A 57,671-nucleotide genomic window follows, 5' to 3' on the forward strand; every position below is an offset into this window, starting at 1 on the left:
CATGCAGCACCTAAAAATCCTTGTAGATATAGTAGAAATTTATCTAAAGTCGTTTTTTGCTCGAACGAACATACACCGGCCTTTATTCATAAAAGCAGTGCCTTAAAAGCACATTTATTTTGACAGTGCATGAAACTCCAACGCATAAAATCATGCGTCACGTTACGACGCCAATTCAGCACCAATAATTCGAGTCATCCGACTGCCCAGTTTAGCTCTCCGGGATTAACAATAGAGGCAAATAAATCACTGCCTAAATCATCGTCGACATTATGCTGCAATTCAAGATCATGGGGCCGTTGCCGCACGATGTCGAGAAACTTTCTGGTGAGTTCCGGGTCCCGCCACCCCTTTCCAGCTTCCTCTTCCATTATTTCAATGACTTGCTCTCTGGACAGGGCGCTCTTATAAGGACGCTGGTTGGACAGCGCATCGTAGATATCGGCAATTTGGAATACTCGCGCCAACAGCGGAATATCTTTACCTTTTAATCCGTCGGGATATCCGCCTCCATCCCATCGCTCATGATGATGTCGAATAATGGATAAGGTTAAGTGCATACTTTTCAGGTCTTTAACTAAACGAGCGCCAATCTCGGGGTGCTGACGCATGACTTTCCATTCGTCATCAGTCAATTTGTCCGGTTTAAGCAGAATTCTGTCAGGAATGCCTAATTTGCCGATATCATGTAAAACGCCGCCCCGACGTAGGGCGATCAGATATTCGGGTTCCAAGCCGAGCGCGCGTCCCAACACAACGCTGATATGGGCTAAGCGAGAACAGTGGTCTCCAGTATTCTTATCTTTAGCCTCTACCATGCGGGCTAAAGCAAACAGCATGGATTCCGCGCTGTCGAGCTGATCAGTAAGACGTTTGTGTTTAACCGCGCTGTCGAGACGGGCAATTAGCTCTTCAGGATAATAGGGTTTACTAATAAAATCACTGGCTCTGGCTGTCAAACTGCATGATAAATCACCGCTGCTACCGATACCGGTAACCATGATAATCGGCAACAATTCCAGTTCCAACTCACTACGGATGCGCCTGCACACCTCGTCGCCATCCATGCCGGGCATTCTCTTATCCAACAACACCACATCGAATGCTTGATTGCTTAGCAATTGCAAAGCCTCGATGCCCGAAGCTGCTTCGGTAACCGCATATTTGGGCGGCTGCAATATTTCTTGTTCCAAGGCTCGTTGAACTGCATCATCATCAACAATTAAAACGCGATAAGGATAACCTTTGATTATCGCTTGAAGCTGATTACTTTCAATCATGTTGAAGCCTCCATTTTTTCACTAGAATATTTAAAAACGATAGTCCCCATCAAGGCAGATACTTTAATAAAGCTGAGTTGAGCAACTCCCTGCTCAAACAAAACTTATGCCCATTGGGTATAAAGACTAGACCGGTGAAAGTTCCCTGGCTAATATTTCCAGCAGCTTGCTTCCATCTATCGGTTTATTCAAAAAACATCGAATACCCATACCTATCGCCTTATCCGCATCAATTTTCTCGCTATACCCGGTGGTTAAAACAACCGGTAGATTCGGCTTTATTGCAAGCATGGCTTCAGCCAGTTCCGTCCCGCACATATTAGGCATAGTCTGGTCGGTTAAAATCAGATCAACCTGATCCTGGTCAAGCTTAAAAACGCGTAAGGCATCAACAGGATCGGTAAAAATAGTTACCAGATACCCCTGCTCATGCAGCAATTCCAAATAATACGCAGCTAAGAATCCCCGGTCTTCGACGACCCAAATATGCTTGCTCTCGGCATTAGGCTCATTCTGTGCAACGACCGCAGGCTCGGAAGCAACTGCTTTTGTATGTTCAAGAGGAAACAGAATACGGAAAGAAGAGCCTTGCCCAACATTGGATTCCAGCACTAAATGAGCGTTATTTTTTACGATTATCCCTTGAACCATACTTAGCCCCAACCCAGAACCTTTGCCTATGTCTTTAGTCGTAAAGAAAGGATCGAAAATACGCTGTTTCAAGTCGTCAGGAATGCCTTTGCCGTTATCTTTCACTTCCAAGGCTACACATTCAGTATCGATAATATTGTGACAAATAGTGCAAACTTTTCGGTTAACTCTGTCACGTTCCAGAGTAATATCGATACAACCGTTGTCATCGATGGCATCCCTGGAGTTAACCCCAAGATTAATTAAAACTTGTTGTATTTCAATTGGATCAATTTGTACTGCCGGGACATTAGGTTCAATATGAGTGACGACTTTAATTCCTGCAGGAATAGCAGCGGACAGCAGTGCGACGGCTTTTTCCACTTCCGACGCCAAATTTAAGTGAGCTTTTTCTTCGGTCGAAGCGGTTCGACTATAGGCAAGCATTTTGGCAATCAGGTCACGCGCCCGCTCGCTGGCGGAAACTATTTCGCCCAAATAGCGCGCCAATTTATCGGAAGGATCGGATACACAACGTTCGAGCGCAAGATTCGCGTAGCCGAGTACAGCGGCCAAAATATTATTAAAGTCGTGGGCAATCCCCCCAGTCAATTGTCCTAAAACTTCCATCTTCTGCGCTTGCTGCAATTGTTTCTCCAATAACTTACGTTCAGTAATATCGGTAAATGAAACGCGAACTGCGGGTGATGCTAGAGTAGTCCTGCGTTGGCAATCCATAAGCGCATAAAAAACCGTACCATCGTCACGCTGTATAAGAAATTCACCGCTTTGTTTATCCTCGCGGCTCAACGTGAGTTGGTTATGCAGATTCCATCGTTCCCATTCCTTAGCGTGGAATAAGCTACTGATATTGCGGTGCAGCGCTACATTTTGCTCTAACCCCAAAAGTTTGGCGCCGGTCAGGTTAATTTCACTAATAAGCCCTTCAACAGTGAGCGTGAGATAACCAATCGGAGCAAAATCAAAAAGATCCATATAACGGTTGCTGGACTCTTGCAGAGCAATTTGAGAACGTTGCAATGCATCATTTTTTGCTTTCAATTCAGCCTGTTTCTCTTCGAGTTCAACCTGCTTATCTTCAAGTTCGCAAGCTGTTGCATACAGCTGTTTCTCCATCTGACTGCGTTCGGTAATGTCGGCAATAGCGATCAAAATACGTACAACTACGCCATTTTCATCACGAAGCGGGCTTTTATTCACTTGCACTAGGATTTCGCGCCCATTCTTATGAATATAGCGTTTTTCACTAACGTCTATAGAATCGTTGCCACTTAAAATGCGCTGTAAGCCGTCCCTGTAACTTTCCAAATCGTCGGGATGAGCCAGCATACTCACAGTCTTACATAGAAGTTCTTCTTCTGAATAACCCGTCATTCGACAAAAGCTCAAATTCACGCGCAAAAATTGGCCTGTTAGCGGATCGGTTTCCGCCATACCAACTGCAGATGTCTCAAAAATCACCCTGAAACTTCTCTCGCTTTCCTGTAACGCTTGTTCGGCTAACTTGCGTTCTGTAATGTCATCGTAGATGACAACTATATTGCCGTCGGCCAAGCGATAGAGGTAATTTTCTCTGCAACTGACGATACATTCATTATGATAGTAATTAAGCGGAAAATGTTCGGCCCGGCCCGTATGCCAGACACGATTCACTGCATCAAGCAACCCGTTAGTCGCGGCATTTGGAAAAAACTGCTTCATCCGTTTGCCTATGATTTTATCTCTATCTACTTTCTCAATAAGCTCCATTGCGTGGTTGACTTCAAGAAAAACAAAATCCTTGCCTTTGTCAATTGCTTGGAAAACTATCCCGCCTGAAGTCATGTTTTCAAACAATTGCCGAAATCTTGTTTGCTGCTGATCGATTTCATAATAAGGCGCTTGAATAGTGTCCACAAATACGGCCCGATACAGAAAAAGATAGCCGATGATTTTGTAAAAATGGCCTAACGCATTAAAAACGTCAGTCGATGTTTTATATCGCGTAAATAGCAACTCACTGATAATAAAAATCAGCGTAACCGAAAAAAAACGGGCACTCAGAGTGTCCGAATCCGAGCTGTTGGATTGCCGCCCGAAATTGACTGCGGCAATAGCAAACAAGCTGATAATGCCCCACTCGCAAGCTATCTTGAATTGCGTTAGCCCCTGCCCTTCAATAAACATGCGCGGTAGAGCATCTTGATGAAAGAACACTGCCCAATAGATCAACAACGTATATAGAGTAAAGCCGAACAGCAATAGGGCGCGGCTTTGGGGTCTACTATGGGAAATTGTATGCTTGAAAGATATAACACAAAGCGTTGCCGCAATAGTAAACCGAGCCGTCAACCAGAAAGCAATACTCTCCTCGTTTGAAGCCGATGCGACAAAATCAGGTATTTCCTTGTACGCCAACATATGAGCAAAATCCAACATGCTGGAGGACAACATAGCGCAACTCAGCAACATGATGTTGGCCGAACGGATTGGCACAAGACTGTACCAAGTTACGCCGAATATCATGAATGCGGCTAAAATCGAAAAAAATTCCAACGTTGTATGGATAGGCCGATAGACGCTCTGAGTCATCGTAAAATAAGCGTCGGGAATCAAAGCGCACAGAATCGTCGCCCCAACCAATAATGCCGGCAATTTACCCGATACAAAGAAAATATTGCGCTTATCCATGATTTAACTTTCCTAAAATGAAAAATTTAAGGACTAAGCCGGTAAAACATTATCACAACTCGGCTTTCAATAACCCAAGCAAAAACTTAGTATCCAACGGCTTGGAAATACAGATTTCCGCACCCGCCTCAAGAATGCGTTGTTCGTTTTCCAAACTGGGGTATCCGGTCATCGCAATCACACGAATATCGCGGGTGTCCGGGTCGGCTTTGATCTGTTGGCAAACGGCGAAGCCATCCAATTTCGGCATCATCAGATCCAGCAGAATAATGTCCGGCTCAAAAGTATAAACTTTGCTTCCGGCTTCAAATCCGTCGGCTGCGCTGCTGACTATAAACGGTTCGTCCAAACCGCTAAGCCATTCAACAAGGAAGCCTGCGACCTGTTTGTCGTCGTCGACAATCAGTACTCTTAAATCGCTACGCTCCGGTATTGCTTTAGACTGCTTAGCAAACTGCTCCACGCTCTCTCGCAAAAAACGTCTATGACCGCCCAGCGTTGTTTCAGAAGGTAATAAACCCTTTTGTGCCCACGCACGCACTGTGATTGGCGAAACCATCAACAGCTTGGCGGCCTCTCTGGGCGATAGGTAAGATTTATTTTGATTATTTGCCATAAATATAAATAGATTCTTAATCGGTCAATTGAATTAAATAAGAAACTCTTAAATCATCAATTGATGGAAAAATCTCTGCCGCAAGGCAGAGGCGAATTAGTGTTTATCATTTCCTCAACCGTTACAGTCATCTTAGTGAGTTTTTTCACCCATCGTTTTCTTCCTGACGAGCTAATCAAGCCAAACTAAAATTACTGTAACTTAAAACTTCGAGAAAATGGCACACATTGTAATATATTGATATGCAAAAAATATTTATAATTCATGGCCGTCATCTTAGACGCAAGACTTATTGGTCTTCACAGATCCGTTTACTTGACGCCCAAACCAGCCGCTCCGCTGTTTATTAGTTCATTGAACAATATAGCGATTGTCCATATTCAATACAGACCGCTAACTGATTTCTCCCGAATAAGCCTTCCAATTAAAATATTTGGGTTCTGCCAAAACAGGGCATGCCGCCTCATCCAGCCTGAAACAATTCACAGTAGTCGCCAAATTCTGCGCCTGTTCCTCCAGCGATTCAGCAGCAGCGGCGGCTTGTTCCACCAAAGCGGCATTCTGCTGGGTCATTTCGTCTATTTGGCTGATAGCCTGATTAACTTGCGCGATACCGGCGCTTTGTTCAACAGACGCAGCGGTTATTGCCGACACAGTGCCAGCCACCCCCTGAATGGAGCTAAGAATTTCTTCCATCGAAGAACTTGCTTGCGCGGCCAGCTTACTGCCATCGTTGATTTTTCTTACCGATGTTTCAATCAGGTTTTTAATTTCCCCGGCGGATACTGCCGCGCGTTGCGCGAGGTGGCGCACCTCGGCGGCTACAACCGCAAAACCTTCGCCGTGTTTACCGGCACGCGCGGCCTCAACCGCGGCATTAAAAGCGAGCAGATTGGTCTGAAAAGCGATGTCATCAATGACCAAAATAATATCGCTGATTTTATGCGAAGCCTCGTTAATCTCATTCATTGTAGTTAGGACTTTACCAACAATAAACCTATCTTACCTTTCAAATTAAATCGCTTGGTAAAATCGCCCATGCTGGAAGCTACCACGACGGTAGACACCTCTTTTTCCACGGCGATTTCGGCGGTACGATCCTGCCATTCGACTACGGAGCCTAAGCGCTGCCCTTGTTCGTTGATTACCGGATTCACAGTTACCGCCATAAAACGGCCGCCCAATTCCATACTGGCGCCATAACTGTCCGTTAAAGAGGCGAGCAATTGTCTTTGATGTGCGTGATTCTTGTGAAAACTGTCAATTCGGCTGCCAACCAGATTTGCTACTGAAAAATTCGGAAGCTCTTTGCAAATGTCTTCTTCCGCTTTACTGAGAATGTCGTTTACCGCTTTATTCGTATAAATAATTTCACCGTAGTTGTCGGCAATCATGACCCCGGTGCTAACATTATCCAATGCATTCTTGACGAGCAGATTTTCATCGGCGATGCGTTTAGCTTCCGCCACATCGAAGCCCAGCCTGGTTTGCATCGATTTAATCGCTTCCATGACTTTACCGATTTCATTGTGGTGCGCTATCTCAATAACATTTTTGTAATTACCCTGCGCAATTTGACGAAAGTGAGCAATAGAAACCTCTAGCGGATAAATGATGACGCGAATTAAGGCCACCCCCTGCCATAAAATCAACGCAATACCTCCGGCTAATAAACAGATAGATATAATGCTCACGGTTTCATAGCGCGACTGTGCAGTTCCGAACACCTGTTTAGCCATAGCGAGCTGCAATTGCATTAACTGCTGGATACTGTCTCCAACTATCGGGTAAAAAGTGTTAATTTTATCTGCGACAATTCTATTGGCTTCAGCTATGTCATTGGCTCGCAGTGCGGCAATAGCTGGCTTCAATCCATCCACCACTAAGAGCCTCCTACTCTCATCAAACTTGGCTGCCAGTATCTTTCCCTCATTGCTTAGTTGATGCTTCATATATTCATCCCAAAGCCGGGTACTTTTTTCGATGTTTTGCTCCACTTCGGCAGTATTTTTCAAAATCACCTCGGGCGTCGGAGTATTAAGACTGGCGGCGATATTTAACCGGATGAACAGAAGTAATTTTTGAATCGAGGCAATTTGACTGATAGGCAAGGCACTGTCTTCGTACACAGCGCTCAGGCCTTCCTTGGCCTTGCTCGTGCCGAACAGTTCTATTCCGCCGGCAGTCAGCATTAACATAGTGAGTAGAGCGAGAGTCGCGACCAGGCGGAATTTGATATTGCAATCTTTTGATAACTTAAATTGCTCCAATAAACCGGCTTTTACGATTTTGCCATCCTGAATCCTGAGATTACGCGCCTTGCCTTCGCGGAATAGCCGATAAACCGGATCAACAGCCTCAATTTGCTCGCGCCCGACTTTACTGCGAACGGACATATAACCAACCACTTGGTCGTTAACATGAATAGGCGCGGCAGTAGCCAAGACCCAATAATGATCACCGTTTTTGCAACGGTTCTTGACAACACCGGTCCACGGCCGCCCTGCTTTCATCGATCGCCACAAATCCGCAAACGCTTCGGGTGGCATATCGGGATGACGCACGATATTGTGCGGTACGCCGATCAACTCTTCTCTGGAGTATCCGCTGATCCGGACAAAAGTATCGTTGGCATAGGTGATGATACCTTTTAAGTCGGTATTGGAAACAATAGAGTCGCTGTCGGTAAGATTTTTTTCCACATTGGTTACGTGCTTATTGTTTTTCATGTGCAGTTTTACTCCATAGCCGTGCCAAAAAATTGCGCATCCTGGCGACGATCCTGCCGACATACAGCTCAATAAATTCAGATCCGCTGATATTAAAAAACAATACCTGCGCTTCTCCTGAAACAGTGCATGCCAACAGGTTTTTTTCAACTCCGCTCCCGCTTTCCTGCAATGCGTATTGAGGTATGCTGGCGTCTACTCGCTGAATATTTTCCAGTGTTCTTAAAAAGTTGATGGCGTCTCTAAAGCTGAGTTGAGCGGCTTGCCTGCGCAAACAAAACTTATGCCCGTTGGGTATAAGTACCTGTTTGAGCGCGCTGACTGAATCAACCATCCATGCGTTTTTCAGATAGAGGCAAAAATTAGCCGGCAATATGGGCATGATCGCAATGAGATTTTTCTGTACGTTACACATAGCGATACCTCGCATTGGCGACTCGGTTCTGAAAATGATCCAGAGACTGATCAAGAATCGACACTATCTCTTCACAGCAAGTAATATTTTTACTGCTGCTAAGAATGTAATCAGCCAGTTTGATGATGGCTAACCAGTTTGCATCGTTGTTGATAAAGTTAAATGCAGCGGTGAACAGCTCATCCAGCTTTTCATCGATCTGTTGTTCATCGGTAAAGAAACTTTTTAGATACTCGTCAGCCAGAGCAAGATCGGAACTGCCGCCATAATTATTCAATGCTTTCAAATTGACTAACTTATGGTTAAAAAGCTCGCCATCGGTTTCAGCGACATGTTTAGCTTCAGCCAACGGCCCGATAAGCAGGTTAATAATGTCGGCCTCGAAAGCGCCCATGTAATCGTTGATCCATTGCATCACTGCATCATCATCGCGCGCTGTTAATTCATCACCTAGGTTATCAACGGAAGGCGATAATATTTCAATTAACCGCCCTCCTTCCACTCTGGCAATGCATTCGTCATGGATTGATTGATCCGTCATGCCGTCAACCTCTGGTGCCTCGGCCATATCCTTAAAAATAATATTGAAGAAAACCGGCGGCAAACTTCTGGCTTTATTGTTTAAATGAATGCCTGCGGCATGCCCCGCTTCATGAAAGGCAATACGTTGTTTATGCTCAAATAATTTATCTTGACTGCCGGCATCAATTATTTTGTTTCTTTTCATATTAAGCACCATAAATTCTTAAAACTTCTGTTAATTACACAATGTAAACCATCCTGATTTTAGTAATTTTCAAATTATCGCCTCCCCCCATACGCCACAATTTCTTGAGCAATCCTGCCTAACGGAATCTCTCTGCCTACCGCACCGAGCTTGGCCGCTTCCTTCGGCATGCCATAGACCACGCAGCTGTCCTCATCCTGGCCCAAGGTGCTCGCCCCCATGTCGTGCATTTCTTTTAAGCCCCTGGCGCCGTCATCGCCCATGCCGGTCATGATGATGCCCAAGGCATTCTTGCCGGCGCATTTGGCGGCCGAACGGAACAGTACGTCGACCGACGGCCTATGCCGGGTCACCGGCGGTCCTTCGACGATCTCGACGTGGTATTGCGCTCCGCTACGCTTCAGCAGCATGTGCCGCCCGCCTTGGGCGATCAAGGCCCGCCCCGGTATGACCCGGTCGCCGTTGACGGCTTCGCGCACTTCAATTTGACACAGTCCGTTCAAGCGCTCGGCGAACGCGCCGGTAAACTTCTCCGGCATATGCTGCACGATTACAATGCCCGGACAGACGCGCGGCAAAGCCGTCAACACCACTTCCAAGGCTTGGGTGCCGCCGGTGGAGGTGCCGATCGCAACCACCCGGTCGGTAGTTTCGGCCATCGCATGAACGGTTGCCGGCAGGATCGCATCGGCGGTTAATTTCGCCTGCACCGGCACCGCAGAGGACACACCCAACCGGCTCAGGTTCGCACGAGCCGCGGCTTTAACGGAAGCCAGCAAGCCTTCGGAATCATCCTGCAAAAATTGCTTCAGCCCGACTTTAGGTTTGGTGACGATGCTGACCGCCCCCGCCGCCAGCGCCTGCATCGTAGTTTCTGCGCCTTTTTCAGTCAGCGAAGAACAGATGACTACCGGCGTAGGTCTTTCAGCCATCAGCTTCTTTAAAAAAGTGATGCCGTCCATGCGCGGCATTTCGACGTCCAACACAATCACATCCGGCCATTGCGCCTGCATGCGCGTCATTGCGAACAGCGGGTCCGAAGCTGCACCGATCAATTTAATGCCGGGATCTTTTGACAGATTTTCAGTCAACACCTGACGTACCACCGCGGAGTCATCAACGATCAACACTTTAATCTGATTCATCCCAACCTCCTATCGAGCGGCTTAAGTTCGTCGACGAGCAAAATATTGGCATGCTTAACCTGAACTTTACCGCTCCACACTTCAAAAGAAACACTGCGGTGTCCGATGCCCCCCAGATGTTCGCCCACACAACTGAAACCGTGCTGCTGTACCAATTGCCGCGCGGCTTGTACATTCCGGGCGCCGATCCGGTTCATCGCGTTGATCCGTTTATGAGCAACTGGAAACATATTGCCGCCGCCGAATAATTTGACTTGGTATTCTTTATAAGAAGTGCCGATAAACCCAATTTCCTCCAACAGTAGTGCGACTGCCCCACTCGCATAAAGTCCGTCTCTAGCTGAGGCGGTCTTGTTGTGTTCATAGCTACGTTTTGGCAGCATGTAATGGCACATTCCTCCAACCAGCAGTTGCGGGTGCCAAAAAGTCATCGCTATACAAGATCCCACTACAGTACTGATGCGGGTATCCCGGCCGGCAAAATAGTAATCGCCCGGATGGAGGAATATCTCTAAAGGATTCAATGGTTTTTTCATTTTCAGAGCTTCCGGTAAACGGCCGGCTGCACTAAGCTAACGTCATCATTGACGCCATTCAGTGTTTCAGAATGGCCGATAAAAAAATATCCATCGGGACGCAGCAGCGACAGCAGGCGCGATACCACTTGGCGCTTGGTGTCCTGGTCAAAATAAATCATCACGTTGCGCAGGAATATCACATCGAATTCGCCGAGTTTCGGTGGCGCTTCGGTCAGGTTATGCTGCATAAACCGCACCTTGTCGCGCAGTCGGCGATTGATCAACAAGGTTCCTTCCTGGCTTCCAACCCCTTTAAGACAATAAGTGGACAAATAACGGGGGGGGATTTCCATCATGCGCTCCATCGAATAAAGACCGGTACGCGCCTTTTCCAGCACCCTTGTACTTAAATCCGAAGCGACAACTTCCCAAGGCGCATTGCCCAATGCTTCATCCAATTGCATCGCAATACTATAGGGCTCCTCGCCGCTGGAACAGGCAGCGCTCCAGATACGCAGTGGTTTTCCGGGCCTCCTTGTCGATAAAACACGCTTCCCAAGAAAGTCGAAATGTTTGGGCTCACGGAAGAAGTGCGTTTCGTTAGTGGTCAGTAAGTCCACCGCGACTTGCAATTCCTTTTCACCATTGACTGAAGTAATCATTTGAAAATACTCGCCATAGCTGTTCAAGTCATGATGTCTGAGCCGCTTCGCCAAGCGGCTGGTCACCAACGGCTTCTTGGCAGGCGACATACTGATACCGGCAATGCGGTAAATCAGGTCGCGAAACAGAGCAAACTCCTTATCTTTCAACACTACGGCGTCAAAGTTAGTTTTATGGATCGCTTCGGCTATCATTGTCTTATTCCGCTTATTAACGAGATGTAAACTTATGCCCAAAGGGCATAAGAAACGCTGTCATCAAGATTTTTAATCAATACATGGTTCATGTCTTCGCGACCGTTATTCAGCAATGTCATTCAAGAAATCATGGCTATCACCCGTGCCCGCAAAGCGATACTTTGTACGAGCTTACCGGCGTCAACTTCGTAGTCGGAACCGATTCCACCGTAGCCAGCATCGCCAGGTCGTCGACCGACAGCACTTGCTCAATATTCAGGATAATCACGAATCTGCCGTTGATCTTGCCCATGCCGGCAATAAATTCGGCATGAATATGGGTACCGCTCACGGGAACCGGTTCAATTTCGCTACCGGGAATGTCCACTACCGCATTGACCGTATCGACCATCACGCCAACACTGTAGATTGCTTCGTTTATCGCCACATCAAGAATAATAATGCCCTTGCTTCGTCCTACCGGAGCAGGCGGCTTGCCGAAACGCGCACTCAAATCGATCACTGGAATCAGTGTGCCTCTCAAATTGATAACGCCGCGAATGAAATCCGGCATCTGCGGAACTTCGATCAATTTGCCGTATTGAATAATTTCTTTAATGCAAAGCGTATTTATCGAGTAAATATCACCGCTCAGCATAAAAGTGAGGTATTGCTGGTGTTCCTTAAGAAACTGCCGATAAACCGCCGCTGACGTTATTGCGCTCATATTCATCCCCTAAAAATTTACAAATTCGACTTCGTTAACAGCTAGTTTGGCTGCCGCCATTTTTTTTACGGATGGTTTCGCAAGCTTGAGCTCGGGTCTGGCCGCTGCTACCCCACTTAATCTGTTATCTACAGTAAAGAATGCGATCAGGTCCTGTAATTGCGCGGCTTGCCCGCTCATTTCTTCCGAGGTAGCCGCCAACTGCTCAGATGAACTGGCATTCATCTGAGTGATTTTGTTCAGTTGATCCATTGCCGTATTGATTTGGCTGACGCCGGACGATTGCTCTTCGGAGGCTGCCGCTATTTCCTGCACCAAGTCGGAGGTTTTCTTGATCGACGGCACGATCGTATCGAGCAGTTTGCCGGCGCTTTCGGCTCTTTCAACGCTGCTGGTGGCGAGCTCGCCGATTTCTTCGGCGGCGATTTGACTGCGTTCGGCTAATTTCCGCACTTCGGCCGCGACCACCGCAAAGCCTCGGCCGTGCTCGCCGGCACGGGCCGCTTCTATCGCCGCATTCAGCGCCAGCAGATTGGTTTGATAAGCGATGTCGTCGATGATGCCGATTTNGGTCGCCATGCCGTCGGTGACTTTGGCATTTTCGGTGTTTTGATTGATCGAGGCTGTCATCTGTTCGACCGATGCGCTGGTTTCCTCGACACTGGCGGCCTGCTCGCTGGTTGCCTGGCTCATGCTCTGGGCCGTGGAAGAAACCTCCTCGCTGGCCGAAGCTATATTGGTAGCGGCATCGTTCACTTCGCAAATGACTTGCGAAAGTTTGGCGATGGTATTGTTGACGGTGTCCTTAAAATCTTTAAGTTGTCCTTTGTAATCGCCATTGACAGTTCGGGTCAGGTCGCCTTTCTCCATGTCGGTTAGAACTGACACAACCTCGTTCACCGGAAGAATAACGCCGTTCAATGTTTCATTGACGCCTTCAACGATCTTGCGGAAGTCGCCTTGGTGCTTGTCCGCATCGGCCCGGGTTTGCAACCGGCCTTCCACGGCCGCGACAGCCAGCATGTTGGCATCGGCCACCAACGCATTCACTGCATCGATACAAGTGTTCAGGTTGTTTTTCAGGATATTGAAATCGCCGTTATAGGTAGCGGTGATTTTGGCCGGAATAGCGCCTTTGGCAATGCTATCGACATAATCCGCCGCGACGTTCAACGGCCCAATGACCGCATCCAGCGTATTGTTCACGCCTTCGACAATCTTGCGAAAATCGCCTTTGTGCTTGCTCGCGTCGGCACGAGTTTCCAGCCGTCCCTCAATGGCAGCATTAGAGAGTAGCACCGCATCTGCCACCAATGCCTGGATCGAGACAGTCATGTGCTTCATCGCCGACATCACACTGCCGGTGTCTCCGGGTTTAAGCTCGATTTGAGTACTTAAATCGCCGGCAGCAACCTTGTTAGCCAGGTCGGCGACAAAGTCCGGTTCGCCTCCTAATTGCCGCATCAAACTGCTGGTGATAAACCAACCCAGCAAGGCTATCGCCAGCAGGACAATGGCCGCAATGATAGTTGATGCCCGGACTGCATCAGCCTTGGCTACGGCAGCCTCGTCAGCCGCTTTCTTCGCCAGCTCGGAGTTATAGTCCATGTGGATCTTGAGTGCGGAACCCAACTTTTCGGCCATGCCGATGTTTTGAGTCAGTAACTCAAGGGCTTGAGTTGGCTTGCTCTGCCGGGAAAACTCCAAGGCTTTTTCCATGCCCGGAAGGTATTCGTTAAAAGCGGCTTTATCCTCTATCATCATTTGTCTATCCCTGTCATTCGCCACCATACCTTCGCTTTCATATTTTTTTAACGCGTTTGAGAATGCATTAAGCGCTTCCGTGATCCTCAGTTCGAGTTCCGCCATCTTGGACGCGTCGGTATTCAGTACGTGTCGATAGACGCGGACACGCAGCTTGCCGAATGCATCATTGGCCTCATTCAGTGTAATAATGCTGGGAATACTGTTGATATTGGTGAAATTAGTTTTTTCATACACCGTATCCATCTTGCTCTGCCCAAGCCAAGCAAGCCCAGCCAAACCTAAAACGGCAGCCGCTACCAGCAAAGCCATCTTCTTAGTGACGGTCATATTCATTGTCTTCACTCCCCGGTAAATTAAAAAACTTCAGCTATGCTGCTTTGCAACGCACTATTGAAGATTCCCTTGCAGTCCCTGCCTGATTAAGCTACCTGCTACAACGGCTCTACTAGATCAATAATCCAAAAGCCGCCTATAAACGATCGCCTCAGCTACGCTAATTCAGCAGCCGGGGCTGAACCCATGGCCGCCAACGCGGCCATGTCATCCATCGACAGCACTTGCTGTATATTCAGAATAATCACGAATTTGCCGTTGATCTTGCCCATGCCGGCAATAAATTCGGCATGGATATGTGTGCCGAAAGTCGGCGCCGGTTCGATCTCGCCTGCCGGAATTTCCAGCACCGCATTGACCGCATCAACCATCACGCCAACACTGTGCGTTTCCTCTTCAATGACCACTTCAATAATGATGATGCAATTGCGGCGGCCTATCGGAGTGAGCGGTTTGCCGAAACGCGCGCTCAAATCGATGACCGGCACGACGGCGCCTCTTAAGTTGATCACGCCGCGGATAAAGTTCGGCATGCGCGGGACTTCAGTCACTTGTGTGAACTGGATGATTTCTTTAATGCGAGCGATACCGATCGCATAAGTTTCACCGCTTAGCATGAAGGTCAGATATTGCTGCTCCTCATGCTCGCGATTATTGCCGTTAGCCGGCAGCGTCTGAGCGGTTTGAGTGATTGCATTCATAGTTCCCCCTAAAACTTGACGAATTCAACTTCGTTAGTAGCCCGTCTTGTAGCCGTCGCTTTTTTAACCACCGGCTTGAATACCTTGACCTTGGACTTAACTAATCCGGCACTGTCATCGACCCTGAAAAACGCCATCAGCTCTTGCAATTGCGAGGCCTGCCCGCTCATTTCCTCCGAGGTGACTGCCAGTTGTTCCGCTGAACTGGCATTTTGCTGGGTGATTTTGTTCAATTGATCCATCGCCGCATTGATTTGCCCGACGCCTGCCGATTGCTCTTCGGAGGCTGCCGCTATTTCCTGCACCAAATCGGAGGTTTTCTTGATCGACGGCACGATCGTATCGAGCAGTTTGCCGGCGCTTTCCGCCATGCCGACGCTACCGGCCGCAAGCTCGCCAATCTCCTCAGCGGCAACTTGGCTGCGTTCGGCTAATTTCCGCACTTCGGCCGCAACCACCGCAAAGCCGCGGCCGTGCTCGCCGGCACGGGCCGCTTCTATCGCCGCATTCAGCGCCAGCAGATTGGTTTGATAAGCGATGTCGTCGATGATGCCGATTTNAGTCGCCATGCCGTCGGTGACTTTGGCATTCTCGGTGTTTTGGCAGATTGACGCCGACATCTGTTCGACCGATGCGCTGGTTTCCTCGACACTGGCGGCCTGCTCGCTGGTTGCCTGACTCATGCTTTGCGCGGTAGAAGAGATTTCCTCGCTGGCCGAAGCGATGCTGGCAGCGGCTCCACTGACTTCACCGATGACTTGCGATATCTTGGCGATGGTGCTGTTGACGGTATCTTTAAAGTCCTTGAGTTGGCCTTTGTAATCGCCGTCGACAGTTCGTGTCAGGTCGCCTTTTTCCATGTCAGTTAGAACTGACACAACCTCGTTCACAGGAAGAATGACACCGTCCAGTGTATTGTTTACACCTTCAACGATCTTGCGAAAATCGCCTTGGTGTTTATCTGCATCGGCTCTTGTCGATAGATGGCCTTCCACTGCCGCCATGGTCAATCTGTCGGCATCATTGACCAGTGTTTGAATGGCCTCGGCCATGTTTTTCATTGCTGCCATTACACTAACGGTATCACCGGCTTTTAGATCGATTTGGGTGCTAAGGTCGCCGACGGCAATTGCATTGGCCAAGTCGACAACGACATCCGGCTCTCCGCCCAATTGGCGCATCAGGCTGCGAGTAATGAACCATCCTATCAGCCCCGTTATTAGTAAAACGCAGCCTGAAATAACGGTCGATATCAGAATTGCGCCTTCCTTGGCTGCGACAGCTTCGCTTTGCTGTTTTTTAGTCAGCTCAATGTTATAAGCTATATGAGCCATGAGCGTGTCATAGGTCTTATCTGCCTGTTTTGAACTTTGCGCTAACACCTCGCGCGCTTGTTCAAGCTTGTTGTCGCGAGAAAAGCCCAACGTACTCTGCGTTGCACTCAGATAGTCGTTAAAAGCGGCGCTATCTTCGGCCAGCATCCGCTTGTCTTTGTCGTCCACAATCGTGTTTTCATATTCCTTCAGAGCAGTTAACACGCCATCCTGCGCAATCTTAATCCGGCTCTCAATTTCCGTTTTCTTGGCCGCATCGGGCGTCAGCACATGGCGGTATTCACGGACACGCAGATGCCCAAACGCTTCACCGGCCTTAGCCAACATGACAATCGCGGGAACACTATTGATATTGGCGAAATTAGTTTTCTCATACACTGTATTTATCCTGGTCTGCTCAAACCAGGCTAAGCTCATTAAACCGAAAATGGCGGTAGCGATTAGTAAAATCATTTTCCTAACGATGGTTATCTTCATTGTCTTTACTCCCGGTAAACTGCTTTGCGCTGTGATCAAAAGCTCATGGTTGCAATGGCTGACTTTCTATACTTGTCCTACATAACTGCCTGGGGGTGGGCAAGATAGCCCACGCTTACGTTGACCGACGTTTGTAAATCCGTCTCGATCATTTATTGATGCTGTTTATAAACCCTGCTAACAAAATACCGATTCCGCCCGGCTTTTTGCTTTACTTATACCCAAAGGGCATAAGTTTCGTTTGCGCAGACGAACGGCTCAACTCAACTTTATCTTGCTGCGGCGACTGCCGTTTGCTCGATTAGTTTTTCATGCTCTACCTGCGCCATTAGCCCCGGCACATCGACAATCAGCGCGACCTCGCCACTGCCGAGAATTGTGAAGCCGCCCAAACTCTTTTCGCCTCGAAACAGTTTGCCGAGCGGCTTGATCACGGTCTGGAATTCGCCGAGCAATTTATCGACGACCAGCCCGGCTTTGCGTTCGCCGTAACGCACGACCACGACGTTTTCGCGGGCCACGGCCTCACCGTCAATGCCGAAATGTTCGCGCAGCCGCCGGTACGGCAGCACTTCGCCGCGCAGGTTCAGGTAGTGCCCATCGCTACTGTCGACCCAAGCTTGCAATTCGACGCATTCGACGACCATATCCAGCGGCACCACGTAAGCGGCATTGCCGACGCCGACCATGAAACCGTCGATAATCGCCAGCGTCAGCGGCAGGCGGATGCGAATCGTGCTGCCCCGCTCCGGCACGCTGTCGAGATCGACGCTGCCGCGCAGGGCCTGGATGTTGCGGCGCACGACGTCCATGCCGACGCCGCGTCCGGACAGGTTGCTGACCGCGTCGGCGGTGGAGAAGCCGGGTTCGAAGATCAAGTTGTAGATGTCTTTGTCGCTCAAGCCGGTACCATCGCTGACCAAGCCGCGCTCGATCGCTTTAGCCAGGATTTTGTCCTTGTTCAGGCCGCCGCCGTCGTCGCTGACTTCAATGACGATGCTGCCGGCGTCGTGGTAGGCGTTCAGTTTCAAGGTGCCTTTGGCCGGTTTGCCGCGGGCAATGCGCAGGTCGGCCGCTTCGATGCCGTGATCCATCGAGTTGCGCACCAGGTGGGTCAACGGATCGCCGATTTTCTCGACGACGGTTTTGTCGAGTTCGGTGTCGGCGCCGCTGATGACTAGGTCGATGTCTTTGCCGAGCTCTTTGCTGATGTCGCGAACGACGCGGCTAAAGCGGTTGAAGGTCGCGCCGATCGGCACCATGCGCAAGGCCAATGCGGAATCGCGAACCTCTTCAACCAGCCGCGACAGGGTGGCGGTCGATTCGATCAAGTCGGCCATACCGGCGCGGCGGGCGATCAGGTTAGTGCCGGCGCCGGCGATGATCAGTTCGCCGACCAGGTTGATCAAACCGTCGAGTTTGTCGGCGTCGACGCGGATCAAGTTGGCCTCGTTGCGCTTGTTGTCTTTGACTTGTTGCTGTTTTTCCAGCGCGGCTTCGACGACCGGCGGACTGACCAAGTGCTGTTCGACCAACACTTCACCGATCGGGCGTTGCGGTTCGCCGCCATGCTGGGCTTGCAGGCGCAGCATGGTGTTCAGCTCTTCGGCAGTCAGCGTGCCGCAGGAAACCAGGATTTCGCCGAGGCGCATTTCCTGTTCCGGCAGTTCCTGGATCAGGCGTTGGTATTCGCCGATTTTGCTGTGCGGCGGCAGGATACGGATCAGGCAGTCGCTACGGACGAAGTTGAATACGGCGTCGATGTCGGCTTTGCCGGCGTCGCTGCTAAAGCTGATTTCAAAGCCGAGGTAGCAGGTTTCCGGGTCCATGTCGGCGGCCGCCGGGATCGCGTCAATGATAGTGACCAATTCGACGATCGCGCCGAGTTTGCCGAGACAGCGCACGAACGAGAACGGGTCCATGCCGTTGCGGAACACCTCCGGGCCGAAGCGTAGCGAGATATGCCACAGGTCGGTGCCGGCCACGGTGTCGCCCGGCTCCCGTTCCAGTTTAGGCTGGTGGACGGCAGGAGCAGACTGCTCAGGCTGCTCCGTTTTAGCCTCGCCCAGATAGGCTTCTAATTGCGCGATCAGGATCTTACTGCGTTCGTCAATTTCAGGAAATGGCTGATTCCCTTCAGCCACGCGGCTGATCATGGCTTGCAGATGATCATGTACTTCAATAAACAGCGCTGCCAGTACCGCATCCATGGCAATGCCGCCGCTGCGCACGCGGTCCAGTACGCTTTCGGCGGCATGGGTGAATTCGACGATCGGCTCAATGCCGAACATGCCGGCAGAACCTTTGATGGTATGGGCAGCGCGGAAAATCGCGTTAATAATTTCAGGGTCTTCCGCCGCCTGCTCTACGATCAGCAGGGCTTGTTCCATCTGTTCGAGCAGTTCGCTGCATTCGACCACGAAGGTTTGCAAGTATTCGTCGGGTATCATAACACTAGCCTCATTGGGTGGACGGACGGACGATCAGCAAGGGGTCGCCAAAGAAGCCGGCCAGGCCGGACAGGTCGATTAGGTCTAACACGACGGAACTGTGGCCGGTAAAGCGCAGGGCTTTGCCAAGAGTGGTCGCTTGTTGTTTGACCATGACTAATAACTGCAAACCGGCTCCGTCGAACTCGCCAACTTCGGATAAATCCAGTTCCAGTTCGGAATTGTCCGACAGCCCTGCCAGCAATTTGTCTTTCAACTCCAGAACGGTGTATATAGTCAGTTCACCTTCGATGGCAATGCGGTTGTTCTGTTGATTTTTAGTTCTTCTGTTCACCATCGGTCGCCCCCATTATCTATGCTTGAATAAGCTGCGAAATTGCGGCCAATAGTTGCGGCGGCTGAAACGGCTTGACGATCCAGGCTTTGACGCCGGCCGCTTTGCCTTCGTTCATTTTCTCCGCCTGATTTTCAGTGGTCAGCATGATAATCGGCGTGAATTTGTAAGCCGGCAATTGCTTGACTTGCTTAACAAAAGAAATACCGTCCATGTTCGGCATGTTCACGTCGCTGATAATCAGGTGGATCTTGCTGCCGTCGAGCTTACCCATCGCGTCCTGGCCGTCGCTGGCAAGGATTACCTGATAACCTTCGCGAGTCAGGGTGCTGTTCATCACTTGCCGGACGGAAGCGGAATCTTCTACAAACAGGATAGTTTTGGCCATGTTAAAGTCCTCAAAAAAATGTAATCGTGTTTTGATGGGTATTGATCTCGGCCTTCTCGCCACTGTGCACTTTTAGCTGCTCTTCCATGGTGTAAGTCATACTGAGTTCTTCAAGCCATTTTTCGACATTGACGGAACGGCATGAGCCGTCAATGTCCTTTTCATTTTTAAGCGCCTCCAGATGCTGTTCGAGCTTGTTCAAGTCGCCGCAGACCAGTGTCAGTATTTGGCTGACTCGGTCCTGGAACTGTAAGTCAACGAAAACATCGGCGATTGCGTGATTGATGGCGGTGTTTTCACTGCGCAATAATTCCGCAGAATCGGACAAGCCGGCAGCAGCCCGCGTAAAATGCGACAATACCGTAGCAATGATCTGCTCCGCACTATTGAGTGTCTCTTTGTCTTGGCGGGCGAATTTGTGTGAAATCACCAGCGTGTTTTCAATCGCATCGTTAACGGCTTCAATGGTTTCGGTAATCTTCCTGCCGACATCGCCTGACGAACGCGACAGTTTGCGCACTTCATCGGCAACGACGGAAAAGCCGTGCCCGGCATCGCCGGCCCGCGCGGCCTGAACGGCCGCATTTAGCGCCAGCAGGTTGGTCTGACTGGCAATGCTGCTGACTTCCCAAGCCATTTTGCTGAGTTGATCGGTATAGCCGGACAGGTCTTCAATGGAACGCAATAACTTTTCCTTTTCTTCTAATGAGGTACTCAGCGCCTGTGTAATGCTGCTAAGCGCCTGCTGACTGTCCCGTAGCAATTCGACGATGCCGCCATTGCTGTCGTGATCGCCTTCCATAGTACTTTGCGAGGCAAGCACGGCGGCGTCTAGGCGCTTGGACAAAGAATCGAAGCGTTCAGCCAAATCCGAGATGGACTCTTCGGTGTGCCGCCGGGCCATTTCCACTTGGTTCGACCAAATCGGCAAGACTTTTTGGCACAGCGAGTCCAATCCTTCTATGGAAAACTCTTGCCTGTCGGCATCTTCGGCCTTGCTATCAAGAAAGCCGATCAGCACATCAAAACGTTGTGTCAAATCAGTAATCCGCGCATCAAGAGAAAGCGGCTCATTGCTGGCGGGTTGCGGTTTGCCGGGCTCTTGCCCGTCGAGACGGCTTGACAGCATGTCGAAACATTGCGTTAGCTCATTAATCAACTTTCCGATATGTTTCCGTTCTGCTTCAATTTGACTGGAGCCGGCTCTTGAAACGGCCTCACTGTGCTCATGCTGCAAAGCTTTAATTTTCTGCTCATAGTCCTGTTGCCAGCGTTCCGTCAGGCTTTGCTCCTGCATTTGTAGTGCCACGCGATAGCGGCTACGGCTCCGCAAATGCAATCCGGCAAACATGACGATTAACCCAGCCGCCATTACCAAATTGTTTATCTCGAAGCGGCTGGACACTGTAAAGCCTAAAACGCCAAGTGCGCCGCACAGCAATAATGGAAAGGTCAGCCAATATTCATTTCGATAAAATTTCATTGCTTCTTCCATATCGGGATTTCCTTAATGACATTTAATTAACACTATTCATTTTGGAGTAATCGATACAACTGCAAGCCAATCGATGACCTTGAGCAAGAGTGTATTGCGCACCCAGCCCCAAATCAATCGCTTTTATCGTTTTTATAAAAATAATCGAATATATCGTTTTTATCTATTTAACAACAAGCGTCAACAATCGCTTGTAAGGCATTAAAACTGTTAACGTGTTAAATTTGGAAATGGATTTAGAAAAACCGAAGAAAAACGCCATTCGACTACGTAGTTTCCGCAACCATTGACGTAAAAAGCAGGCAATAACTCAATAATGCCTCTGCTGCTGGATAGTGGGAAAAAGGATAAAACCGGGAATGCACATGACAAGCCGCCGCTACAACTCGGGTGCACGAGTATTTGAGCTGAAAAACGGCCGTTTTCTACAATTAAGAATATCTAAACTTGGAAGTGAAGTTTAGATATTTAATTTCGACCTTAATTTATAGAGCGGCAATATTCAAGAACTGCATGACAGCATTGAGCATCCCGGCCTTTGCCTAGCCCAATCGGGACGTTTTAACGCAAATTCTTCCTTACCGGGCTGTTCGTCATAAGGATGACGCAATAGTTCCAACAGCTCGTTCACCATCGAAAAATCGCCCTGCTCGGCTTTATCTATCGCCAGTTGCGCCAGGTAATTTCTCAACACATATTTAGGGTTGACGGCATTCATGCTGTTGCGCCGTTCAACATCCGGCAAACCGGAAATTTGCACCCGCTTGATATAACGCCTGATCCACAAGCCAAGACGCGCTCTGTAGTCATCGGTTAATTGCTCGGGTACATAATAAGCATCCATCAACGGCGCCATCAAAGCCTGATCGCTGAGTTCTACGTCCATATCCAGCATTGCGAGCTTGCGATAAAAAATAGTCATGTCCGTTTCAACCAGTTGCAATAGGATCAACAGTTCTGTGTTAAGTTCGTCATCGATGGACGGATCATAGACATTCAACCCTAATTTACCGGCAACCATGGTCTGCCAGCCTCGTTCAAAGGTTTCCTTATAGACATTGATCGCCTGCTGCAAAGGCTCAACCTGTTCAATAAGCGGATAAATCGCATTGGCTAATTGACCGAGATTCCAGAAAGCGATTTGCGGCTGGCTGCCGAATCGATACCGCCGCTCGGCCGCGTCGGTCGTGTTAGGCGTCCAGTTGGGGTCGTAATTTTCCAGCCAGCCGTAAGGGCCGTAATCGATGGTAAGGCCGAGTATCGACATATTATCGGTATTCATCACGCCATGGACGAAACCGACGCGCTGCCAATGCACAATCATTTCCGCCGTTCTGCGGCAGATTTCTTCAAACCATTGAAGATAGACGTCCAGCGACGGCTCGCCTAGGTGCGGGAAATCGGCGCGAATTGTGTAATCCACCAGCCTCTTCAGCAGCTCAAGCTCTCCTCTGGCAGTAAAAATCTGGAAATTGCCGAACCGGGTAAATGACGGTGCAACCCGGCACACGACCGCACCCGGTTCGGGCCGGGGATTGCCGTTGTAAAACATGTCCCTGATCACTTCCTCGCCGGTCAATATCAGGCTCAATGCCCGCGTCGTCGGCACGCCCAGATGATACATGGCCTCGCTGCACAAGAACTCGCGTACAGAAGAGCGCAGTACGGCCAAACCGTCGGCAGTCCTTGAGTAAGGCGTCTCGCCCGCGCCTTTCAGTTGTAAGGTCCAATGCTCGCCGCGACGGTTAAGCACTTCGCCCAAATTAATCGCCCGGCCGTCGCCGAGCTGTCCGGCCCAGTTGCCGAACTGATGACCGCCATAACAAGTTGCGTAGGAGTCCATGCCCGGTAGCAGGCGATTGCCGGCAAACACTTGGGTAAAATCATCCGACTCGCAATCTTCCGGCTTCAAATCCAAAAGCTCGGCAACTTCTCTCGAATAAGCGACCATTTGCGGCTTGGAAACGGGAGTCGAAAGCACTCGCGAATAACAAGATCCGAATACCTGGCGGCGTTGATTAGTAGTCTGCGGATCGGCCGGTAACTCGCGAATAAAACGGTTATCGAAGATCAAGTTATCAAGCCCGGACGTTTTTATTTGGGAATTCATCTATTCTGCCTTTTCATCTGTACATAATGACTGACTGTTGTTGGGTCACGATGGTTATCCCATAAACTCATTAAAATCCATAATTGACATTTTAAGCTTAACATAGCGTTAAAAATGAATTTTGCTTTATATTCAGTTAAAATAGCCATGTTAAAAAACCATCGCGTTAATTTAGCGGTGCGTGATTTTATTTAGTGTATTTTTTTGAGGTCGTTGTATGCATAAAAACTTTCTTACCCTGATGTGCGGCGCCACTCTGCTCCTTATACATCCGTGGAGCCAAGCGGCCAGTGATTTACCTCCTACGGCCAAGGTAGAAATGGGACCGGTAGAAGAAGTATGTTCTGACTTCACTAATCCTGAATGGCGAAAAGAACAAGTCATCGATGGTGTAAAAATCCAAGCTTCACGACTCTGTAATCCTGACAACCCTGCCGACATCGCAGCCTTTGTTAAAGGCACAAACGGTATTTCGATGGCAACATTGATGGAAACCCAACTCGCTGCCGATGCGATTACTCTTTCCGACGATGTCGACGGCGACGGCGATCCTGATAAAGTCGTTATTAAACTTGAAGTTGCCGAACTCAACGGCCATTCGCCGGACATGAAAGATCCGACCACGACTTTCGACATAGCTCCGGGCCTTCAACCGACTTTTTGGGTTTTTGCACCAAAAACCCGTGACATGTCGACGCTGAGTATTTACGAACCCATCGCCAATCCATTACTGCGCGCACCGTCTCCGGTCATTCGTGTCGAGCAGGATGACGTGGTTTGGCTGGTTCTTGAAAACACCCATTATTTGCCGCATTCGATACATTTGCATGGCATCGACCATCCTTACATGAATCATGCCGGCAGCGGTAACGACGGCGTTGGACAGACCAGCAATATGGACACAATGCCGGGCCAAACCAAAACCTACGTAATCAAGCCGCGCCAACCCGGCACTATGTACTACCATTGCCACGTTCAACCGCACACTCATATACCGATGGGCTTGCAGGGCATTTTTATCGTTGAGGAAAACCGCCCCAACAACTGGGTACAAACGCTTAACGTTGGCGCCGGTCAAGTACGTCATCCGTCTGTAGCGGTGCTTGAAAAATATGCCCGCGAGTATGACTTGCATTATCAATCGGCCGATAAAGAGCTGCACGAGCTTGTCGCCAGATCGGCTAACGATCCGCGGCTGATTGCCAAGCATATGAATACGGAATACGACACAACCGAAGCCACCGATGATTATTTCATGCTTAACGGCCGCTCTTTCCCTTACACGTTAAGGGAATCATTAATTGAAATGAGCCAGGATGAAAAAGTCAAGCTGCGGGTCCTGAATGGCCATACCGAATCCTTGGCTTTACATATTCACGGCCATAAACCGACCATAACCCATTATGACGGCGTCGATAACGGCCCAAGCTCTTACATCCAACGCGATGTACACGGCATGGTTCCCGCACAGCGTATTGACCTGGAGTTAAGCGGCGTCGACGACGGCTTGCACAGCTTTGGTCAAGGTATCTGGATGTTCCATGACCATGTTGAAAAATCGTTTACGACTAACGGTGTTGGCGAAGGCGGCGATATCAGCCTGGTTGTCTATAAAGATTTCCTTGATGAAAAAGGCATTCCCAAAGCTCACGGTATGAGTCTTGCGCCCTATTTCAGCAAAGGACTCTGGAAAGGTAATTATCCGATCTGGCAGGATTATGATGAGTGGCGCAGTTTAGGTCTTCCCGACCTGAAAGCCGCCTATCAGCCTTCTAAAGTTGCGGTACAAAACGTGCAGCCTCAATGGTCGCCGGATGCCGCTCCCGCACCTGCCGAACAAGAAAGTTCTGTTTTCGGAAAGCTGTTGTTCGGTTTAATACTGGGTTTATTAAGTTACGCGCTGATCATTAACCGCCAGACGGTTTATGATCGCGTTCGTAAGCTGCTGAACAAATAGCTCCAGTCGTTACTTAGAGACATTGCCTACACGGACGTAGGCAATGATGTAAACCGCGATCCTAATAACCGAAGTTTTACATTGAAATATCTCCAACTCATTTCCAAGCCTTCACTGTATAACCGCCCACATTCTGGCATCGCATACGCCCGACGCTTCTTGGCTGAAGTAGTAGCTGCTCCATAGAAAAATGGCTGTCAAGCATTAAAACCGGACTCCCTCAATATGATGCGAACTTATGCCGTACTTGTCACAGCATTAATATGTCCATGCTTTTCAGCATCGGCGGAACCCATCCACTTACAGTTACGCTGGCACCACCAGTTTCAATTTGCAGGGTACTATGCGGCCTTAGAAAAAGGCTATTACAAAGACGCAGGACTCGACGTCGTTATCCATGAAGGCACGCCTAACAATAAACCGGTGCAGGAAGTCCTTCAAGGACATGCCCAATATGGCGAAGCCAACAGCGAATTATTATTGGAACGATTGCGCGGCGCACCGGTTGTTGCTTTAGCTGCGATATATCAACATTCTCCTTCCGTCTTAATCGTGCGCAAGGATGCCGGGATTTTTTCACCCGACGATTTAGTCGGAAAAAAAATCATGCTGATGGATCAAACCGTCGACACTGATTTTATCGCCATGTTCAATAACGAAGGCATTGACGCAAGCCTTCTTCATATCATTCCCAGCAGTTATGAAATTAGCGATTTAGTTAACGGCAAGGTAGACGCATTTAACTCGTACCTGAGCAACGAGCCCTATTTTCTGAAACAACAAGGAATTGAATTTACCGTACTCAATCCGCGCAATTATGGCGTCGACTTTTACAGCGACATTCTGTTTACAACGGAAGATGAGCTTAAACGGCACCCCGAGCGCGTAAAGGCATTCCGCCAAGCCAGTCTCGAAGGCTGGTATTACGCAATGAATCATCCGCAAGAAATTATTGATCTATTGGTCAATAAATATAAAGTTACCAAATCCAGGGACCATCTTAACTTTGAGGCAGACACAGTACGCTCGCTGATAATGCCGGATGTGATCGATCTAGGACACATGAATCCCTGGCGCTGGCGGCATATGGCCGAAACATTCATAAAAGCCGGCATGGTTGAAAACGATCGATTGCTGCAAAATTTCAGCTACGATTCTGACTCTAAAGCCGACAAGGAAAAACTGCTCGGCTATATCAAAATTGCAGTCATCACGGCTCTATTGACCGGCGCTATTACTTTAGGACTATTAGCTTCCTATCGATCACTAAAGCGAAGAAATATAGTAGCCGCCCGTAACGAAAAGCTGCTACGCCTATCCCATGAAACAGCGGGAATAGGCTATTACGTGATCGACTTGGCGACCGGTTGCTGGGAAAGCTCCTCTCTACTCGACCAGATCCTCGGCATCGAAGCCGGATTTGAACGAAAGGCTTCCAATTGGGCGACATTAATCCATCCTGAATACCGCCAGCGCGCGCTTGATCGCTATCAAGAAATCATCCGCAACCAAGAACCGTTCTCGATGGAATATGAAATCATCCGCTCTAGCGACGCTACGACACGTTGGGTCAGCGCTCATGGCGACATTGAGTACGATAAACTCGGCAAACCGACTCATCTGGTAGTGACCATTCAGGATATTACCGAGCGCAAACAAGCAGAGCATCAGCTCACCCGGCAACTCCGCTATTTAGCTATTATGGAGCGCATATCCCGGATAAGCTCTACGAACGAAAGTCTTGAAACCATGCTCGACAAAGTACTAAGAGAAATCAAGTTAATCTTCAAGGCTGACCGCGCCTGGTTCCTGTATCCTTGCGATCCGAATGCAAGTTTTTGGTCAGTGCCGATGGAACATACTCGTCCCGAGTGGCCGGGCGCCTTTAAACGAGATATGAAGATTCCTGTGACTAAAGAACTTGCAGAACTTTTTCATGAGGCGCTCGAAGCCAACGAAACCCTGCAATACGGCCCCACACTGGAACACAGCGTTCCAACAATGGTGGCCGATGAATTTTCGGTAAAATCTCAACTGCTTGCAGCGCTTCGGCCGCAAATAGGCAGCCCCTGGCTACTTGGCATTCATCATTGCTCAGAGGCCTACATTCATGACTCGGATGATCTACGGATATTTACCGAGCTTGCTCAAAGAATTACCGACACACTGAGCAGCCTGATTTCGCTCAAAAGCCTCCGGGAAAGCGAAGAACATTTCCGCCAACTCATTCAAAAATCACCTGTTGCGATCGCTATAGTCAATAAACAAGGTGGAGTCGATTTATTGAATGACAGATTTATTGAATCTTTCGGTTACACTTTAAACGACACGCCAACACTGGAGGCATGGTGGCCGCTCGCTTATCCCGAACAATCCTATCGGGATCATGTCAAAGAAATTTGGGCGGCGGCAATGGCAAAAGCTATTGCCGATGGCAAAGAGTTTACGTTGACGGACTTTGGAGTAACCTGCAAAGACGGCACAATACGCGATATTGTTTTTTACAATGCCCTCGTCGGCGAGCGAGTTCTGATATTTCTGGATGACATCACCGAACGCAAGTCTGTTGAAAATAAATTGCGCAGCCGTACCGATGAACTGGCCCTGCAGAACCATATTTTGCAATTAATTAATCAAGGCGTTGACCTAGCCAAGATATTGGATGAGTTAGCCCATCAAATTGAAGCGCTACATCCTAATATGTTGTGCTCGATTTTGTTGCTGGATGAGGACAATCAACACCTACGCCACGGCGCTGCACCCAGTTTGCCGGACTTCTACAATCAAGCCATTGATGGCTTAACGATTGGCGATGGCATCGGCTCATGCGGCACTGCGGCGTATCGCGGCGAAAGCGTCATTATCAGCGATGTGGCAAACCATCCCTATTGTCAACCGTATCTTGATCTGGCCCGGTTAGCCGGTCTGCAAGCCTGCTGGTCACACCCGATTAAAAATAACCAAGGGAACGTGCTGGGAACTTTTGCTGTCTACCATCGCCAGCCTACTCAGCCTACCGAAACACAAATCAAGCTGATCGCTCACTATGCCGGCCTTGCTCAATTGGCAATTGAAAAAAACAGGTCAATGAGCCAAATAGCAGAATCGCTATCCGTATTAAAAGCCACGCTGGAATCTACCGATGAAGCAATCCTGGCTGTGGACATGAACAACAAGTGGCTGCTGCATAACCAAAAATTTCTTGATTTGTGGCAAATTCCAAATGAAGCCGTCGCTGCCGAAATAGGCGCCGAAAAACTACCGTATCAGTCCAGTCATATTTTGGACCAACTTAAAGACAGCGAAGCTTTTTCCAATCAAGTAACCAAACTGCACGCAACTCCCGAAGCTCATTCGTTCGATATTATTGAATTTAAAAACGGTAAAATTATCGAGCGCTTCTCGGTCCCTAAGATGATCAACAATAAAGTCGTCGGCAGGGTATGGAGTTTCCGTGACGTTACCGAACAAAAACAGGCAGAAGCTGAGCTCCGTATCGCAGCAACCGCCTTTGAATCGCAAGAAGGCATGTCCATTACCGATGCCGATCAAATGATTCTGAAGGTCAATAAGGCTTTTACCCGCATTACCGGTTATGGCCCGGAAGAAGTCATCGGACACACTCATTCCTTGCTTAAGTCGGGTCGGCATGATGCACACTTTTATCGCGCGTTGCAATACAGTTTGAAAAAGAACGGCTATTGGGAAGGGGAAATATGGAATCGGCGCAAGAATGGGGAAATTTATCCTCAATGGCTTAGCATTACTACCGTTAGCGATGCGAACAACCGGATTACCAACTATGTTGCCGCATTCACCGACATCACCAAAGACAAAGAAGCGGAAGAAACGATTCATAATTTGGCTTACTACGATCCGCTTACCGCCCTGCCCAATCGCCGCCTGCTGTGGGAACGCCTGAAGCATGGCATTAAAATGGAACGGCGTGACGGCAAACAGCTGGCGCTGCTAATGCTCGACCTGGACCGCTTTAAAGCCGTCAATGACAGCATGGGACATTTGGCCGGTGACGAATTACTGCAACAAGTCGCCGCCCGTATTAAAGCAAGATTACGCGATGCCGACATGGTCGCTCGTCTAGGTGGCGATGAGTTTGTCGTGCTATTGGAAAACATTGCCCATGCCGAAGATGCCGCGCGAGTCGCGGAACATATCGTTGCCGATTTGAGTCAACCGTTTCATTTACTCAAAAGTAACAATGTCCATCCTGATCTAGGCCGAAAAGTCAGAATCGGCGCCAGTATCGGCATCAGTTTGTTCCCACAGCACGGTAATAGCCCTGAAACACTGCTGGATAACGCGGATACCGCTCTCTACCGGGCTAAAGACGAAGGCCGCGGCTGTTTTGCCTATTTTTCCGAAGAGTTTACGACTATCGCTCGCGAACGCATCGCACTGGAAACCCGCTTACGCCACGCTACCGAGCAACGAGAATTGTGCGTTTATTACCAGGCGCAAATAGACATCGACAGCGGGCTGATAATCGGCGCCGAAGCCTTGGTACGCTGGCACGATCCGACTGAAGGATTGATTTCGCCGGCCAACTTTATCCCTATTGCCGAAGAAACCGGCTTGATTGTCGAAATCGGCGCCTGGGTGTTGCGCGAGACCTGCCGGCAAGGCCGCCGTTGGATAGAAGCCGGCTTACCGCCGCTAACATTAGCAGTCAATGTATCGCCGCACCAGTTCCGCCGCAGCAATATCAGCGCCTTGGTAGCCGAAGTGCTGCACGAGACCGGCTTTCCTGCCAAACAATTAGAGTTAGAACTGACCGAAAGCGGTCTGATGGAAAATGAAGAAAAGGCGGTTGAAGTACTTAATAGCTTACGAGCTCAAGGCGTCCGTCTTGCTATCGATGATTTCGGTACCGGTTATTCATCCCTAGCCTATCTAAAACGCTTTCCGTTGGATGTGCTAAAAATCGATAAAAGCTTTATCGATGACATTCCCTCAGTACAGGACGATATGGAAATTACCGCAACGATTGTCGCGATGGGGCATATTTTAGGATTCAAAGTTTTGGCTGAAGGCGTAGAAACACAGGAGCAACTGGCATTCTTGAGAAAAAAAGGCTGCGATACTTATCAAGGCTATATCAAAAGCAAACCGCTACCGGCAGATGAGTTTGCCCGGCTGCTGCGTGAACAAATGCATGCCAATAACCTTCCTGGTGCGTTAGCCAATACCGTCAAAACCTAAAAAGAGCGAAGCCATGAAAGACTAAACCTTGAATTTCAATTTCAAGCTAAAATTAAGTTATCGAGATAATAGGATTGAGAACGGAAAGCCTCAGATTTAAACTCGGCTTTTAGATTAATCAATATATAATCGCACAGTAATCATTATCTAAGTAATATTGCTTACTTCTAATATAAACCAACCACAAAAGTGAACACATGTTAGTTATTGCTGGATATTTAATCCTTTCTATAGCAATTATGGGCGGATTTCTAGGCGCAGGCGGACACCCCGGCGTTCTATTCCAACCTTTTGAGTTTGTTATCATTATTGGCGCAGCCGTGGGAGCTTTTGTCTGCGGAAACTCTAAAACAGTGATAAAAGCCGCCGTTAGCCAGGCAACCGCCACCCTAAAAGGCTCCCCATACACTAAAGAATATTATCTGGATTTGCTGCTGTGTTTTTACGCAATTACTACCAAAACGCGTAAAGAAGGCTTGCTGTCGTTAGAAAGTATTATCGACGATCCTCACAACAGCCCGGTATTTACGCCCAAAATCCTCCACGACCACCATTTACTGGAATTCATCTGCGACAACCTGCGTTTGATCGTTACCGGAGTTGAGGTCTATGCCTTGGAAGAGCTAATGGACCAGGAACTTGAAACCCACCACGAAGAAGCTCATGCCCCGGTCAAAGCCATTCAGAATATCGCTGACGGTCTGCCGGCTTTTGGGATTGTCGCCGCAGTACTAGGTGTTGTGCATACCATGGAATCGGTTGGTATTCCCCCTTCGGAACTCGGTAAATTGATCGCTGCCGCATTGGTAGGAACATTCCTTGGTATCTTATTGGCTTACGGCTATATCGGCCCTGTCTCGGCTGTAATGGCAGAGCGTGTTGAAGCCTCCGGTAATGTCTTTAAATGCGCCCAGAAAGGCTTGCTGTGTTGCGCTAAAGGGGTGTCGCCCGCCATGACTGCGGAATATATGCGCACGATGATTGCTTCGGCGATGCGGCCCGGCTTTTTGGAATTGGAAGAACAATTAAGAGCCAACAAAGGTTAATTTAGAAAATGTCCGACCAACAACCCATCATCATAAAAAAAATAAAAAAAGGCGGCCACGGTCATCATGGAGGTGCCTGGAAGCTGGCTTACGCGGATTTCGTTACCGCTATGATGGCCTTTTTTTTACTGATGTGGTTATTAGGAACGACTACCGAACCGGAACGCAAAGGAATCGCCGAGTATTTTCAAGACCCCTTCAAAGCCTCCACCGAAGAAAGAGGCAAGGATGTCGGCGACAGGACCAGCATTATCGAAGCGGGAGGGTCGGATATTTCCTCACAAGATCAAGGCCAGATAAATAAAGGTAAAACTGCTGAAGAAATGGAAATTACCCCTGAAGATATTGAACGTAAAGCCGAAGAACTTGAAAAAGAAAAACTTGAAAATTTAAAACAAAAAATCCAGGAAAAAATAGACGGAACGCCTGAATTGAACGAATACAAAGATCAAATCAAGCTGGAAATTACATCCGAAGGTTTAAGAATATTAATTGTCGACGCCCAAAACAGGCCGATGTATAAATTGGCCAGCGCAGAGCCCGAACCGCAAATCAAATTGATTTTGAGAGCATTAGCTCCGGTTATCAGCGAGCTTCCTAATAAAGTCAGTCTTAATGGACACACTGACGCGCGGCCTTTTCCAGCCAACCAGAAAAAGTATACGAATTGGGAACTCTCCAGCGACCGGGCCAATGCCGCCCGCTATGAATTAACCCAAGGCGGGCTTGCCGAAGAAAAAGTCTTAAGAGTTATCGGCTTATCGTCGAGCGTTCCGTATAGTCCTTCCACAGAACCGCTGGACCCGATCAACCGGCGAATTTCCATTATTGTTATGAACAGAAAGACGGAACAAGAAGTCTTGCAAAGCGAAGGCGATAAAGCGAGTGAGGAGAAGGCAACGCCTGCTAAGAAAACAGAGCAAAAGCAGCACTAAGATTTTTACTTTCGCTGTCTACTTATCATTAAGATAAATGCTTGTTGATTACAGAGGGTAACTGTTTAGGCGATTTAATGCGCAGTTGTTTATTGACGTTGAACCTGCCGAACACAACTTCAATATCGCCGACAACTACCCCAAATTCCTTTGCCAGAAACCGAACCATATGATCGGTCGCCCTGCCCGCAACCGGCGCGGCGGTGACGCTGATTTTGAGCTGCTTGCCTTTAACCTTGCCAATCGCATCCTGTTTTGCGCTGGGTTGGCCGAGAACATTAAGCACTAAGGTTTCGCCATCCCAAGCACAGAAAGAATTGATTGCCCATCCTTTGTTTTTCATCACGTTATCTGGAATAAATTGACTATAGCGCCAGCGGGAACTGGTATTTCGGGCTTAGCTTTATTCCGACCAACGCCATTTATACCCAAAGGGCATAAGTTCCGTTTGCGCAGGCAAGCTGCCCAGCTCAGCTTTATACCCAGCGATCATCGCGGGTCTCCTGCATCATATACACAGCAAACAAACTAACAATCGCAGCTAATGAGACATAACCGCCGACCCAAGACAACCCGCCCTCGCTAACCAGCCGTTGCGCGATATAGGGCGCAAATGAAGCACCCAATATACCGCCCAAGTTGTAGGCTGTTCCCGCACCGGTATAACGTACTTTGGAAGAAAACAGTTCCGGCAGCAAAGCTCCCATCGGGGCGAACGTAGCTCCCATCAGGAACAGCTCCAATGACAAGAAAGCGGTAATGATTATCGGCGAACCACTTTCCAGCATCGGTTTTAACAGGAAACCGGACAGGAATGCCAAACTTCCGGCAACCAACAAAACGGGACGCCGCCCGAAACGGTCGCCAGCCCAAGCCGATAATGGCGTGGCAGCAGCCATAAATAGCACAGCCACGCACAACATGCCGAGAAATTGCTGGCGCGGAATTTGTAGCGCGGTAGTTCCGTAACTCAACGAGAACACGGTTGAAATATAGAACAACGCATAGCAGACGACCATCGCCAACGCTCCCAGCGCCAACGGGGCTGCATGGCTTTTGAATACTTCCTTAAGCGGCAAACCAACTTGCTGGTGTTGCTGTAACACTTTGGCAAATATCGGAGTTTCGGCTAAGGCCAGACGCACATACAAACCGATGATAACCAGTACAGAGCTGGCAAGAAACGGGAGCCGCCAGCCCCAGTCTTTAAACTCTTGGTCAGTTAAAAGATGGGCCATCAATAAGAAACTGCCGGTCGCCAACAGAAAACCCACCGGCGGCCCCAACTGCGGAAACATACCAAACCAGCCACGCTTTCCGGATGGGGCATTCTCGGTTGCCAACAACGCAGCTCCGCCCCACTCCCCTCCCAGACCAATGCCCTGGCCGAAACGCAACAGGCACAACAACGCCGGAGCCCATGCGCCGATGACATCATAACCCGGCAACAGGCCGATCAAAGTGGTGGAAATACCCATTACCAGTAGCGATGCAACCAAAGTTGTTTTACGTCCGATACGGTCGCCAAAATGCCCGAACAGTGCGGCTCCTAAAGGCCTAGTCAAAAATGCGACGGCAAACGTTAGAAACGAACTAAGCGCTTGCGTTGTCGGGTCGCCGCCGGGGAAAAATACCGGGCCGATGACTAACGCCGCGGCCATGCCGTAAATATAAAAATCGTAAAACTCAATAGCAGTGCCGATGAAGCTGGCTAAGGCGATGCGGGTAACGGAGGGGACGACGGTGGCGGAACTCATAAATACCTAACCCGGAAAGAAAATCCAATATTAAAAAACAGAACACGGATAATCACTTTAAGCCCGGCTTTTGAAAAATCCGTTTAGATCGGTCTTATCCGCACCCCTAAAACGCCTCGGCAACTGCTCCTGCGTTGCTGTACTACAGGCCTTCCATGGCCTTATACTTTTGGCGTCCGTGTTCCATTTCTTTATCTGCTGAACGCGTTAATCCAATTTAATCCAATCTTCCAGAGCTTCGATAATCGCTTTCGCCTGGTCTTTGCTGGAAATATTGAACTTGGATTTTTGCTTGTATTCGCCGTTTTGTTTTTGGTAACGGCGAATAGTGTATTTATCGGGCCCGTATTCTTCCTTAGCACGGTTCCAATCCTGGTAACGGTACATTACCGTAGCCCAGGCACCTTTAGTCAGCACTTTCTTGTCCAGTTCCTTGACTGTCTCAATGCCGCCGTCTTCGTAGGTTACGGTTAGTTCTTCTACAGTTTCAGCCATGTTATCTCCTGACAATTACGCAATAACCGTTCAAGCAAACGGATGTTCAAGGATTATTGTTTCATCTCTGTCCGGACCGGTTGACAAGATAGCAATCTTAACGCCAACCAGTTCCTCGATTCTCTTGATATAGGCTTTGGCATTATCCGGCAAAGCATTGAAATCGGTTACGCCGGCAGTTGTACCTGTCCAGCCCGGCATGTCTTCAATGATTGCATGGCATTCTTCATATTGGTCAGCGCCTAATGGAGCCGTTTCGGTAACGCTGCCGTTAAGCCTATAAGCGGTACAAATTCCAACCTTTTCGAGACCGTCAAGCACATCCAATTTAGTCAGACAGATACCGCTCAAGCTGTTCATCTTTGCAGACTTGCGCATCGCAACCGCATCAAACCAGCCGGTGCGGCGTTTACGTCCGGTCGTGGCGCCGAACTCATGGCCTACGGTACCTAAGTGATCGCCGTTCGCATCATATAGCTCCGTCGGAAACGGGCCGTTTCCTACTCGCGTCGAATAGGCTTTGGTAATACCCAACACATAATCCAGGTCGAGAGGGCCTATGCCGGTGCCGGTAGCGGCCCCACCCGCCGTGGTGCTGGATGAGGTCACATAAGGGAATGTGCCGTGGTCCAAATCCAGCAATGCACCTTGTGCGCCTTCGAATAGTAGGTTTTTGCCTTGATCCTGGTATTGATATAAAACCTCGCTGACATCGGTCAGCATCGGCTTGATTTGTTCGCCCAATTTCAACATTTCATCCAGGCCAGACTGATAATCGATCGGATCAGTGTGGTAGTAATTAATCAGCATGAAGTTGTGGTATTCGACCAGCTCTTTGAATCTTTCTGCGAAAACTGTCGGGTTCAAAAAATCCCCAGCACGTAAACCGCGTCTAGCCGCCTTGTCCTCATAAGCAGGCCCAATACCGCGGCCGGTCGTACCGATTGCTTTACTGCCGCGGGCGATTTCACGCGCTTTGTCGATCGCTATATGAACCGGCAAGATCAGTGTACAAGCTTCACTAATCAACAATCTGTTTCTAACGGGAATACCGGCTTTTTCGAGCAATTCAATTTCTTCAAGCAAGGCGTTCGGCGATAAAACCACGCCGTTGCCGATCATGCATTGCACATTTTCGCGGAGTATGCCGGACGGAATAAGATGCAGAACCGTCTTTTCGCCCTGTATGACCAGTGTGTGTCCCGCATTATGGCCTCCCTGAAAACGAATGACGGCTTCAGCCTGCTCCGTTAACAGATCAACCAGTTTACCTTTTCCCTCGTCACCCCATTGAGTGCCGATGACAACAACATTTTTTCCCATAATTAATCCAAGCTTGCTAATGGCCTAACGACCCAGTTTTGATGATCTTGCTCTAAGACGGATGTGCACTTAAGTTCTTGTGCGGTCCCGGTTTGTCCCGGCAGTTGTTGAACAACCGCCAGTCCTTCGGCACGTAAATCCCTGATTTTTTGGTGCAGCGTTGCATCGTCTCCACAAGGAGCGAAAATCAAAGCTTGCTGTTCTTTTTGGTAAATAGCTTTGCCTAGCACCGACAATACTTTCAAGTCCGCACTAAAACCGGTCGCCGCGCGTGCACGTCCGAAAATTGCGCCAATATTGTCATAGCGTCCGCCCCGGGCAATTTCTCTGCCTACCGAGGGCACGAAAGCGGCAAAAACTACACCGGTGTGATAATGGTAGCCGCGTAATTCAGCCAAATCGAAGCTGATAGGCAACGACGGAAAGCCAGCCGTTAATTTTTCCGCAATCGCTTCTAAATCTGCTAAAGCCTGTTTGACCTCACCGTTAGCTGCTGAAAAAGCTTCTTTGGCTTTGGCAATGGTTTCTTTGCCACCATTCAATTGCGGCAATTTAAGAAACAGGGATTTTAGTTCATCATTAATACTATAACCGGCCATCAATTCTTGAAGCTCGGGCCTGGCCTTGCGCTGCAATACGTCAAACAACTCTGCTTCTTGAGCATCGGTTAATCCGGCCTGTCCTGATAATGCCCGATAGATGCCGACATGGCCCAAATCGAGATGCACGTTTTGCAAGCCGGAAATGGCCAACATTTCCAGCATCAAGCGAATGACTTCAACATCGCTTTCCTTACCGGCATGACCGTAAAGCTCGGCGCCTATCTGCATCGGACTCCTGGTTTTTTCGAGCGGATCGCCTTTAGTGTGCAAAATAGTACCGGTATAGCAAAGCCGGGTCGGCCATTCGGCATTAAGATTGTGCGCATCGATCCGGGCAACCTGCGGCGTCATGTCCGCCCTCACCCCTAGCATTTCACCGCTGATCTGATCGGTTAGTTTGAAAGTTTGCAATTCCAGATCATGGCCTGAACCAGTCAATAGAGAATCCAGATAATCTATGAACGGAGGTATGACTAATTCATAACCCCAGCAGGCAAATGTGTCCAGTATCTTACGGCGCAGGCTTTCAAGATGCTTAGCCTCTTCCGGCAGAATCTCTTCTATGCCGTCGGGCAAAAGCCAGGAATCTTTTTGTTGCATGTTTTGTATGTCCACTCAAACAAAACGCCCCGCATGCGGAGCGTTGGTTACTGGTTCCCAAGTAAAAACTTGGGAATCGTGTCTTTAGCTATTTTTGCTGCTTAAAGTACTTAAAGAAGTCGGAGTCAGGATCAAGCACCATCATGCTTGAGCTGGTAAATGTCTTCTTGTAAGCGTTCAGGCTACGATAAAAAGTAAAAAACTCTGCGTCGGAACCATAGGCTTTAGCATAGATTTCCGCAGATTTGGCATCGCCTTCACCGCGAAGCATTTCCGCATCCCGGAACGCATTTGCCATCGTCACAACGCGTTGCCTGTCGGCATCGGCCCGGATTCTTTCTGCAGCTTCGGCACCTTGCGAGCGAAACTCACGGGCAACCCGCTCACGCTCCGCTTCCATTCTACGAAATACGGAACTGCTAACCTCTTCCGGCAAATCAATTCGCATGACTTGGACGTCGACAATCTCCATACCCAAATCAGCGGCCAGAGGCTTCGCATTTTTAATCAGCACTTCGCGAATCACCTGACGGTCCGTCGACAGCAACTGTTTGATGTTCCGCTTGCTGAATTCACCGCGAAATGCATCTTTAACAATTTGATCCAAGCGTAAATTCGCTTGATCTATATCGCCGGCAACAGCCGTATAGAAAATGGTTACGTCGCCAATGCGCCATTTGACGAAAGAATCGACAATAACGTTCTTCTTTTCAGCCGTTAAAAAACGTTCAGGCTTCGCATCCATCGTTTGGATACGTTTATCGAACTTTTTGACATTGTTAATAAGCGGCCATTTAACGTGCAATCCTGGCTCGTAATCATTCTTGACGATCTCGCCTAAACGAAACTTAATGGCTTTTTCCGTTTCGCTGACGGTAAATAAACACATCATGCTGATGAACAACAATGCGCCTAATCCTACCAATATTTTATTCTGTGTCATTAGCGTCCCCTTGCGTCACGGCCGCGAGTTGAAGTTCGCACAGCGGGAGGTTGTCGTGGCACTTCAGCCGCTGACTGGGCAGGTTGTTCCGCTGTACTTTGAGGAGCATTAGGTTGTTGAATCGAGGGTTGATTCTGGATCATTTTATCCAACGGCAAATAAAGCATATTATTGCCTCCCTTAACGTCCACCAGCACGGTATTAGTCTCGCCTAATACGGATTCCATCGCTTCGATATAAAGACGCTTTCTGGTCACGTCAGGAGCTTTAGTATATTCCGAGAGCAGTTTGGAAAAACGATTAGACTCACCTTCCGCCTGAGCAATAACCTGCTCTTTATAACCTTCGGCTTCTTGAATTTTTCTGGCCGCGGCGCCGCGTGCTTTCGGAACGACATCATTAGAATAGGCTTCAGCCTCATTAATCAAGCGCTGTTCATCTTCACGCGCCTTGATAGCGTCCTCGAATGCGTTCTGTACCTGTTCAGGCGGCTGGGCGTCCTGAAGATTAACGCTGGTAATTTGGATGCCGGAGTTATAGCTATCCATAACCTCCTGAATTTCCTTTTTGATTTGAGTCACAATTTCACTGCGTCCCTCAGTCAAAACAAAGTCCATTTCACTGCTGCCGATCACACCGCGCTGCGCGCTTTCAGTAACTTGCTTCAAAGTGGCCGCCGGATTGACGATATTAAAAACAAAATCTTTTGCGTTCTTGACTTGATACTGCACCGCCAAACGAACATCGACAATATTTTCGTCTTTAGTCAGCATTAACGCTTCTTTCGGTACCGAACCAAGCCCCTGCTCAGTACCACCGCTACGATAGCCCACTTCAATATAGCGTTGCTGCTTAACATCAACAATATCGACTCGCTCGATAGGCGCCGGCAAATGCCAGTTCAAACCGGACTGAGTGGTAGCGATATATTTACCGAACCGAGTTTCAACACCCTGTGTGCCTTCATTGATAATATAAAACCCGCTTAGCCCCCATAACACTACTGCGCCTGCTGCAAGCAAACCAAGACTTTTCCATGAAGGAGTGCCGGGAGAGCTGCCATCTCCATCTTGGCCGCCGCCAAAAAAACCACTTAATTTCTCTTGCAGCGAACGCATTGCTTCGTCCAAATCGGGTGGGCCTTTTTGATCACCACGACCACTCCAAGGGTCTTTTTTATCGCCGCCAGGCTCATTCCAGGACATAACTTTGCTCCATATTGGTTACTTAAACTTTCACACATCCCGCAGGATTATTTCAACTTTCAGCAAGAGGTAATATTCCTTAAGCTTACCGATTTATGATTCGTATTCTATCGTAAATATCTATAAAAGGCGAAAGACGCAAGACCAAAGGTTCAAAACCCACTGCATTTGCGCCGGTTAAAATACTTCTTCAATTTCAACCGATTTCAGTAAGCCCAAATATTTCATATCAATTTCTACAACTAATTCACAGCCTCCAAAATCATCCGTTTTTTCGCTAATTATTCTGGCGCACGCAAATAATTTAGCTCTTATATCACCTTGATCGGGCTGCAGATAACATTTTCTTTTGACTTTAGTATTTGAAAATATTTCGGCCAGTGCTTGATAAAGCAGATCAACGCCGTCTCCTGTTTCGGCTGATAACCATACACGAACGGGATTGCCGACATCGTCACGTTCGATCCGTGACTGAACGTCATCCAGCAAATCTATTTTATTGAACACTTCAAGCTGCCTGACTTCATTTGCATTAATATCCTCAAGCACTTGATTAACCTGACAAATAGTTTCATCCCTATCATCGCTACTGGCATCAATCACATGCAGCAATAAGTCCGCTTCAGCGGCCTCCTGCAACGTAGACTTAAACGCCGCCACCAGTTCATGCGGCAAATGGCGTATAAAACCCACTGTATCGGCCAGAACAACTTCGCTGCCATTAGGCAGCTTACAGTTGCGCAAGGTCGGATCCAGCGTGGCGAATAACTGATCCGCCACGTAAATATCGGCCCCCGTTAATCTATTAAACAAAGTCGATTTACCGGCGTTGGTATATCCCACCAATGAAACCGATGGAACTTCAGCTTTTTTTCTTTTACTGCGCCCTTGATGCCTTTGTTTATCGACTTTATCCAGACGCTGTTGAATTTGCTTGATGCGCATACCCAACAACCGCCTGTCGGTTTCCAGCTGAGTTTCACCCGGCCCGCGAAGCCCGATACCACCCTTTTGGCGTTCCAAGTGCGTCCAGCCGCGAACCAAGCGGGTAGATAAATGCTGCAATTGCGCTAATTCAACCTGTAATTTACCCTCAAAGGTTTGAGCTCGCTGGGCAAAAATATCAAGAATTAATCCATTTCTATCGACCACTCGCACCCCCAAAAAACCTTCGAGGTTTCTTTCCTGACTGGGTGAAAGCGGATGATTGAATAAGACAATGTCAGCTTTATAGTCTTCAATAATATCTTTAAGCTCTTCAAGCTTACCTTTGCCGACAAAATATTTTGGATCAGGTTTTTTGCGGCTACCTGTTACCACATAGACAGGATCGGTTCCGGCTGATTTAGCCAATTCCTTCAACTCTAAAAGATCTTCCTGCCCTGAATGAAGTGCCAGATGAACAAGGACCGCTCGTTCACCTGATTCGGGACGATCAAACAACTAAATACCCCAACATGATTATGAAAGATTTTTCGTTTTCAACATACAGATAACTGCACCACACATTCATACACTCGCACGCTAACCTAATTATTCGTCGCTAGAGTCATTGTCATGCGTCAGTTTTACAGCTTTGCTAGGCACAATGGTAGATATGGCGTGCTTATAAACCATCTGACTTGATGTATTTTTTAGCATGACCACGTATTGATCAAACGAGTCAACTTTACCTTGCAACTTTATACCGTTAACAAGGAAAATAGAAACAGGTGTATGCTCTTTTCTAAGGGCATTTAAAAAATTATCCTGTAAATTTTGACCTTTTGACATCCGATTTCTCCTTATTATTTTAAAACTATTGATTAAGATAACTGCAATTACAAATCAATACAAATCAATACTCCAGTTTCAGAATATTTTTAGCTAAATTTGTGCAAATTTTAAATTATTTTTAATTTTGCTTTGCAATTGAAAGATAACGATGGGGTATATTTTTATAAATTCAAGCCGACTATCCAGGTCATCGAAATCATATTTTATACCCAGAGGGCATAAGTTTCGTATGAGCGGACAAGCTGCTCAACTCAACTTTATCCAACACGCCTATGAGGCCATCAACTCTTGGGCCTATTAAGCCTTAAAAATAGCCCGATTTAATTTTCCTCGACAACTGGAATTTTACCAATCTTGGCTTGCCATATTTTTGGCGCGACTTGATGAACTGCCCCCCCCACCGCATCAACAGCAACCGTAACCGGCATATCCTCAACAACAAACTCGTGAATTGCCTCCATACCAAGATCTTCAAAAGCAACAACACGCGATTTACGAATAGCCTTGGATACCAAATAAGCTGCTCCGCCAACCGCCATTAAATAAACGGCTTTATGTTTTTTAATAGCGGCAATTGCTTCAGGGCCTCGCTCGGATTTGCCGATCATGCCAAGCAGACCGGTTCTGTCCAGCATTACTTCGGTAAACTTATCCATGCGCGTTGCCGTAGTAGGGCCGGCCGGCCCTACTACCTCGTCGCGAACTGGATCAACGGGGCCAACATAATAAATGAATTTGTTTTTAAAATCGACGCTTTCAGGTAGAGCTTCGCCCCGCTCAAAAAGCTCAACCATGCGCTTATGCGCTGCATCCCTGCCCGTCAGCATCGTACCGCTAAGCAACAAGGTTTCACCTTGCTGCCAACTTTCCAAATCCTGTTGAGTCACTGTATCCAAATCAACTCTGCGAGCAGTAGCGCCTGCATCCCAGGTAATTTCAGGCCAATCTTGCAAACACGGGAGTTTAAACTCGGCAGCACCGCTGCCATCCAGAACAAAATGCAGATGCCGGGTTGCCGCACAGTTAGGAATGATCGCAATCGGCTTATTGGCGGCATGAGTCGGATAATCGTTGATTTTAATATCCAGAACGGTAGTAAGTCCGCCCAAGCCTTGCGCGCCAATACCCAGCGCATTGACTTTGTCGTATAACTCCAGGCGCAGTTCTTCAAGCGCATTGCGAGGACCCCGTGCAATTAACTCCTGAATATCTATCGATCCCATGCAGGCCTGCTTTGCCAAAAGCATCGCTTTTTCAGCAGTACCGCCTATGCCTATGCCCAGAATGCCGGGAGGACACCAACCCGCCCCCATGGTAGGGACGACTTTCAACACCCAGTCAACGATATTGTCTGAAGGGTTAAGCATCGCAAACTTTGCCTTGGCTTCAGAGCCTCCACCTTTAGCCGCTATTTCAACGTCAAGCGTATCGCCGGGCACAATTTCCATGTGAATCACCGCCGGCGTGTTATCTTTTGTATTGACGCGCTTACCGGCCGGATCGGACAGTATCGAAGCGCGCAGTACATTATCAGGGTTCTGATAAGCGCGCCGTACGCCCTCGTTGATCATATCGACGACACTCATGTCGGCATCCCATTGGACATTCATACCAACTTTTAAGAATACCGTTACAATACCTGTGTCCTGGCAAATCGGGCGATGTCCCTCTGCACACATGCGGGAATTGATCAGGATTTGTGCGATAGCATCCTTGGCTGCAGAATTCTCTTCCTTTTGATAGGCTTCATGCATGGCCTTTATAAAGTCCAGCGGATGATAATACGAAATATACTGCAAAGAATCGGCAATGCTTTGAATAAGATCGTCTTGACGAATGATGCTCATCGGGAGTTCCCTGCTTACGGTTACTAATAATTATTATACCCAAAGGGCAGAAGTTTCGTTTGAGCAGACAAGCTGCTCAACTCAGCTTTATGACTGCGAGGCCAGCATACTACTGAATAAAGATTGAATTTAATCAATTCAATCTTTATTTACCCAGGGCATTAAAAAACGGATTGTCATCCAAGACAAAACCGGCGGCATTCCTGTGCCCTCCCCCTCCGAAACTTAATGCTAGGTGCCCTACGTCGTAATCGCCGATCGAGCGAAGAGAGAAAGTCCACTTTTGTTTTCTTCCATCGTATTGATACGTCATGCCAAACGTGCCTGATTTCTCAGCCAGCACGTGCCCAAGATCGCTTGCAAATAATGACGGCGCATTAACGGCAAGACCTATTCGCCCTGCTACCGAAACACTATGCGCCGATTTGGCGAGCCTAAGCACTATTCCTGAAAATTGTTCAACTTGTATGCGCCCTATCGCCAACAATTCCGTCAAATCGAGTGAGCCAATTTCAGCAAAAGGAATAGCCATTCTCTCATAAAGCGCGGTAGTAATTTCGCGGGTTCCTTCCAACTTAAAGCGCCAAAGATCACGATCTTCAATATGTAATAGAATCTTAGGCGGTTTCAGATCATGGAAAAAATACTGCCAGGCTAAAACGCATCCACTCCGCGATAAATCAAAGTTCATTGATAAATTTTTAGGAAGCGGCTGAGTCTTAAAAAAGCTATCGCATTGTTCCATGGCGGTCATATGGTGATCGATCAGAATAATCCGGCCAGCTTTCGCCGAAGCGTTGACCAATAGCTGCGGAGGATAGGAATAATCCAATATATACAGTATTGCCCCCGGTTCAAAATCGGGCAAATCGTCACCATAGCGAGCCGGAATATAGCGAACTTGGTTACCTAACTTGCAAAATGCACTCCATGCTGCGCCTAGACCATCCAAACAGTCGGCATGATAAATAACTAAAATTTCATGAGTTTCTAACATGCTTTTAAAAGTCCCCAATGTACAATATGAGCCAAGAGCTATTGTTACCCAGCAATTCAGGCCTTTATTTTACACGACCTAAGCTCTAATCATAAATGTACATGCCGATTTTCTGGGATCTAATGTTAAAAACAGTTTAAAAATTCTGCCGCGTTGATAATGGCGAAGCGAACAATTGAGGCGTCGTTACAACGCGTCAAGAAACTTTGATTAGCCCAGGGCTTTGAGTGCGGCTTATCCGACCATGTACGAACAGATTCCTTAACCTGCCGCCGGCTATGGCTTAAGCCTATTGAAGATGAGATGTTTTCTTGGTTATTCAGTATTTCAGATTAACCGCGTTTATTTGTTTTAGCACCGTGACTCAATGGCGATACTCCTTCGTTACTGCTCAGAGGTGTTATTTCTACAGAGCCTAGCCCACTGATACCGAGCTCTTTTGCAGCAGCGTAAGATAAATCCATATCTCTTCTGCCATGAAAAGATCCGCGATCATTGATACGAACAACAACACTACGATGATTTTTCAGGTTGGTGACTTTAGCATAAGATAAAAGCGGCAATGTCTTATGTGCCGCCGTCATAGCGTACATATCGTATTTCTGGCCGCTGGCCGTCTTCTTACCGTGGAATTCAGGACCATACCAAGACACCATACTTTGATGATTATTTGATCGATGTCCGGATTTACGAGCTTTTACTACAGAGTGTTTGGAAGCTTTATGAGCCGAATGATGGCCGGATGCTTCGGCTGTTCCAATTGGGTCAACAAAATAACTGGAAATTAAAAAAACAGGAACTGCTAGCATGATTTTATTCATAGGATAGAGCCTTTTTTATTTAAATCTGGCTCAATTCTAACTTAACAAATCTTAAGCCCAGCTTAAGCACATAAAATCAATACCTTGCAGAAAAGCTCTTTTCACAGCATTCAACTTAAAGTTTTTTATTAATTAAACTCACTAGTACTCAGTCATTTTTATAATGTCGGGTAAAGTTTTTTCAATTTTACCCGAGCCTCCTCAGTGGAAAATCGCCATTCCATCGGCCGTGCGCTAGCATTGCGTTGCTGTTGCCATACCGCGATTTCCGCTTTTAAAGTGTCCCGGTCGGGTAGTCGCCGATCCAGACCTTGACGGGATAAGATGCTCAATTCGATTTCCGCCATGTTTAACCAACTCCCATGCTTAGGCGTATAGTGGAACTCCAGTTTCTCCATGAGCCTTCGCGCTTCCTCAGGCGGAAAAGCCTTATAAAGTGAAGCGCCGCTATGCGTGTTCAAATTATCCATCACTAAAGTGATGCGCTCAGCATGGGGATAGCTTTCATCAACCAACTTGCGGATTTGCTGCGCCCAATCCACGGCGGTCCGTTGATCGGTTACGGCCACCTGCCGTTTTCCGGCTAACGGTTCAAAGAACATAAACAGATGACTGACGCCGTTGCGCTCATATTCCGTATCCTGCTTTTCGAGGGTTCCCGGCTTTGCCGGTAGCGGTGGACGCACTTCTCTAACCTGTGGTTTACTGCTTTCATCCATGCAAATCAACGGGGGCGTCTTATCGTAGACACCTGGGTAAACCGTCAGCACCTCTTCCATCGCACAGACAAATCCGGCATTGTCTTTAGCCGGGATACACCATTCTTTATTTCGCCAGGGTTTCAATTCATTTTTTTAGCGTCTGGCGAATCGTTTCGTGAGAGACGCTTTCCACATAGCTCAGTTCTACCATGCGTTGCCCCAATAAACGTAAGGTCCAGCGACTTCGACCTTCGGGCGCCTCTCCACAGGCTAATGCGATGAGATGAGCTTCGTTTTCACCGTCAATCACTCGCCTTCTCACCCGCGCCGGCGGGGCTCGGTTTAAGGCAGGCTCTAAGCCTTCGTGAACCAATCGCTCCCGTACGCGTTCAATGGTTCGTATGGAAATCCCAAAGGCTTCACTGATTTGTTGATCGGTCCAATGGGCGCCCACTTCACTGATATCAGCTTTAAGCAATATCTCAGCATGACGTCTTTGATGGGCGGGGACTTTTCCCTTGTGAATTAAACGGTCTAAATAAGCATGCTCTTCTTCCGTTAAGCGGACTTGATATTTCTTTGCCAACTGCGGGTACCACTTCAAGATAAAATCTTTCCTATGGGGACTGCAAACCGACATAACAAGAATGACCGAGTACTAGTATCATATGATTTTAACTTTTTAAAATTTCAATCCCATACTATGAACAACTACGAACAAGGAAAAAAAGCCAGACGCGTTGCTTCGGTGATTTATCTGCTAATAATGACAGTAATTATGACTGGAACTTATCTGTCGCAGCAGCAAAAAGAAGCCGCCAATCAAACTTCGCAAAACTCACCAGCGCATTAAACTCCACACTGATCTAACAATACCCCTCCGTAATCGGCAACAACAAGATTTTCATCCTCAAAGCTAAAGCAGCACTTAAGCACAGCTTTAGCTTTAACACCAATGCATTTATCCGAGCCGATTAGCTAAACCAATCGATCCCTAAATTTCTCATCAAAACCAAGTTCCTAGGCGTTATTTTGAAGCTTTAACGCCAATTTACTTAAAGCAGGAAGGACAATAAACGTACAAACCATGATCCAAAATATTCCCATGGTAATAATCAAACCCATGCTGGCGATGCCCTGATGGGGTGAAAACGCCAATCCGGCAAAACTGGAAGCGGTGGTCAATGCGCCGTAAAACATAGCCCTGGCAGTACTGGACTGATAAATATTCTGCTTTTCGGATAGCGAATGATGTAACTTTTCAACCATATGAATGCCGTTATCCACCCCCAAACCCAGCAACAACGGCAAGGCGATAATGTTGGCGAAATTAATCGGCGTATTAGTCAGAACAGCACTCGCCATCGTAAACAGACCTGCCAATATCAACGGCGTCATAACCAACACCGTATCTAAAATATTGCGCCGGATAACAAACAACAGCAGAGCGATAGTTATCAGCGCGATCATAATAGCTTGCTGAAAGGCCGCAACAACCTCTTTCATCGACTCCCAATACATAATAGGCAAATCAGTGGTTTCAGGCGCAACGGATTGTACCTCGGTAATAAATTCTTCCAGATTGGCTAGGTCGTTCACGTCTTTCTTAGGAAATATCTGGATACGGTATGAACCGTTCTTACTCAACCACCTGTCCTTGATGTCTGCCGGCAAATCGCTCAGCGTAACTTCTTTCGCATTGAAGCCTGCCGATAGCTCGCTCATAATGCTCGGCAACGTGCCGAGCAAAGCGGTCTGGATATTTTCAATAAACATGCGCCGACTGGGCTGTTGCCGCTCATCAAGTTCGACCAGAATATCCTGTAGTTCTTTTTTAAAATTTGTCAACGCAATACGCTCACGGTCATTGGTTTTCTGAGGCAAGACAGCGTCGATAGCTTTTATCAGCCGGTTAATGCCGGGAACCGGGTCGGGGTCGGTTTGTAGCGCCGGAAAACTCTGCATCTGAGCACCGAGCATCAGGGTCATTTCTTCAATCAAGGCCAGTTTTTCACCCTGGTCGGTAGCCAGAAAATCAAAAAGACTGACTGTTTTATCCACCGACGGCAACTTTGAAATCTTTTCCTCCAAAACTTTGGCGCTGTTTTCATCCTTGGCCAAAACAGTCAAGGTCATCGGCGTGGTTTCCTTGTTTTTCATCAAGTTTTTAAAAGCAATAACCGATTCGGTGTTAGGATCGCGAAGATTAATAGGGTTAAAATCAGTCTTCACGTTAAACGTCAGCACAATCGAAGCGACAGCGATAACAAAAGTTGCGATCGCAATCGGCTTGGCATAATGGAGCGGACAAGCCGCCAGTTGTTGCGACAGCTTTGTAAATCCATCCGTTTTTTGCTCATTCACCTCCGAAAACTTTGCCGGCGCCGGAATAACTTTTAACAGCGCAGGCAACGCAATCAACGTAATCAACAAACAGATAAACAAGCTGGTGCCAGCCAACAGGCCTAATTCGGATACGCCTTTGTAATCGGTAGGAATAAACGCATAAAGCCCGATGGATGTGGTTCCTGCGCACAATAATAACGAGGGAGCCGTACTTATTACCGTGCTTTTTAGCGCCAGACCTTTATGAACATGGTGACTCAGATTGTCCCGGTAGCGTAGACAGAAATGAATTGCATATTCGACGCCCAAACCGATATTGGATACCGCAAAAGCCACTGAAATCAGGTTTAATTCTTTTACCGAAAAAGCGGCGAAGGCTCCGCAAAAAAGCATGCCCAAGGTTAGCGTAATTAATGTAGCTACCGTCAACAAAACCGAGCGATAGGCAACCAATAAAATAAATAGCACCAACACAATGGAAAAAATACTGGCGGTAAAAGTACCGGTGCTCATGCCGGACAATTCATCATCTTCAAGGCCGACTTCACCGGTAATCCAAACTTTAACCGTCGGCAGATTGGGCTCCTGAACTTCTGCAACGGCTTTGCGGATAGATTCAATCGCATTTTCCGCAGGGCGGATCTGCGTAAAATCAAACTTGGGCGAAACGATAATAAAACTGTTGCGCTCATGCATTTTCTTATCGCTGATCAGCGACTCCCAAGACAGTAAAGCGTTTTCGCCGTTAAGCGCTTTATGCAAAATCGAACTCACTTTCTCAATCAACGAGGTCAGGTCGATAGGGACGTCCTGAGCCTTGTCAGTGGACGTTAGCGCATCTTCAAAAATCGAAAAAAAGCCGGTTAAATTAGGTTGCTGGGCAATTCTGCCGATAAACGGCTGGGCTTGCGATAGATTGTTGGATAAGCTCTGCAATTCGTCGGTTTCAAGATAAAGCAAACCGTTATGACGAAAAAATTCGTTATCGTTCGGAATATAAGCCGACTTAAAATGATCCTTGTCCGCATTAATCAAACGCAGCAATCTCTTAGCCGCCGATTTAGTCAGCTCAGGCGAATCCGATTCGACAACCAATAGCAGTGTATGCAAGTCCTGCGCAAAAGCTTTCTCGTAATTGCGGCGATTTTGCTGGAAAGGCGCCTCTGGAGCTACCAATTCGGCGGTATCGGTATTAATACTCAAATGATCCGCTGTGTATTGCAAGGCCAAAATACTCAGCAGGGTCACCACCAACAACACTATCAGCGGCCTGCCTAAAGTGACGTTTCCCCAGCGTGAAAAAAAACGATGACTACGGCTTTCTATCGACATAAGGTTAGGCTTCGGGCATTAATGTATAGTGAGAGTAGTCAAAGCGTTCAAAGCTTCACTTCGGGATTCGGTAAGTTCGCTGCCCTGCAACTCGATAAACAGTGCCGGGATTTTTGCTGTATTGGCGGCCGCCATACCGTCTTTTTGACCCAAACACAGCAGCGCGGTAGACCAAGCATCGGCAACGGCTGGATCTGCAATCAGAACCGTGGCGGAAACCAGATTATGGGTAACAGGCTTTCCGTTACGAGCGTCGAGTATGTGGCTGTAACGCTGTCCATGGTCATCGAAATAATGACGGTAAGTGCCGGAAGTCATCACCGCAACCGGAGAATCTTTAGGCATCGTAACAACCTTATGCATCGTCCGCTCGTCCGGCAGCGGCCTTTCCACAGCAATCCGCCAAGGCTGCTGCCCCGGCTTATAGCCGTTGGTTTTTAATTCGCCGCCAATCTCGACCAGATAATTACTTATACCTTTTTGCGCAAGAACGTTACTGATTCGCTCCACGCTATAGCCTTGGGCGATAGAGGATAAATCGACTTTCAGATCGGCCTGTTTTTTGCGCAGGTGCGTATCATCCACGATTTCCAGTTTTTCCATACCGATTTGTTTCAACGTAGTAAAGATGGTTGAATCTGTAGGAATATTCAGTTTATCGCCGCGAAACCCCCATAAATCGAATAACGGCTTAATCGTTAAATCATAGCAACCATGGCTGGCCTGATGTACGACCTGTGCGATTTTAACGAGAGATACGATCTCGCTGCCCACTTCCTGACTGTCAGTAGTCTCGACGCTGTTGAACGTTTCGATAACCGAATCGGGGCGATAATTCGAAAGCAGTTTATCGATGACTGTAAATTCGTTTTCGACGCTGGTTTTGATGTCTTTTGTGTCTACCGGCGATTCAGTCCAATAGCTGATATGGTAAGTCGTGCCTTGAGCAGCACCCTCAAACTTTTGAATGGCCGGTTCCGAACAAGCCGCCAGCATAATAGAAAGAAAGCAATAAACAAAACAAGTACGTCTTGTAAAGCCGGATAATTTCGTTGTTGTAGCTCGTAGATTAATCATCCATGCCTGCCGTTTTTTATCATCACAAATAAATAATAAACTTCATAAAAAACGCGGTGTATCTTTACAAACAAGAGCCTGAAAAGATCAATCTCCGCGCCGTAGTTGAACTTGTTAAATACCGTATTTAACAAAACCGCGTATTATAATCTCAAAACGTAAAGGCTTTTTGAAAAATGAGTTTTATGCTTACAACAATGGCTTTCCTGTGTAGTTTATAAAAACCAACTTGGCGCCAGCTCTTTTATATCCTGCTTAAAAACCATGAACAGCACGACAACAACTTGTACTGATTCAAATTATCTTTAGGATATAGACTACAATGATTCTCGATCCCGACATCTCGTAAAAATCTGCCGATTCGATTCCTGCAAATTCGCCGAATCCCCATCAATAGGAATTTTTCCATCATTATGTTCTGGAACATTTTCAAAAAAAGAGCGCCCAAAAAGACGCCGAGCAACAATAAATCGAATTTTTCACTTATCCGTAGCAAGACTCCCCCTCCAGCAAAGAACATCAGTATTCCAGTCTCTTTTTTACAAAGATTGATGCCGGTCTCTCAATTACTAAGCGAAAAAGAAATCCTGAAATTACAAATTACCGCAGCTAACTTTGCGCCTGGAGCCATCGTTTTTAACAGGGGGACGGAAGTAGACTCACTGATATACCTCATTAAAGGCAACATTTTCATGGAAGCCGATAATGGTTCCGAACTTGAAATAAACGCCCAAACTTTTAAATCCCTCTATCCATTGTCCGCAGGCAAATTGCACTATTTCACTGCAATTGCCGGTTCGGACGTGACCGTAATCCATATTCCCAAAACCATACTCCAGCCCGGCCAACACACTATTGCGCCGCTGAATAAGGCACTAAAATTCTCCGAACGCCTCAACGACAATCCTTTCTTTAAACATTTTTATCAGCACGTTACTCAGGGAGAGCTTAGCACCCCAAACTTTCCCGATATTGCAATAAAACTGCGCGAAGCCATTCACCAAGACCGCAACACCGCAGATATTGTTAAAATTATTAATATGGATCCGGTTATTTCCGCCAAACTGATTCAAGTCGTCAATAGCCCCGTCTATAGAGCGGCGAACCCTATCAGCAATTGCTTCGATGCAATCAACCGCTTAGGATTGACAACTACGCGCAATCTGGTGACTGCATTTAGCATGAACAATCTGATTAAAAGCCAACATCCTTCCATAAAAAAATTGGTTCAGACTACCTGGTTACGGAGCATCAAAATTTCCAGCATCAGCTATACCCTGGCCCAACTAACCCAAAAAGTGGATCCGGATGAAGCACTGCTCGCGGGACTGCTGCATAATATCGGCGTACTTCCTATTTTGACTTTTGCCGACAGCCTGCCGGAAGGTGCTTATCAATCAACCGATGTTGATCTTTGCATCAACGAAATGCACGGCCAGATAGGCGCGATCATTCTGGAAAAATGGGAGTTTCCGGAGAACTTAAGACAAATCCCCTTGCAATCCTCGGACTGGTTTACAAGCACCACTGAAGACCTGAATTTAAACGACATCGTATTGCTGGCAAAATATCATTACACCCTACACTCCCCTGGAAAAGCCGAACTGCCGTTAATCATCACACTACCGGCTTTCCAAAAGCTTGAAAACCAACCATTAACCCCGGAAATGTCTCTTCAGGTATTGCACGATGCAAAACAACAAATCGAACAAACGATGAGCTTTTTTTCGCATTAACAAAAATAATTAACTGTCGGAGTCGGCCATACCTGAAAGTGATAAACACCAAAATCAAGCTTGAGCTTTTTAGATATACACGATAATATTGATTCAACACTACATTGGAGGCCATACATAATGAACCTGACAAAAAAACGCTTATCCCAATCAGCTCTTATGCCCCAAGGGCATAAGTTTCGTTTGATCAGACAAGCTGCTCAACTCAGCTTTATCGGTTTAGCTGCTATTGCTTTACCTTTTGGAGCCCAAGCGGCCTCCGATACAACCAAAAACATGCATCAACTCTATGAAGACAATTGCGCCAGTTGCCACGGCTCCGATCATGGCGGATTTATCGCGCCGGGCCTGAATTCCGAATCGCTGAAAGGCCGCAGTCCTACCGCTTTACGCAGCCTGATCATGACCGGAAGTTTCGATACGTTAATGCCTCCGTTCTACGGCCGTTTATCGGATGACGACATTCGCGGCTTGGTTAAGCATTTACAAACCACGCCTAAACAGGCCAATCCATCCTGGACCATTGACGACATCAAGGCGTCGATCAAAGTCTATGTCAAGGACGAAAGCACGCTGCCCGCAAAGCCCACCTATCAAGTCAACAGCATGGACGACGTTATCGGCGTGGCGGCTCGCGGCAAATACGGCCGTGGTTCAGGCTCAAAAGCCGTGTTCATCAACAGCATTACGCATAAACAAATCGGCGAAATTCCGACAGGCACCGCCGCGCATATCATCGACTACAACCCCGCCAACCCGCGCTGGGCTTATGTAAAAACCGATACGGCTGAAATTTTCAAAGTCGATTTATACTCGATGCAAGCCGTGCGTAGCGTTAAAACCGGATTTAACGGACCGGGATTGGGCGTTTCCCGCGACGGCAAATACATCATGGCCGGCTCTTATGTGCCGCATAACGCCGTCATCCTGAATGCCGACACGTTGGAACCGCTTAAAACCTTCGAACTGGAAGGCGTCGATCCGGACGGCAAAATGGTTTCCTCCGATTCCGGCATGATTATCGGCTCGCCGATGGACGATATTTTCGCGATTGCGCTGGAAAACGCCGGCCAGGTTTGGGTCGTCGATTTAAAAGAAGGATTCCCGGTTACCAAAATCGAAAAAGTCGGCCGCCATTTGCATGACGCATTCCTGACCCATGGCGGCAGTAAATTGATGGTTGCCGCTTATGATGACAATATCGTCACTGCGATAGATTTAAAAGACCGTAAAATCATCAAGAAATTGGATGCCGGCTGCGTACCGCATGTAGGCGGCGGCGCGGCGGTTGAAGTCGACGGCCGCACGCTGGGCTTCGGCACCAACTTCGGCGACTGCGATAAAACCGTGGTCAGCGTTTGGGACTTGGACAAAATGGAAGTTGTCAAGCAAGTTCCGGTTGCCGGCGGTACCGAATCGCCTGCCGCCCACGCGAACGCCCCTTACGTTGCGGTTGACATTATTTCCAAGGACCGCCGCGCCCGCACGATCCAGCTTATCGACAAGAAGACCCTGGAAGTGGTCAAGACGCTGGATGTGGGTGGACACGCGTACTTCCCTGAATACAGCGCCGACGGCAAATTCCTGTATGTCAGCGCCGGCTATAACGGGGACGAAGTCGTTGTTTACGATTCCAACTCACTGGAAAAAGTTGCTTCCGTACCTATGGAAAGTCCTGCCGGTATCTTCTCACACGGCCGCGTCAGATACATGACCCGCGGACTTTCTCCTGATGAAATCAAAGGAGCGAAATAATGAGACTGGCTATTTACTCGGGCTTGTTATTGTTGGGCCTGGCTTCCGTCCAAAGCGCCGACGCGGCCAGCATTTACGCAGGAGAAGCCAAAGCGGCCGCAGTTTGCTCGCAATGCCACGGCATCCGCATGCCGTCGGCCGACGCGCCTTTTCCGCCGTTGGCCGGGCGCGACCAGGAATACCTGAAAACCGCGCTGAAGCAATACCGGGATAAAACCCGCAAATCCGATATTATGAATGCCATCGCCGGTTCGTTAAGCGATGACGACATCAACAATATCGCGTCGTATTACGCCAAACTGAAGCCGTAATGAAAAAACTGCCGCTATTGACGTTAGTGATTGCCGGCACCCTGACTCAAACCGGTCTGGCCGGCGAGCCTTCGCCCGAGCGGCAGATCGCACTCCGCAACATGCTGAACCATGATTGCGGAGCCTGTCACGGCTTGACGCTAAAAGGCGGCCTGGGCCCTAGCCTGTTGCCCGACGCTTTAGCCGGAAAACCGGATGATTATTTAATCACGACCATTCTCGAAGGACGCCCCGGCACCGCAATGCCGCCGTGGCAGCCGTTCATGAACCGGGACGAAGCGGCTTGGCTGGTTGGAATTTTGCGCAAGCCAAAATTGTAGGTCGAACTAAGGCACGGAGCCCAACGCGTCAAGCGGGCAAATGTTGAGTTTCCTGACGTCAGCCGAACCTACAACACTCAGTTTAACGTTAACACCGGTTGAAACCGGCGTTAACAATACCGACTTGGATATAAAGGTACACATTGGAATTCACGTTGCAGTCTCGTTTGGGTTGGAAATCTTCGCTTCTATGTTTAGTGCAATATCAGCCACTACAGAGGTAATTATGGAAAACTCAATCGCTATGTTCATTCAAGTAGTTAGCATGTGTTTGGTGCGGAATCGCGTTCCTGCGGAGTCTGGTGAGAGAAAATTCCAACCCATACGAAAGATTAATGTGCTTTTAAATGTTGCAGCCTACCAAGAGAGAACGCTGGAGGTTCGATTCCTCCTCTCCGCACCAAATTTCTACGATGGTTACAGAGAGCGTACCCTACGAAACTTACCGTTCTATCTCGTGGGAGCAATACAAATTAGATTAGCCTCGTAGGCCGGAATAAGACCGATAACATGATCCGGTTCATTACCTGACATTAATATTTTTATGAAAAAACTACTCCCTTTTTTAGCCTTGCTAATCTCTGTCAACGCCGCCGCCGACCCACGCGCCACCGGCGACCTCGGCGTCGTCATCGAACGCGAAAACGGCAACGCGCTGATCGTCAACACAACCGAGCACAAGCGCTTGGCCAAAATCGAAAAACTCGGCGATTTATCCCATGCCTCGGTAGTTTTCTCGCACGACGAACGCTATGCCTACGTGTTCGGCCGCGACGGCGGCTTGACTAAAATCGACCTGCTGAAAGACGCGATAGACAAACGCATTATTCAGGCCGGCAACAGCATCGGCGGCGCGATTTCCCAGGACGGCAAGCTGATCGCCGTGTCCAACTATACGCCCGGCGGCGTCAAAGTTTTCTCGGCCGACACATTGGAACTGGTCGCCGACATTCCGGCCGATTATGGCTCAGGACAACGCTCGAAAGTGGTCGGCCTAGTCGACGCCCCCGGACAACGCTTTGTGTTCAGCCTGTTCGATGCCGGCGAAATCTGGATCGCCGATATGAAAAATCCGAAAGCGCCGGTTCTTAAAAAATTCAAGGACACCGGCAAACAGCCTTACGACGCGCTGGTATCGCCGGACGGGCGCTATTACATCGCCGGTTTGTTTGGTGAGCCGGGACTGGCGCTGCTCGATTTATGGAATCCCGAAGCCGGTGTCAAGCATATCCTGTCCGAATTCGGCAAGGACGACGACAAACTGCCGGTTTATAAAATGCCGCATTTCGAAGGCTGGTCGGTCGCCGGCGACTACGTGTTCGCTCCGGCGATAGGCCAGCATAAAGTACTGGTCATCGACAAGAACACCTGGGACCTGCACGGTACGATAGACGTCGCGGGGCAACCTGTTTTCGTGATGGCCCGGCCCGACGCTCGGCAAATCTGGGTCAACTTCGCGTTCCCGGACAATAACCAGGTGCAGGTCATCGACGCCAAAGACCTGTCGATCGTCAAAACACTGTCGCCGGGCAAAGGCGTATTGCATATGGAATTCACGCCGCGCGGCGAACAAGTCTGGCTCGCGCTCCGGGACGACGACAGCCTGGCCGTGTACGACACCGAAACCTTACAGGAAATTGCCCGCCTGCCTGCGAGCAAACCCAACGGCATTTTCTTTAGCTCGCGAGCGCACCGAATCGGGTTGTAAATTTATTTACCACGAAATATCTCGTTTGATTAAATTAATCTTCGTGCTCTCGGTGTTCTTCGTGGCTAATATTTAATTCACATTTTCCAATGCTGACGAACTTACATAAACAACTGCTCAACGACTACCAGCACGACTTCCCGCTGTCGCCCAGACCGTACCGGGACATCGCCGACGCGCTGGGCGTTACCGAAGACGACGTGTTGACGGCATTTGCCGAGCTGAGCGACAACCACTTGATCAGCCGCATCGGCCCTGTGATTCCGCCGAATCATATCGGCGTCAGCGCGCTGGTCGCGATGGCGGTGCCGGAAGCCGAACTGCAAACCGTCGCCGATAAAGTCAGCGCCCACCCCGAAGTCAACCACAATTACGAACGCGAACACCGGATCAATCTGTGGTTTGTCGTCATCGCCTCCGATAACGAACACTTGCAGACCGTGATCGAGGACATAGAGCAGGAAACCTCGTACCCGGCAATGCAACTGCCGATGCTGAACGATTTTTTCATCGATTTGGGCTTTAAGCTGGACCTAACCGATGCTTGACGAGCAAGACCGCCAACTGCTGAGCCATATCCAACTGGGTCTGCCTATTTGCGCCCGGCCCTATGCCGAAATCGGCCGCCGTTGCGGCATGAACGAAGCCGAAGTGATCGCGCGCCTAACGCGGCTTAAACAACAAGGTTTGATCAAACGCATGGGCGTTATCGTCAAACACCGTCAACTCGGATACCGTGCAAACGCGATGATCGTCTGGAACGTGCCGGACCATTTGGTCAAGCAACTGGGCGGCCATATCAGCCGGTTTCCGTTCGTAACGCTGTGCTACCAACGCCCCCGGCAGCCGGAATGGCCGTATAACCTGTATTGCATGATACACGGCAAAGACAGGGACACCGTTTTAAGCCAATTGAACCAATTGACCGAAGCCTGCGGTTTAAACGGTTTCGATAGAGAAATCCTGTTCAGCCGCCGCTGCTTCAAACAGCGCGGCGCAATTTACCAATCACCTGCCCCGGCTTTAACCGATGGATGACATAGACAAACGCATCATCAACACCTTGCAAGACGGCTTCCCGATTTGCGACGCACCCTATCGGCAAGTTGCCGAGCAATTGGGCTTGACCGAAAACGATCTGATCGCCCGGCTGCA

At 48.4% G+C, this 57,671-nt stretch carries 47 protein-coding genes and 2 pseudogenes (2 of these 49 only partly in view); 13 read left to right on the forward strand and 36 right to left on the reverse strand.

The window, feature by feature from the left end; genetic code table 11:
- From EKO24_RS02385 to EKO24_RS02480, 20 genes and pseudogenes are all read right to left on the reverse strand, one after another.
- Positions 1-3, reverse strand: partial view of a CHASE domain-containing protein gene (locus tag EKO24_RS02385; RefSeq protein ID WP_127027104.1) — the beginning only. Its footprint begins 2,355 nt before the window's first position; only the first 3 of its 2,358 coding nucleotides appear in the window; it begins with the start codon at positions 1-3; its stop codon lies beyond the left edge, outside the window.
- A 191-nt stretch (positions 4-194) separates the two neighbouring features.
- Entirely contained in the window at positions 195-1,280 is a 1,086-nt protein-coding gene (locus EKO24_RS02390; RefSeq protein WP_127027105.1) for an HD-GYP domain-containing protein, read from the reverse strand.
- 126 nt (positions 1,281-1,406) lie between these two features.
- Complete coding sequence (locus EKO24_RS02395; protein ID WP_127027106.1) at positions 1,407-4,601, reverse strand: MASE3 domain-containing protein; 3,195 nt, start codon at positions 4,599-4,601, stop codon at positions 1,407-1,409.
- Between the two features lie 52 nt (positions 4,602-4,653).
- Positions 4,654-5,217, reverse strand: a complete 564-nt coding sequence (locus EKO24_RS02400) for a response regulator (protein ID WP_127027107.1) — start codon at positions 5,215-5,217, stop codon at positions 4,654-4,656.
- Positions 5,218-5,682: 465 nt separating this feature from the next.
- Positions 5,683-6,626 (reverse strand): annotated as a pseudogene (locus EKO24_RS23535) (methyl-accepting chemotaxis protein); the annotation flags it as partial.
- 315 nt (positions 6,627-6,941) lie between these two features.
- A pseudogene (locus tag EKO24_RS23540) lies at positions 6,942-8,009 on the reverse strand (Tar ligand binding domain-containing protein); the annotation flags it as partial.
- Positions 7,933-8,361, reverse strand: coding sequence for a P-loop NTPase family protein (locus EKO24_RS02415; RefSeq protein ID WP_127027110.1), 429 nt, complete (start codon positions 8,359-8,361; stop codon positions 7,933-7,935). The pseudogene EKO24_RS23540 and the gene EKO24_RS02415, both read right to left, overlap by 77 nt.
- Complete coding sequence (locus tag EKO24_RS02420; RefSeq protein WP_127027111.1) at positions 8,354-9,088, reverse strand: hypothetical protein; 735 nt, start codon at positions 9,086-9,088, stop codon at positions 8,354-8,356. The genes EKO24_RS02415 and EKO24_RS02420 overlap by 8 nt, the downstream gene beginning before the upstream one ends.
- A 74-nt stretch (positions 9,089-9,162) precedes the next feature.
- Positions 9,163-10,233 (reverse strand): protein-glutamate methylesterase/protein-glutamine glutaminase, encoded by a 1,071-nt coding sequence (locus EKO24_RS02425; protein ID WP_127027112.1) that lies wholly within the window; start codon positions 10,231-10,233, stop codon positions 9,163-9,165.
- A complete protein-coding gene (locus EKO24_RS02430) occupies positions 10,230-10,769 on the reverse strand; it encodes a chemotaxis protein CheD (RefSeq protein ID WP_127027113.1) in 540 nt (179 codons plus the stop codon). Before EKO24_RS02430 ends, EKO24_RS02425 begins: the two co-directional genes overlap by 4 nt.
- A gap of 2 nt (positions 10,770-10,771) precedes the next feature.
- Positions 10,772-11,608 carry a CheR family methyltransferase gene (locus EKO24_RS02435; RefSeq protein ID WP_127027114.1) on the reverse strand — a complete coding sequence of 279 codons (837 nt, stop codon included), beginning with the start codon at positions 11,606-11,608 and terminating at the stop codon, positions 10,772-10,774.
- A 139-nt stretch (positions 11,609-11,747) separates the two neighbouring features.
- Complete coding sequence (locus EKO24_RS02440) at positions 11,748-12,317, reverse strand: chemotaxis protein CheW (RefSeq protein WP_127027115.1); 570 nt, start codon at positions 12,315-12,317, stop codon at positions 11,748-11,750.
- A 9-nt stretch (positions 12,318-12,326) separates the two neighbouring features.
- On the reverse strand, positions 12,327-14,417 hold the full coding sequence (locus EKO24_RS02445; protein ID WP_241674370.1) for a HAMP domain-containing methyl-accepting chemotaxis protein: 2,091 nt from the start codon (positions 14,415-14,417) through the stop codon (positions 12,327-12,329).
- A gap of 155 nt (positions 14,418-14,572) precedes the next feature.
- Positions 14,573-15,118 carry a chemotaxis protein CheW gene (locus EKO24_RS02450; protein WP_127030784.1) on the reverse strand — a complete coding sequence of 182 codons (546 nt, stop codon included), beginning with the start codon at positions 15,116-15,118 and terminating at the stop codon, positions 14,573-14,575.
- A gap of 8 nt (positions 15,119-15,126) precedes the next feature.
- Positions 15,127-16,929, reverse strand: a complete 1,803-nt coding sequence (locus EKO24_RS02455; RefSeq protein ID WP_143733142.1) for a HAMP domain-containing methyl-accepting chemotaxis protein — start codon at positions 16,927-16,929, stop codon at positions 15,127-15,129.
- A 269-nt stretch (positions 16,930-17,198) separates the two neighbouring features.
- Positions 17,199-19,379 (reverse strand): chemotaxis protein CheA, encoded by a 2,181-nt coding sequence (locus tag EKO24_RS02460; protein ID WP_127027117.1) that lies wholly within the window; start codon positions 19,377-19,379, stop codon positions 17,199-17,201.
- A 10-nt stretch (positions 19,380-19,389) separates the two neighbouring features.
- On the reverse strand, positions 19,390-19,716 hold the full coding sequence (locus EKO24_RS02465) for an STAS domain-containing protein (protein ID WP_127027118.1): 327 nt from the start codon (positions 19,714-19,716) through the stop codon (positions 19,390-19,392).
- A gap of 16 nt (positions 19,717-19,732) precedes the next feature.
- Complete coding sequence (locus EKO24_RS02470) at positions 19,733-20,101, reverse strand: response regulator (RefSeq protein ID WP_127027119.1); 369 nt, start codon at positions 20,099-20,101, stop codon at positions 19,733-19,735.
- A gap of 10 nt (positions 20,102-20,111) precedes the next feature.
- Entirely contained in the window at positions 20,112-21,584 is a 1,473-nt protein-coding gene (locus tag EKO24_RS02475; protein ID WP_206667195.1) for a methyl-accepting chemotaxis protein, read from the reverse strand.
- A 514-nt stretch (positions 21,585-22,098) separates the two neighbouring features.
- On the reverse strand, positions 22,099-23,706 hold the full coding sequence (locus EKO24_RS02480; RefSeq protein WP_127027121.1) for a protein adenylyltransferase SelO: 1,608 nt from the start codon (positions 23,704-23,706) through the stop codon (positions 22,099-22,101).
- Positions 23,707-23,923: 217 nt separating this feature from the next.
- Here EKO24_RS02480 and EKO24_RS02485 point away from each other — a divergent pair, with 217 nt between their 5' ends.
- The 4 genes from EKO24_RS02485 (at position 23,924) to motB (ending at position 32,864) form a co-directional block, all read left to right on the forward strand.
- Positions 23,924-25,663, forward strand: a complete 1,740-nt coding sequence (locus tag EKO24_RS02485) for a multicopper oxidase domain-containing protein (protein WP_127027122.1) — start codon at positions 23,924-23,926, stop codon at positions 25,661-25,663.
- 225 nt (positions 25,664-25,888) lie between these two features.
- Positions 25,889-30,883, forward strand: coding sequence for an EAL domain-containing protein (locus EKO24_RS23015; RefSeq protein ID WP_127027123.1), 4,995 nt, complete (start codon positions 25,889-25,891; stop codon positions 30,881-30,883).
- A gap of 197 nt (positions 30,884-31,080) precedes the next feature.
- A complete protein-coding gene (motA, locus tag EKO24_RS02495) occupies positions 31,081-31,929 on the forward strand; it encodes a flagellar motor stator protein MotA (RefSeq protein WP_127027124.1) in 849 nt (282 codons plus the stop codon).
- Positions 31,930-31,937: 8 nt separating this feature from the next.
- A complete protein-coding gene (gene motB, locus EKO24_RS02500; protein ID WP_127027125.1) occupies positions 31,938-32,864 on the forward strand; it encodes a flagellar motor protein MotB in 927 nt (308 codons plus the stop codon).
- A 28-nt stretch (positions 32,865-32,892) separates the two neighbouring features.
- On the opposite strand, the gene EKO24_RS02505 is transcribed toward motB, so the two are convergent.
- From EKO24_RS02505 to EKO24_RS02565, 13 genes are all read right to left on the reverse strand, one after another.
- Positions 32,893-33,207 (reverse strand): DUF167 domain-containing protein, encoded by a 315-nt coding sequence (locus EKO24_RS02505; protein ID WP_127027126.1) that lies wholly within the window; start codon positions 33,205-33,207, stop codon positions 32,893-32,895.
- Positions 33,208-33,340: 133 nt separating this feature from the next.
- Positions 33,341-34,621 (reverse strand): MFS transporter, encoded by a 1,281-nt coding sequence (locus EKO24_RS02510; protein WP_127027127.1) that lies wholly within the window; start codon positions 34,619-34,621, stop codon positions 33,341-33,343.
- 207 nt (positions 34,622-34,828) lie between these two features.
- Positions 34,829-35,116: a hypothetical protein gene (locus tag EKO24_RS02515; RefSeq protein WP_127027128.1), complete on the reverse strand. Its 288-nt coding sequence runs from the start codon at positions 35,114-35,116 to the stop codon at positions 34,829-34,831.
- A gap of 30 nt (positions 35,117-35,146) precedes the next feature.
- Entirely contained in the window at positions 35,147-36,439 is a 1,293-nt protein-coding gene (locus tag EKO24_RS02520; protein ID WP_127027129.1) for an adenylosuccinate synthase, read from the reverse strand.
- A 2-nt stretch (positions 36,440-36,441) separates the two neighbouring features.
- Complete coding sequence (locus EKO24_RS02525) at positions 36,442-37,641, reverse strand: ATP phosphoribosyltransferase regulatory subunit (protein WP_127027130.1); 1,200 nt, start codon at positions 37,639-37,641, stop codon at positions 36,442-36,444.
- 88 nt (positions 37,642-37,729) lie between these two features.
- Positions 37,730-38,584 carry a protease modulator HflC gene (hflC, locus tag EKO24_RS02530; RefSeq protein WP_127027131.1) on the reverse strand — a complete coding sequence of 285 codons (855 nt, stop codon included), beginning with the start codon at positions 38,582-38,584 and terminating at the stop codon, positions 37,730-37,732.
- Positions 38,584-39,789 (reverse strand): FtsH protease activity modulator HflK, encoded by a 1,206-nt coding sequence (gene hflK, locus EKO24_RS02535; protein WP_127027132.1) that lies wholly within the window; start codon positions 39,787-39,789, stop codon positions 38,584-38,586. Before hflK ends, hflC begins: the two co-directional genes overlap by 1 nt.
- A gap of 177 nt (positions 39,790-39,966) precedes the next feature.
- On the reverse strand, positions 39,967-41,232 hold the full coding sequence (hflX, locus tag EKO24_RS02540; protein WP_127027133.1) for a ribosome rescue GTPase HflX: 1,266 nt from the start codon (positions 41,230-41,232) through the stop codon (positions 39,967-39,969).
- A gap of 90 nt (positions 41,233-41,322) precedes the next feature.
- Positions 41,323-41,562 (reverse strand): RNA chaperone Hfq, encoded by a 240-nt coding sequence (gene hfq / locus EKO24_RS02545; protein WP_127027134.1) that lies wholly within the window; start codon positions 41,560-41,562, stop codon positions 41,323-41,325.
- A gap of 323 nt (positions 41,563-41,885) precedes the next feature.
- The gene (locus EKO24_RS02550; RefSeq protein WP_127030351.1) at positions 41,886-43,412 is read right to left on the reverse strand and encodes a fumarate hydratase; all 1,527 of its coding nucleotides are present in this window, start codon (positions 43,410-43,412) and stop codon (positions 41,886-41,888) included.
- 145 nt (positions 43,413-43,557) lie between these two features.
- Positions 43,558-44,427 carry a DHH family phosphoesterase gene (locus tag EKO24_RS02555; protein ID WP_241674371.1) on the reverse strand — a complete coding sequence of 290 codons (870 nt, stop codon included), beginning with the start codon at positions 44,425-44,427 and terminating at the stop codon, positions 43,558-43,560.
- Positions 44,428-44,741: 314 nt separating this feature from the next.
- Positions 44,742-45,230: a septal ring lytic transglycosylase RlpA family protein gene (locus EKO24_RS23380; RefSeq protein WP_127030352.1), complete on the reverse strand. Its 489-nt coding sequence runs from the start codon at positions 45,228-45,230 to the stop codon at positions 44,742-44,744.
- Between the two features lie 158 nt (positions 45,231-45,388).
- A protein-coding gene (locus tag EKO24_RS02565) for an IS630 family transposase (RefSeq protein WP_127030353.1) occupies positions 45,389-46,571 on the reverse strand; the annotation gives its coding sequence in 2 pieces (ribosomal slippage) (positions 45,389-46,085 and positions 46,084-46,571; 1,185 coding nt in all).
- 63 nt (positions 46,572-46,634) lie between these two features.
- On the opposite strand from EKO24_RS02565, the gene EKO24_RS22610 reads away from it, so the two are divergent.
- Complete coding sequence (locus tag EKO24_RS22610; protein WP_162853320.1) at positions 46,635-46,784, forward strand: hypothetical protein; 150 nt, start codon at positions 46,635-46,637, stop codon at positions 46,782-46,784.
- A 167-nt stretch (positions 46,785-46,951) separates the two neighbouring features.
- On the opposite strand, the gene EKO24_RS02570 is transcribed toward EKO24_RS22610, so the two are convergent.
- Together EKO24_RS02570 and EKO24_RS02575 are read right to left on the reverse strand one after the other, a co-directional pair.
- Positions 46,952-49,609, reverse strand: coding sequence for an MMPL family transporter (locus tag EKO24_RS02570; RefSeq protein ID WP_127030354.1), 2,658 nt, complete (start codon positions 49,607-49,609; stop codon positions 46,952-46,954).
- Between the two features lie 18 nt (positions 49,610-49,627).
- On the reverse strand, positions 49,628-50,686 hold the full coding sequence (locus EKO24_RS02575; RefSeq protein WP_127030355.1) for an FAD:protein FMN transferase: 1,059 nt from the start codon (positions 50,684-50,686) through the stop codon (positions 49,628-49,630).
- Positions 50,687-51,378: 692 nt separating this feature from the next.
- On the opposite strand from EKO24_RS02575, the gene EKO24_RS02580 reads away from it, so the two are divergent.
- From EKO24_RS02580 to EKO24_RS02595, 4 genes are all read left to right on the forward strand, one after another.
- A complete protein-coding gene (locus EKO24_RS02580) occupies positions 51,379-52,422 on the forward strand; it encodes an HDOD domain-containing protein (protein WP_241674372.1) in 1,044 nt (347 codons plus the stop codon).
- Positions 52,423-52,542: 120 nt separating this feature from the next.
- Positions 52,543-54,177, forward strand: a complete 1,635-nt coding sequence (locus EKO24_RS02585; protein ID WP_127030357.1) for a cytochrome D1 domain-containing protein — start codon at positions 52,543-52,545, stop codon at positions 54,175-54,177.
- Complete coding sequence (locus EKO24_RS02590) at positions 54,177-54,488, forward strand: c-type cytochrome (protein WP_127030358.1); 312 nt, start codon at positions 54,177-54,179, stop codon at positions 54,486-54,488. The genes EKO24_RS02585 and EKO24_RS02590 overlap by 1 nt, the downstream gene beginning before the upstream one ends.
- Positions 54,488-54,808: a c-type cytochrome gene (locus EKO24_RS02595; RefSeq protein WP_127030359.1), complete on the forward strand. Its 321-nt coding sequence runs from the start codon at positions 54,488-54,490 to the stop codon at positions 54,806-54,808. Before EKO24_RS02590 ends, EKO24_RS02595 begins: the two co-directional genes overlap by 1 nt.
- A gap of 6 nt (positions 54,809-54,814) precedes the next feature.
- Here EKO24_RS02595 and EKO24_RS22270 read toward each other — a convergent pair whose 3' ends face one another.
- On the reverse strand, positions 54,815-54,952 hold the full coding sequence (locus EKO24_RS22270; protein WP_154671568.1) for a hypothetical protein: 138 nt from the start codon (positions 54,950-54,952) through the stop codon (positions 54,815-54,817).
- Between the two features lie 400 nt (positions 54,953-55,352).
- On the opposite strand from EKO24_RS22270, the gene EKO24_RS02600 reads away from it, so the two are divergent.
- The 4 genes from EKO24_RS02600 to EKO24_RS02615 form a co-directional block, all read left to right on the forward strand.
- Entirely contained in the window at positions 55,353-56,516 is a 1,164-nt protein-coding gene (locus EKO24_RS02600; RefSeq protein WP_143733143.1) for a cytochrome D1 domain-containing protein, read from the forward strand.
- A gap of 89 nt (positions 56,517-56,605) precedes the next feature.
- On the forward strand, positions 56,606-57,064 hold the full coding sequence (locus tag EKO24_RS02605) for an Lrp/AsnC family transcriptional regulator (RefSeq protein WP_127030361.1): 459 nt from the start codon (positions 56,606-56,608) through the stop codon (positions 57,062-57,064).
- On the forward strand, positions 57,057-57,554 hold the full coding sequence (gene ahbB, locus EKO24_RS02610) for a siroheme decarboxylase subunit beta (protein ID WP_127030362.1): 498 nt from the start codon (positions 57,057-57,059) through the stop codon (positions 57,552-57,554). The genes EKO24_RS02605 and ahbB overlap by 8 nt, the downstream gene beginning before the upstream one ends.
- Positions 57,547-57,671, forward strand: the 5' end (the start) of a protein-coding gene (locus EKO24_RS02615; protein ID WP_127030363.1) for an Lrp/AsnC family transcriptional regulator. The gene runs 319 nt beyond the window's last position; only the first 125 of its 444 coding nucleotides appear in the window; it begins with the start codon at positions 57,547-57,549; its stop codon lies off the right edge, out of view. Before ahbB ends, EKO24_RS02615 begins: the two co-directional genes overlap by 8 nt.

Source organism: Candidatus Methylobacter oryzae, from assembly GCF_003994235.2.
In the GTDB taxonomy this organism is placed as follows: Bacteria; Pseudomonadota; Gammaproteobacteria; order Methylococcales; family Methylomonadaceae; genus Methylobacter_A; species Methylobacter_A oryzae.

Bases quoted from the DNA above. Each gene is read 5' to 3' on its own strand.
- EKO24_RS02590 (WP_127030358.1), top strand. From the start codon at position 54,177: ATGAGACTGGCTATTTACTCGGGCTTGTTATTGTTGGGCCTGGCTTCC.
- ahbB (WP_127030362.1), top strand. From the start codon at position 57,057: ATGCTTGACGAGCAAGACCGCCAACTGCTGAGCCATATCCAACTGGGT.
- EKO24_RS02485 (WP_127027122.1), top strand. From the start codon at position 23,924: ATGCATAAAAACTTTCTTACCCTGATGTGCGGCGCCACTCTGCTCCTT.
- EKO24_RS02580 (WP_241674372.1), top strand. From the start codon at position 51,379: ATGGAAGCCGATAATGGTTCCGAACTTGAAATAAACGCCCAAACTTTT.
- EKO24_RS02505 (WP_127027126.1), bottom strand. From the start codon at position 33,207: ATGAAAAACAAAGGATGGGCAATCAATTCTTTCTGTGCTTGGGATGGC.
- EKO24_RS02420 (WP_127027111.1), bottom strand. From the start codon at position 9,088: ATGAAAAGAAACAAAATAATTGATGCCGGCAGTCAAGATAAATTATTT.
- EKO24_RS22270 (WP_154671568.1), bottom strand. From the start codon at position 54,952: ATGTGTACCTTTATATCCAAGTCGGTATTGTTAACGCCGGTTTCAACC.
- EKO24_RS02605 (WP_127030361.1), top strand. From the start codon at position 56,606: ATGCTGACGAACTTACATAAACAACTGCTCAACGACTACCAGCACGAC.
- EKO24_RS02450 (WP_127030784.1), bottom strand. From the start codon at position 15,118: ATGAATGCAATCACTCAAACCGCTCAGACGCTGCCGGCTAACGGCAAT.
- EKO24_RS02435 (WP_127027114.1), bottom strand. From the start codon at position 11,608: ATGATAGCCGAAGCGATCCATAAAACTAACTTTGACGCCGTAGTGTTG.
- EKO24_RS02395 (WP_127027106.1), bottom strand. From the start codon at position 4,601: ATGGATAAGCGCAATATTTTCTTTGTATCGGGTAAATTGCCGGCATTA.
- EKO24_RS02470 (WP_127027119.1), bottom strand. From the start codon at position 20,101: ATGGCCAAAACTATCCTGTTTGTAGAAGATTCCGCTTCCGTCCGGCAA.
- EKO24_RS22610 (WP_162853320.1), top strand. From the start codon at position 46,635: ATGAACAACTACGAACAAGGAAAAAAAGCCAGACGCGTTGCTTCGGTG.
- EKO24_RS23015 (WP_127027123.1), top strand. From the start codon at position 25,889: ATGATGCGAACTTATGCCGTACTTGTCACAGCATTAATATGTCCATGC.
- hflK (WP_127027132.1), bottom strand. From the start codon at position 39,789: ATGTCCTGGAATGAGCCTGGCGGCGATAAAAAAGACCCTTGGAGTGGT.
- EKO24_RS02520 (WP_127027129.1), bottom strand. From the start codon at position 36,439: ATGGGAAAAAATGTTGTTGTCATCGGCACTCAATGGGGTGACGAGGGA.
- hflC (WP_127027131.1), bottom strand. From the start codon at position 38,584: ATGACACAGAATAAAATATTGGTAGGATTAGGCGCATTGTTGTTCATC.
- EKO24_RS02425 (WP_127027112.1), bottom strand. From the start codon at position 10,233: ATGAATCAGATTAAAGTGTTGATCGTTGATGACTCCGCGGTGGTACGT.
- EKO24_RS02575 (WP_127030355.1), bottom strand. From the start codon at position 50,686: ATGATTAATCTACGAGCTACAACAACGAAATTATCCGGCTTTACAAGA.
- EKO24_RS02475 (WP_206667195.1), bottom strand. From the start codon at position 21,584: ATGAAATTTTATCGAAATGAATATTGGCTGACCTTTCCATTATTGCTG.
- EKO24_RS02550 (WP_127030351.1), bottom strand. From the start codon at position 43,412: ATGAGCATCATTCGTCAAGACGATCTTATTCAAAGCATTGCCGATTCT.
- motA (WP_127027124.1), top strand. From the start codon at position 31,081: ATGTTAGTTATTGCTGGATATTTAATCCTTTCTATAGCAATTATGGGC.
- EKO24_RS02585 (WP_127030357.1), top strand. From the start codon at position 52,543: ATGAACCTGACAAAAAAACGCTTATCCCAATCAGCTCTTATGCCCCAA.
- EKO24_RS02525 (WP_127027130.1), bottom strand. From the start codon at position 37,641: ATGCAACAAAAAGATTCCTGGCTTTTGCCCGACGGCATAGAAGAGATT.
- EKO24_RS02400 (WP_127027107.1), bottom strand. From the start codon at position 5,217: ATGGCAAATAATCAAAATAAATCTTACCTATCGCCCAGAGAGGCCGCC.
- EKO24_RS02415 (WP_127027110.1), bottom strand. From the start codon at position 8,361: ATGTGTAACGTACAGAAAAATCTCATTGCGATCATGCCCATATTGCCG.
- EKO24_RS02570 (WP_127030354.1), bottom strand. From the start codon at position 49,609: ATGTCGATAGAAAGCCGTAGTCATCGTTTTTTTTCACGCTGGGGAAAC.
- EKO24_RS23380 (WP_127030352.1), bottom strand. From the start codon at position 45,230: ATGAATAAAATCATGCTAGCAGTTCCTGTTTTTTTAATTTCCAGTTAT.
- hfq (WP_127027134.1), bottom strand. From the start codon at position 41,562: ATGTCAAAAGGTCAAAATTTACAGGATAATTTTTTAAATGCCCTTAGA.
- EKO24_RS02595 (WP_127030359.1), top strand. From the start codon at position 54,488: ATGAAAAAACTGCCGCTATTGACGTTAGTGATTGCCGGCACCCTGACT.
- EKO24_RS02390 (WP_127027105.1), bottom strand. From the start codon at position 1,280: ATGATTGAAAGTAATCAGCTTCAAGCGATAATCAAAGGTTATCCTTAT.
- EKO24_RS02460 (WP_127027117.1), bottom strand. From the start codon at position 19,379: ATGATACCCGACGAATACTTGCAAACCTTCGTGGTCGAATGCAGCGAA.
- EKO24_RS02430 (WP_127027113.1), bottom strand. From the start codon at position 10,769: ATGAAAAAACCATTGAATCCTTTAGAGATATTCCTCCATCCGGGCGAT.
- motB (WP_127027125.1), top strand. From the start codon at position 31,938: ATGTCCGACCAACAACCCATCATCATAAAAAAAATAAAAAAAGGCGGC.
- EKO24_RS02515 (WP_127027128.1), bottom strand. From the start codon at position 35,116: ATGGCTGAAACTGTAGAAGAACTAACCGTAACCTACGAAGACGGCGGC.
- EKO24_RS02465 (WP_127027118.1), bottom strand. From the start codon at position 19,716: ATGGTGAACAGAAGAACTAAAAATCAACAGAACAACCGCATTGCCATC.
- EKO24_RS02440 (WP_127027115.1), bottom strand. From the start codon at position 12,317: ATGAGCGCAATAACGTCAGCGGCGGTTTATCGGCAGTTTCTTAAGGAA.
- EKO24_RS02480 (WP_127027121.1), bottom strand. From the start codon at position 23,706: ATGAATTCCCAAATAAAAACGTCCGGGCTTGATAACTTGATCTTCGAT.
- EKO24_RS02510 (WP_127027127.1), bottom strand. From the start codon at position 34,621: ATGAGTTCCGCCACCGTCGTCCCCTCCGTTACCCGCATCGCCTTAGCC.
- EKO24_RS02600 (WP_143733143.1), top strand. From the start codon at position 55,353: ATGAAAAAACTACTCCCTTTTTTAGCCTTGCTAATCTCTGTCAACGCC.